Raw genomic sequence first — 57,671 nt, forward strand, 5'->3', positions numbered from 1 at the left:
CAGCATGTCCTTGAAAACCTTGATTTCTATCTTGGACAGCTTGCCGAAAATGTGGCGAAAAGAGGCGGACATGTCTATTTCGCGGAAACAGCGGAAGAGGCGTCTTCTTATATTCGTGATGTCATTCAAAAGAAGAACGGGAAAAAGATTGTGAAATCTAAATCAATGGTCACAGAGGAAATCAATCTGAATGATGTGCTGGAGAAGGAAGGCTGTGAAGTCGTAGAAACCGATCTCGGCGAGTACATTTTGCAGATTGATGATCACGATCCGCCGTCACATATCGTAGCGCCCGCCCTTCATAAAAATAAAGAGCAGATACGCGATGTGTTTAAAGAAAGACTGGACTATCAACATACAGAAAAACCGGAAGAGCTGGTGATGCATGCGCGCGCCATTCTCCGGAAAAAGTTTCTGGAAGCGGATATCGGCATTACCGGCTGTAACTTCGCCATCGCTGACACGGGTTCCGTCAGCCTTGTGACCAATGAAGGAAATGGACGGCTTGTGAGCACCTTGCCGAAAACACAAATTACCGTCATGGGAATGGAGCGGATTGTCCCGTCATTTTCTGAATTTGAAGTGCTAGTCAGCATGCTGACAAGAAGTGCTGTCGGACAGCGGCTCACAAGCTATATTACAGCTTTGACGGGTCCGAAGCTGGAAGGTGAAGTGGACGGTCCGGAAGAATTCCATCTTGTCATCGTTGACAATGGACGATCCAATATCCTTGGAACGGAATTCCAGTCTGTGCTGCAATGTATCCGCTGTGCCGCCTGTATCAATGTCTGTCCTGTGTACCGCCATGTCGGCGGACATTCATACGGCTCAATCTACTCGGGGCCGATCGGAGCGGTTTTATCGCCGTTGCTCGGCGGTTATGACGATTATAAGGAGCTGCCGTACGCGTCTTCACTGTGCGCTGCTTGTTCAGAAGCCTGCCCGGTCAAAATCCCGCTTCATGAGCTGCTACTCAAGCATCGTCAGAATATCGTCGAAAAAGAGGGAAGAGCGCCGATCAGTGAAAAGCTTGCAATGAAAGCATTCGGACTTGGCGCATCCTCTTTATCGCTTTACAAAATGGGCTCAAAATGGGCGCCGGCCGCCATGACGCCTTTTACAGAGGACGAAAAAATTTCGAAAGGGCTCGGCCCGCTTAAAAATTGGACCCAGATCCGCGACTTCCCGGCACCGCATAAATCGAGATTCAGAGACTGGTTTGCGGACAGAGAAACAAGTGAACGCACGAAGGAGGAGCAGTGATGACGAAGGGAACCATTCAGAATCAAGAGAGCTTTTTAAACCGAATCGCATCCAGCCTGGGCCGTGAAAGAAGAACAGGAGGCGTGTCAGTCCCTGAATGGGCGCATCAGCCGCAATATAAAACACTTGAAGGATATTCAGCGGATGACTTAGTCACAGTGCTCAAAAACCATTGTGTCAAAATCCATACAGAGCTGATTGAAACGGATTCAACCGGCCTTTACGATGCCCTGCGTGAGCAAGTCAGCCGCTTTTCCGGAGGCCCTGTCATCATTCCGAAGGACCCCCGCTTTGAAGAATACGGACTGAAAAGCCTGCTCAACAAGGACTGGCCGAGTGAAGGAACGCCGGTCTGGGAGTGGGATGCTGACAAAGGCGAGGACAATATCAAAAAAGCGGAGCAAGCCAATGTAGGGATTACATTCAGCGAAATGACATTGGCTGAGTCGGGGACGGTTGTCCTCTTCTCCTCAAAAGACATCGGCCGATCTGTCAGCCTTCTGCCGACGACTTATATTGCGATCGTGCCGAAATCAAGCATTGTACCGAGAATGACACAAGCCAGTGATATCATCCGCCAAAACATTGCGGACGGTGTCACTGTTCCTTCATGTATCAACTACATTACCGGACCGAGCAACTCAGCAGACATTGAAATGGATTTAGTTGTAGGAGTGCACGGACCTGTAAAGGCAGCATATATTCTCGTCTCTGACCGCTGAACTCAGGAAGCCCGGCAGGCATATGCCGGGCTTTTTGCTTGAAAAAAACTTCAACTTCCAATTTTTTGGCCGATGAGAAGAGTATGACTTGAAATAGGAGGAAATGCGATGAAAAAATGGCTGATCATAGCGGTTTCACTGGCGATTGCGATTGTTCTGTTTATGTATACAAAAACAGAAGCGAAGGCAGCCGGAATGACACTAGGCTACACGACTGGGGATACGGCTTCATACAATTCTCTTACGAAATATCATACATACATGAATGCCATCGCAATCGATACGTTTGCGTTTGAAAAAAACGGACATGTGATTGGCGATGCCCCAACTAAGCAGCTGACATATGCGAAAAAGAAAAAAATCAAGACATGGGCTGTCATTTCAAACTATAATGATGCCATTTATGATTTTGACGGAGATTTAGCGAGTCGGGTCATGAGCAATAAAACAGCGAAAAAACGATTCACAGATCAGTTAATTACACTGGCCAAAAAGCACTCATATTACGGAATCAATATCGATTTTGAAGCAGTAAATCCAGAAGACCGCGCTGCGTACTCGAACTTCATTCAATATGTCTCACAGGCTTTGAATAAGAAACATATTAAAACAATGGTATCCGTTCCGGCCAAAAGCGCCGATGATAAAAATGATGACTGGAGCTGGCCGTATGATTATGCGAAAATTGGCAAATATGCCGACTTCGTACAAGTCATGACCTACGACGAACATGGCATTTGGGGTGAGCCGGGGTCAGTGGCAAGCACAAACTGGATCAAAAGCTCTCTGCAGTTTTCAGTCAAAAAGATCAAAGCCAATAAAGTCATCATGGGAATCCCTGCGTACGGCTATGACTGGGATGTAAAAGACGGAAGTACCAGCACAATAAGGGAATGGAATGAGCTTAAATCCCTCATCAAAAAACAAAAAGCAAAGCCGGCATTCAACAAAAAATCAGGCTCGATGACGTTTTCTTATGTTGACAAAAAGAAGCATAAACATGTTGTGTGGTATGAAAACGAAAAAACCGTTCAAACGAAAAGCCATCTGGCAAAGCAATATAAAATAGCAGGTGTTTCAGTTTACGCATTAGGAAACGAGTCAGAATCCTTTTGGAAAGCCATTCGAAAAGGGACAAAATAACAGTTTCTTTTTTCTCTGAAGTTATTGACAGTTAAAAGAGAAGCACGTATATTATGTTAATATATTCAGATCATAAAATTTGAGTTTTTCAGAAAACTAAAACACATAGATTGGGAGCAGTAAAAGAAAGTGATCAGAACAGAGAGCTGCGGGGTGGTGCGACGCAGCCTGATTCTTCTTTGAACTCGCCCGGGAGTGGTAAGACGGAACGGAATAGATTGAATATTCCCTATGTTTTAACGGCTAACCTTCGTTACAGGTCAAAAGCAGGATTCTTCATGAAGAATCAACAAGAGTGGTACCGCGGTCAGCCGAAGGCTCGTCGTCTCTTTATCTATTAGATTAGGTAGGAGACGGCGGGCTTTTTTGTTTTTGAAAACGAGAAGGAGAGGTAGAAGAGGATGAAAAACGACAATCAAACGTTAAAACGCACGATGACGTCCCGCCATATTATGATGATGGCGCTGGGCGGAGCAATCGGCGCAGGTTTATTTAAGGGGAGCAGCTCAGCGATCGATGTGGCAGGGCCATCTGTCATTATCGCATACCTGCTCGGCGGGATTATTTTGCTGTTTATTATGCAGGGGCTGGCGGAAATGGCTGTTCGAAACCGTAACGCCAGAACCTTCCGTGATCTTGTCCAGCAGGTATTGGGAAATTACGCCGCTTACTTTTTGGACTGGATCTACTGGAAAATGTGGGTGCTTAACATTGCGGCTGAAGCTGTTGTAGCTGCGATTTTCATTCAATATTGGCTGCCGGGCTGCCCGATCTGGGTGTTGGCATTAGGAATTTCTCTTATCGTCACGATTGTAAACTTGCTTTCTGTTAAAATCTTCGCCGAAACTGAATATTGGCTGGCAATGATCAAGATTACCGTTATTATTATCTTTATTATTCTGGGATTGCTGCTCTTATTTGTATCTTTCGGTGATCATACAGCATCCGGATTTTCCAACCTGACAGACCACGGCGGATTTTTCCCGCACGGCGGCACAGGGCTGATCACGGCGATGCTTGTCGTCATCTACTCTTACGGCGGTACAGAAATTATCGGTGTAACGCTTGCAGAGACAAAAAATCCGGAAAAGGTTGTCCCGAAAGCTGTCCGCAGCACACTGACACGGATTGTCGCGTTTTACCTGCTGCCGTTTTTCATCATCGTCAGCCTGATTCCATGGAACCAAGTCAATTCCGTTCCGGAAAGTCCTTTCGTGATGGTCTTTAAAATGGTAGGCATTCCGGGCGCGGATCATATCATGAATGCAGTCATCCTGTTGGCGATCATTTCTTCTATGAATTCAGGTTTATACGGATCATCACGCATTTTGTATACACAGGCAAGTGACGGAAGGCTTCCAAAGGTCTTCTCTAAGCTTTCATCGAAAAACGTACCGATGTTTGCGATTCTGATGTGCACTTCTTCTCTCTATATTGGCGTATTGATTTCTCTGTTCGCAGGAAGCCAAACATTTAATTATTTAATGGGATCATTGGGATATACCGTTTTATTCATTTGGCTGATCATCGGATTCGCCCATTTGAAATCGAGAAAACAGCAAACGGAAACACCGGCCTATTATGTAAAATGGTTCCCGTACACGACATGGTTTGCGATTGTGGCACTACTCGCCATTCTGATCGGGGTCATCATGACAACATCAATTGTCATTACCGGCATTACTGCGGCGATCTACCTTTTGATTACAGTTGCATATTTGGTCAAAGGACGCAAGCATCAGTAAATAAGAAACCCTCTTGCCGCATCCGGCAAGAGGGTTTTTATTATTGTGCAGCTTTCTCGTTTATACCAATGGCCGCTGCTTTCTGCGCTTTTGATTTTGTATTCACGAGACAGATGCTCGTGACAATCAGCAGCAGCCCTGCCAAGAGGCTAAGGGTGAGCGGTTCATGCAGGAAAATGGAGCTGGCCACGATTGATATGAGCGGAATCAAAAAAGTATAAGATGCGACCTTGCTTGCTTCTCCTGAACCGACAAGCGTAAAAAAGACAAGCCAGCCGAGCGCGATAACGAATACGGAGATGAACAGCAGGCTCGTAATAAACGGAGCTGTCCATTGGATCGCCGAAAAGCTTTCTGTCCAAAAGCCGGATATAAGCAGAAACACGCTTCCGATCGTCAGCTGCAGAGCGACCATCCAGATGGAATCGACGCGGCTGCCTGTTTTTTTCATAAATACCGTCCCGAGCGCCCAGCTGATTGCGGAGCCGAGAGCCAGCAGAACCCCAATGACAGAAATATGCCCGCCAAAGCCCGCAGCACTAATGACGGCTACTCCCGCAAAACCGAGGATGAGGCCGATCACTTTCATTACAAACATGGATTCGCCGAGCCACAGCCAAGAAAATACACCCATCAGAACAGGCTGGAAGAAGACGATTGCAGAAAACAGGCCGGCCGGAAGATAATTCAGCCCGATCGTTTGCAGGCCGTAGAATAACGTAATATTTAAAAGAGCAGAAACAAGATAAATCGGCCACGTTTCTTTTAAGCGTAATTTATGAATACGCGGCAGTGCGACAATGACTAATAAAAGCCCGCCGATCAGCGTTCGGATGCCCGCGAACAATAACGGCGGAGAATAGGCGAGCGCGGCTTTGGACAGCGGCCAATTGACGCCCCACATGATGACGAGAAATGCGAGCAGGAGAGCTGTCCGCGTTTTTGAGAGCTGCTTCATTGTTCATTCACTCCTTGTAGAACTTTTCCATCATATGATACGGTAGAACATAAGATAAATAAAATGAATCTTTTTTATAAGGAGCATAAGTAAATTGTTATGACCATTACACAATTAAAGGTTTTTGTGAAAATAGCTGAAACGGGAAGCTTTACAAAAGCGGGTCAGGCGCTGAACATGACACAGCCGGCTGTCAGCCATGCGATTTCTGCGATCGAAGCTGAGCTTGATGTAAAGCTGATCATACGTGACCGCCGCAATGGCCTGATGCTGACAGATACGGGAAAACAGATCTTAGTACACATCAGAGAAGTCTTAAAAGGCATTGAAAAAGTTGAGCAGGTAGCAGCAGCGGAAAAAGGGCTTGAACTGGGAACGATCCATATCGGCACATTCTCAACAGCTTCGGCTTATTTTATGCCGAAGCTGATCAGTGCATTTAAACAAAAATATCCGAAACTTGAGCTCGTGCTGCACGAGGGAACTGTAAATGAAGTCAAGGAATGGCTTCATACGCGGATGATAGATGTTGGGATTCTTCTGTATCCAACAGAGGAGATGGAGTACATTCATTTGAAAAAAGACAAAATGGCTGTCGTGCTCAGGGACGATCACCCGCTTGCCAGTCATTCGGCCATTACGCTGAAAGATCTTGACCATGAACCGATGATCGTCTGTGACGGAGGCTATGAATCACCATTTGTCGATATGTTCAGGCAGGCGGGCGCTACGCTGCACCCAGCTTTCACGGTCTATAACATCAACACCTCGATCAGTATGATCAGAGAAGGCTTGGGCCTGGCCATTTTATCAGAAATGTCCATGTCGGGGATGCCGCTTCCGGAGCATGTGGTGACCCGGGACTTGGACCCGCAGGTATATCGTGATGTGCAGCTTGCTGTTCCGTCGCTAAAGGAGGCTTCTCTGGCGGCTAAGCTCTTTATTGAGATGGCTAAGGAGCTGTTTGGAGCAGAATAGCGGTCCAAAGCGTTCGTTTTATATTGTTCGAATTTCATCGAATCAAATTCTTTTATTCCTGAATGCAGTTGTGTTATGGTGTGATAGAAGTTCTTTCAATCATGACCTGACAGCTTTGGGCTGTTTACTGATAACACATTTGCAAAGGAGAACAATATGTCTAACAACCAACGCAAAGATACCTTGCTTTCTGTCTTGAATTTATCTCCGGTTGTTCAGGGAGGAACGATTGCAGAATCATTCCGAAACAGCATGGACTTGGCGCGCCGGGCAGAGGAATGGGGCTATCACCGTTACTGGCTTGCTGAACATCATAATATAGAAGGTGTTGCAAGCTCCGCCACTGCAGTTTTGATTGGCCATATTGCCGGAGGCACGAAGAAAATCCGCGTCGGTTCCGGCGGCATTATGCTCCCGAACCACTCTTCATTAGTCATTGCTGAACAATTCGGCACACTGGAAACACTGTATCCCGGGCGGATTGATCTGGGGCTTGGACGTGCGCCGGGAACAGACCAATTGACAGCCAGAGCGCTCCGCAGAAACATCAACAGCGGTGAGGATTTTCCAGAACAATTAGAGGAACTGCGCAATTATTTTAAACCGTCAGGAAATGTGCGCAATCAAGTTCGCGCCATTCCCGGAGAGGGCATAGATGTGCCGATTTGGCTACTGGGCTCAAGCGGCTTCAGCGCCCGTCTGGCAGGGGAACTAGGTCTTCCGTTTGCCTTTGCCGCTCATTTCTCACCGGCGAATACGGTTCCTGCATTGGAGCTGTACCGCGATTCCTTCACGCCGTCAGACGTGCTCGACGAACCGTATGCGATGGTCGGTGTCACCATTATCGCGGCAGATACAAACGAGAAAGCGCAGCACCTTGCGACTTCGCATTATCAAAGGTTTCTTGATCTTGTCCGGGGTACGCCGAACCAGCTTAAACCGCCTGTTGAGGATATGGATCAAATCTGGAGCCCGTATGAAAAAGCGATGGTCAATGAGCAGCTGAGCTCCACGATTGTCGGGGGTCCGGAAGAAGTGAAGGCGAAGCTTGAAGATTTCGTCAAAACGACACAGGCTGACGAAATTATGGTTAACTCAGAAACCTTTGAACACGCAGACAGAATGCGTTCGTTTGAAATCATCGCTGACGTTTGGAAAAACAGATAACAGCTATAAAAAAAGCAATGTAGCGGGGAGACCCATACATTGCTTTTTTTATTCATTCAGTTTTCGTGCGGACTGGCGAATGATCAACTCAGGCTCAAATATAACATCCTCTTGCTTCGGCTTTTTATGCTCTAAGCAGTCAATGACATATTTGGCGGCTGCTTTTCCAAGCACTGATTTCGGATGTTTGACAGAGGTTAGTTTCACTTCTGAGATTTGGGCGAAATGTGAATCATCATACCCGACGATAGACATATCCTCCGGCACTTTAAGATCCATCTCCCTCAGCATATCAATCACCTTCAGCGCAATTTCATCGTTATAACAAAAAATGGCTGTCGGCATGTGCTTGCTGTTTTTCTCCAGTGTGGCTTTTACTTTCTCCAGAAGTTTTGATTCTTTTTCTTCCGTTGTAAATGTCACGATCATATCCGGAGAAGGAAACAACTCACGCTCCCGGTGCGCCTGTATAAATCCGTTCATCCGTTTCACGCCTTGTGTGTCATCAGCTTTAAAAATACCCATCATATGCGTGTGGCCGAGAGAAAGCAAATGCTCCGCCGCCATCATCCCGCCTTTCACATCATCCAAGGTAAAACTTGGCGCGGCAAGCTCGGCATATGACGCGTTAATCATCGCAAAAGGAATGCCGTTTTTCTCCAAGTTCAGATAATAGCCGATGTTTGGGGTTTGAAGGGCGCTTTTTGTCGGTTCTACGATGAGTCCGTCAATATGCTGGGACAGCAGGTTTTCTAAGCCTCTTCTTTCGTTGTCCGGGTTGTTGTTTGTGCTTGTCAAAAGCATAGAATACCCCTGCTCGCTTAAATAGGACTCGATTCCTCTGATGATGCTCGGGAAAATATAGTCTGATATGTAGGTTGTCAAAACACCGATCGTTTTATTTGAATGCAGCGCTGACTTAGCAGAGCGTGAAGCGACAAAGGTGCCTCCGCCTTGCACGCTGTACAGCAGACCTTGTGATACGAGGTCTCCGATCGCTTTGCGGATGGTATGCCGGCTGACGCCGAATTGCTGCATTAATTCGTTTTCGGTAGGGATTTTTTGATCGGGCAGTATTTTGCCTTGATTAATCCATGAACTGATTTCTTCTTTTACTTGCGCGTATTTTGGTAACATATCCATTCCTCCAAAATGTATACGGACAAATTTCAGTATATCACAGCGTTCTTTGTAAGAAAACATTGACAGAAAATGCAAACAAGATTATTCTATATTTGTACGTACTAATTAAATGTAATTTTCGTTAAATTTTAATATAAGTACGTACAATTGAAAAGTATAATGTAAACGCTTTACTCAACATTCGGGAGGGCAGGGAAATGAAGAATACTCCAACTCAATTAGAACCAAATGTTCCTGTAACAAGAAGCCATTCAATGGGATTTGTCATTTTGATCTCATGTGCGGCGGGGCTTGGCGGCTTATTGTATGGCTATGACACGGCAGTGATTTCTGGCGCCATCGGTTTTCTGAAAGATTTATACAGCCTGAGTCCGTTTATGGAGGGACTTGTCATTTCAAGCATTATGATTGGAGGAGTTGTTGGCGTCGGGATATCCGGATTTTTAAGTGACAGATTCGGCCGGAGAAAAATTTTAATGACAGCCGCTTTGTTATTTGCGATATCAGCAATCGTTTCAGCGCTTTCTCAAGACGTGTCCACCTTAATCATTGCAAGGATTATCGGGGGGCTTGGAATCGGGATGGGCTCATCGCTCTCTGTTACGTATATTACAGAAGCGGCACCGCCCGCCATACGCGGAAGTTTGTCTTCCTTATATCAGCTCTTTACGATACTGGGTATTTCCGCAACATACTTTATTAATCTAGCTGTGCAGCGGTCTGGAACATACGAATGGGGCGTGCACACCGGCTGGAGATGGATGCTTGCTTATGGAATGGTGCCGTCCGTCATCTTTTTCCTTGTCCTGCTCGTCGTCCCGGAAAGTCCGAGATGGCTGGCGAAAGCGGGCAAAACAAATGAAGCTTTAAAGATACTGACACGTATTAATGGAGAAACTGTTGCAAAAGAAGAATTAAAGAACATTGAGAACTCTTTAAAAATAGAACAAATGGGGTCGCTCTCCCAGCTGTTTAAGCCGGGTCTCAGGAAGGCGCTTGTCATTGGAATCCTGCTGGCGCTGTTTAACCAAGTCATCGGCATGAACGCGATTACTTACTATGGGCCGGAAATCTTTAAAATGATGGGATTCGGGCAAAACGCCGGATTTGTGACGACTTGTATCGTCGGGGTTGTAGAAGTCATTTTTACCGTTATTGCGGTGTTGCTGATCGATAAAGTCGGACGAAAAAAACTGATGTCCATCGGTTCTGCTTTTATGGCTATTTTTATGATTTTAATCGGGACGTCGTTTTATTTTGAGTTAACAAGCGGGATCATGATGATCGTCCTTATATTAGGTTTTGTCGCTGCTTTCTGTGTCTCGGTCGGACCGATCACATGGATTATGATTTCTGAAATCTTCCCGAACCATCTGCGTGCGCGGGCCGCGGGCATTGCGACCATCTTTTTATGGGGAGCAAACTGGGCGATCGGACAGTTTGTGCCAATGATGATCGATTCTTTCGGGCTCGCCTATACATTTTGGATCTTTGCGGTGATTAACATCCTTTGTTTCCTGTTTGTCGTTACGATCTGTCCGGAAACGAAGAACAAATCGCTCGAGGAAATTGAAAAGCTTTGGATAAAATGAAAACGCTTTAATGAAACAGCCCTTTCTACGGGAAGGGCTGTTTATATTGGGATGCACCATTTGGCGCTTTCTGTATAAGATAAAGATATATAGGATAAAATATTGCTGGATAAAACGACGCGGCATGAAAACTCTGCGAATATTGTCGATGAATTGGCTCTTAACAGTTGAATAAACAATTCCACCCTGTTAAAATAATTAAAGAAAGCAGAAATGATTTTTTTTGGCTATGACGGGACGTTTTTTGTCATAGCGGGACATATAATGTCCAGCAAAAAAGGAAGGAACGTTTGAGTCATGAACCAGTTAATACAAGCTCAAAAAAAATTATTGCCTGATCTTCTGCTCGTTATGCAAAAGAGGTTTGAAATCTTGCAGTATATCAGGCTGACAGAACCCATCGGGCGAAGAAGCCTGTCTGCCAGTCTCGGAATCAGCGAGCGTGTGCTGAGGGGCGAGGTTCAGTTTTTAAAGGAACAGAACCTGGTCGATATTAAGACAAACGGCATGACATTGACAGAAGAGGGCTATGAACTGCTTTCTGTTTTGGAAGATACGATGAAAGATGTTTTAGGTTTGACTCTTTTGGAAAAGACATTAAAAGAACGTTTAAATCTAAAGGATGCCATTATCGTATCCGGAGACAGCGACCAATCCCCATGGGTCAAGAAAGAAATGGGAAGAGCGGCTGTCGCATGTATGAAAAAAAGATTTTCAGGCAAAAATATCGTCGCTGTAACTGGCGGTACGACAATTGAAGCTGTCGCCGAAATGATGACGCCGGATTCTAAAAACCGCGAGCTTTTGTTTGTGCCTGCAAGAGGCGGTTTAGGCGAAGACGTGAAAAACCAGGCGAACACCATATGCGCGCATATGGCGGAGAAGGCTTCAGGCACTTACCGGCTTTTGTTTGTTCCGGGACAGCTGTCACAAGGCGCCTATTCATCTATTATTGAAGAGCCTTCTGTCAAAGAGGTGCTGAACACTATTAAATCAGCGAGTATGCTGGTTCATGGAATCGGCGAAGCTAAAACTATGGCTCAGCGCAGAAACACGCCTTTAGAAGACTTAAAGAAAATAGATGATAACGACGCGGTGACAGAAGCGTTCGGCTACTATTTTAACGCGGACGGCGAAGTGGTTCACAAAGTGCATTCTGTCGGAATGCAGCTGGATGACATAGACGCCATCCCCGATATTATTGCGGTAGCGGGCGGATCATCAAAAGCCGAAGCGATCGAGGCTTACTTTAAAAAGCCACGCAACACGGTTCTCGTCACAGACGAAGGAGCCGCAAAGAAGTTATTAAGGGATGAATAATCCCTCAATATAAATATCTCTCACTTATTTAAAGGAGGAAACAATCATGGCAGTAAAAGTCGGTATTAACGGTTTTGGTCGTATTGGACGTAACGTATTCCGCGCAGCATTAAACAATCCTGAAGTTGAGGTAGTAGCGGTTAACGATTTAACAGATGCTAACATGCTGGCTCACCTTTTACAATATGATTCTGTACACGGAAAATTAGACGCTGAAGTTTCAGTTGACGGTAACAACCTTGTTGTTAACGGCAAAACAATTGAAGTTTCTGCAGAACGCGATCCTGCTAAACTTAGCTGGGGCAAACAAGGCGTTGAAATCGTAGTTGAATCTACTGGTTTCTTCACAAAACGCGCAGACGCTGCGAAACACTTAGAAGCTGGCGCGAAAAAAGTAATCATCTCTGCTCCTGCTAACGAAGAAGATATCACAATCGTTATGGGTGTTAACGAAGATAAATACGATGCGGCTAACCACGATGTTATCTCTAACGCATCTTGCACAACAAACTGCCTTGCGCCGTTTGCAAAAGTACTTAACGATAAATTCGGCATCAAACGCGGTATGATGACAACTGTTCACTCTTACACAAACGATCAGCAAATCCTTGATCTTCCGCACAAAGACTACCGTCGTGCGCGTGCAGCAGCTGAAAACATCATCCCAACATCAACTGGTGCTGCTAAAGCAGTTTCTCTAGTTCTTCCTGAACTAAAAGGCAAACTGAACGGTGGAGCAATGCGTGTTCCAACTCCAAACGTTTCTCTAGTTGACTTGGTTGCTGAACTGAACCAAGAAGTAACAGCTGAAGAAGTAAACGCAGCTCTTAAAGAAGCGGCTGAAGGCGACCTTAAAGGAATCCTTGGCTACAGCGAAGAGCCATTAGTTTCTGGCGATTACAACGGAAACAAAAACTCTTCTACAATCGATGCTCTTTCTACAATGGTTATGGAAGGCAGCATGGTAAAAGTAATCTCTTGGTACGATAACGAAAGCGGCTACTCTAACCGCGTTGTTGACCTTGCAGCTTACATCGCAAAAAAAGGTCTTTAATTTATAGCTGAAAAAGGACCTGACTTGGTTCTTTCGAATAGAAGCGCTATAATGAAAGCGGACAAGGGAAGGGGACGGACTCCCTTTCCCTTTTTCCATGAAGACCGGCTTTCAGAAAACGCTCTGTGATAGAGAAACGACCGCGTTTTAAGCAGCTTTGCCGGCGCTTTCGCCTAAGGCCGCTGCCCTGGCTTTTAGACGAACTGCCCTGTGCCGAAAAAGACTGCGATCTGCCCTAGCGGAGTTATCGCTTGAACAGACGGTTTCACGTTTTTCGTGCTGTATGCAAACCATTTTGAAGGAGGATCTCCTAGGCATGAATAAAAAAACTCTCAAAGACATCGACGTAAAAGGCAAAGTTGTATTCTGCCGCGTTGACTTTAACGTTCCAATGAAAGACGGGGAAGTAACAGACGATACACGTATCCGTGCTGCGCTTCCAACAATCAAACACCTTGCAGACCAAGGCGCAAAAGTCCTTCTTGCGAGCCACTTAGGCCGCCCGAAAGGCGAAGTGGTTGAGGAGCTTCGTTTAACTCCTGTCGCTGCACGTCTCGGCGAACTGCTTGGCAAAGAAGTGAAAAAAGCGGATGAAGCATACGGCGATGCTGTAAAAGCACAAATTTCCGAGATGAAGGACGGAGACGTTCTTGTATTGGAAAACGTACGTTTCTATCCTGGTGAAGAGAAAAATGACCCTGAGCTTGCAAAAGCATTTGCTGAGCTTGCAGATGTATATGTAAATGACGCATTCGGTGCTGCCCACCGTGCTCACGCATCTACAGCTGGAATTGCCGAGCATCTGCCAGCAGTTGCAGGTTTCTTAATGGAAAAAGAGCTTGATGTACTTGGAAAAGCGGTTTCCAATCCTGACCGCCCGTTCACAGCGATCATCGGCGGAGCGAAAGTAAAAGACAAAATCGGTGTAATCGAAAGTCTTCTTGATAAAGTAGACAACCTGATCATCGGCGGAGGTCTTGCTTATACTTTCGTAAAAGCGCTTGGCTATGAAGTCGGTAAATCTCTTCTTGAAGAGGATAAAATCGAGCTTGCGAAATCATTTATGGACCGCGCTAAAGAAAAAGGCGTTAACTTCTACATGCCTGAAGATGTACTCGTTGCAGATGATTTCTCTAACGATGCAAACGTGAAAATTGTGCCGATCTCTGAAATCCCTAGTGATTTAGAAGCAATCGACATTGGTACGAAAACACGCGAAACGTATGCTGACGTCATCAAAAACAGCAAACTTGTCGTGTGGAACGGACCAATGGGCGTATTCGAAATCGACTTGTTCGCTCAAGGAACAAAAGCGGTTGCGGAAGCATTGGCAGAGGCGAAAGATACATACTCTGTCATCGGCGGAGGAGACTCTGCGGCAGCGGTTGAAAAATTCGGCCTTGCTGACAAAATGAGCCACATCTCAACAGGCGGCGGCGCATCCCTTGAGTTTATGGAAGGCAAAGAGCTTCCAGGGGTAGCTGCACTGAACGATAAATAATCTCAAAACTGCTATAAGGAAGTGGAACAGATGAGAAAACCAATTATCGCCGGTAACTGGAAAATGAACAAAACACTCGGCGAAGCTGTCAGCTTCGTTGAAGAAGTGAAATCTTCCATTCCAGCAGCAGACAAAGCTGAAGCTGTTGTTTGCGCGCCAGCGCTTTTCTTAGAAAAGCTTGCTTCTGCTGTGAAAGGCACTGACCTAAAAGTCGGCGCTCAAAACATGCACTTCGAGGAAAGCGGCGCGTTCACAGGCGAAATCAGCCCGGTTGCTCTGAAAGATCTTGGCGTTGACTACTGCGTCATCGGCCACTCTGAGCGCCGTGAAATGTTCGCTGAAACTGATGAAACAGTTAACAAAAAAGCACACGCAGCTTTCAAACACGGCATTGTGCCGATCATCTGTGTAGGTGAAACGCTTGAAGAGCGTGAAGCCGGCAAAACAAATGATCTTGTTGCTGACCAAGTGAAAAAAGGCCTTGCTGGTCTTTCTGAAGAACAAGTTGCTGCTTCTGTTATTGCGTATGAGCCAATCTGGGCAATCGGAACAGGCAAATCTTCTACAGCAAAAGATGCGAATGACGTGTGTGCGCATATCCGTAAAACCGTCGCTGAAAGCTTCAGCCAAGAAGCTGCAGACAAGCTTCGCATCCAATATGGCGGAAGCGTAAAGCCTGCAAACATTAAAGAATATATGGCAGAGTCCGATATTGACGGTGCTTTGGTCGGCGGCGCGAGCCTTGAGCCACAGTCATTCGTTCAATTATTGGAGGAAGGTCAATATGAGTAAAAAACCAGCTGCACTCATCATTCTTGATGGGTTCGGATTACGTAACGAAACAGTAGGGAACGCAGTCGCTTTAGCGAAAAAACCGAATTTTGACCGCTATTGGAACCAGTATCCTCATCAAACATTGACTGCTTCAGGCGAGGCTGTAGGTCTTCCTGAAGGGCAAATGGGGAACTCCGAGGTAGGTCACTTAAATATCGGTGCGGGACGTATTGTGTACCAAAGCTTAACACGCGTAAATGTTGCCATTCGTGAAGGAGAGTTCGAACGCAATCAAACATTCCTTGACGCGATCAGCAACGCGAAAGAAAACAACAAAGCCTTGCACCTGTTCGGTCTTTTATCTGACGGAGGCGTGCACAGCCATATCAACCATTTATTCGCACTGTTAAAGCTTGCGAAAAAAGAAGGGCTGACAAAGGTTTATATCCATGGCTTCCTTGACGGCCGTGATGTAGGTCCGCAGACAGCGAAAACGTACATCAACCAGTTGAACGATCAAATCAAGGAAATCGGTGTGGGTGAAATCGCCAGCATTTCCGGACGTTACTACTCTATGGACCGCGACAAACGCTGGGACCGTGTAGAAAAAGCGTACCGCGCAATGGCGTACGGCGAAGGCCCATCTTACCGCAGCGCCCTGGATGTTGTTGATGATTCATATGCAAATGGTATCTACGATGAATTCGTGATTCCATCTGTCATCACAAAAGAAAACGGTGAGCCTGTTGCGAAAATCCAAGACGGCGATTCTGTGATTTTCTATAATTTCAGACCGGACCGCGCCATCCAGATTTCCAACACGTTCACAAACAAAGACTTCCGTGACTTCGACCGCGGCGAGAATTATCCAAAGAACCTGTATTTCGTCTGCCTGACTCACTTCAGTGAAACAGTTGACGGCTATGTAGCGTTTAAACCGATAAATCTTGATAACACAGTCGGAGAAGTATTATCTCAGCACGGATTAAAACAGCTTCGAATTGCAGAAACTGAAAAGTATCCGCACGTCACGTTCTTTATGAGCGGCGGCCGTGAAGCTGAATTCCCGGGTGAAGAGCGTATTCTCATCAACTCGCCTAAAGTTGCAACGTATGACTTGAAGCCTGAGATGAGTGCGTATGAAGTGAAGGACGCGCTTGTCAAAGAAATTGAAGCTGACAAGCATGACGCGATCATTCTTAACTTCGCAAACCCTGATATGGTCGGCCACTCCGGAATGGTTGAACCAACAATTAAAGCAATTGAAGCAGTGGACGAATGCTTGGGTGAAGTCGTTGACGCGATTCTTGCTAAAGGCGGACATGCCATCATTACCGCTGATCACGGTAATGCTGACATTCTGATTACAGAATCAGGCGAACCGCACACTGCGCATACAACAAACCCAGTCCCTGTGATTGTAACGAAAGAAGGCATTACGCTGCGTGAAGGCGGAATCCTAGGCGACCTTGCACCAACGTTATTAGACCTTCTTGGTGTTGAAAAACCGAAAGAAATGACAGGAACATCTTTAATTCAAAAATAATTTGAAAATCAAAAGGAGAGACAAAACTCATGCCATACATTGTTGATGTTTATGCACGCGAAGTATTAGACTCCCGCGGCAACCCAACAGTTGAAGTTGAAGTATATACAGAAACAGGAGCTTTCGGCCGCGCATTAGTGCCAAGCGGAGCTTCTACAGGTGAATACGAAGCGGTTGAGCTTCGTGACGGCGACAAAGACCGTTACCTTGGAAAAGGCGTGTTAACAGCTGTTAACAACGTAAACGAAATCATTGCTCCAGAGCTTCTTGGCTTTGATGTAACTGAACAAAACGCAATCGATCAGCTTTTAATCGAGCTTGACGGTACTGAAAACAAAGGCAAACTTGGCGCGAACGCAATCCTTGGCGTATCTATGGCTTGTGCGCGTGCTGCTGCTGATTTCTTACAGATTCCTCTTTACCAATACCTTGGAGGATTCAACTCAAAAACGCTTCCTGTACCGATGATGAACATCGTAAACGGCGGAGAGCATGCTGATAACAACGTGGATATTCAAGAATTCATGATCATGCCTGTAGGTGCTCCTAACTTCCGTGAAGCACTTCGCATGGGCGCTCAAATCTTCCACAGCCTGAAATCAGTATTAAGCGCAAAAGGCTTAAACACTGCTGTAGGTGACGAAGGCGGATTCGCTCCAAACCTTGGTTCTAACGAAGAAGCGCTTCAAACAATCGTTGAAGCAATCGAAAAAGCCGGCTTCAAACCTGGCGAAGAAGTTAAACTCGCTATGGATGCTGCATCTTCTGAGTTCTACAACAAAGAAGATGGCAAATACCATCTGTCTGGCGAAGGCGTTGTGAAAACATCTGCTGAAATGGTTGACTGGTATGAAGAGCTTGTTTCTAAATACCCAATCATCTCTATCGAAGACGGACTTGACGAAAACGACTGGGAAGGCCACAAGCTTCTTACTGAGCGTCTTGGCAAAAAAGTTCAGCTTGTTGGTGACGACCTCTTCGTTACAAACACGAAAAAACTTTCTGAAGGTATTAAAAACGGCGTAGGCAACTCTATCCTGATCAAAGTAAACCAAATCGGTACATTGACTGAAACATTCGATGCGATCGAAATGGCGAAACGCGCAGGCTATACAGCTGTTATCTCTCACCGTTCTGGTGAAACTGAAGACAGCACAATCGCTGACATCGCTGTGGCAACAAACGCAGGACAAATCAAAACAGGTGCTCCGTCTCGTACGGACCGTGTTGCGAAATACAACCAGCTTCTTCGCATCGAAGATCAGTTGGCTGAAACTGCTCAATACCACGGTATCAACTCTTTCTACAACTTAAACAAGTAATAAAAAGACCGCCGGGATTTTCTCGGCGGCTTTTTTATGCAAACTTTCCTAGCCTCAGCTTTTATTCTCCGCCTATCTCATTACCTTGATTTGGTAACTAATGTTCATTTTGTTGCATTTTAAAGGAATCAAGACAGCAAAACCGAAAAGAAAGGGGGTGAATAAGAGGAGGAATGTAAAAATGAAAATGATTTTGATGTCAGCGGCACTGGCTGGAAGCGTCATATGGGGATCTTCAGCTGTACAGGTGAACGGGATACAGTCTCATTCTATTTCTGAGATGGCTCCGTTGTTTGATGAGGAGCATGCATATGAAACCATTCATGAACTGAGTGAGGTCATAGGTCCGAGAGAAACAGGGACAGAGAAAGAAAAAGAAGCGGCGTCATACATATCGAAACGGATTCAAGATGAGGGATTAGCTGTTCGCATTCAGCCATTTCATGTGAAAACATATTATTCTGGTTCAGTAATGGCAGGCGATCATGAATATCCAATACGATCAGCGGATAAGAGCGCTGTGGAAAATGAAGAGAGAGTGGAGGGTGCGGTCTTAGACGGAGGCTATGGGCTCAATCTTGATGAAAAAGAAGCCAAGGGGAAAATCGCCGTTATGAGAGAGGGAAAAATATCAGTATCTCAGAAATTAAAAAACGCCCAAGCTGCCGGCGCAAAGGCTGTCATTATTTATAACAGCAAGACAAAACCTCTCGCGATCCGACCGGTAAAACCAAAACATATCACGATACCGGCTGCCGGAATGAAAAAAGAAGACGGGGAAGCTTTACTGAAAGAAAAGCAGGCTGTCATTCAATTTAAGGACTATCGAAACCGCACTTCACAAAACATAATAGGGACACGCAAAGCGCAGCACACAAAACACCCGGATATTCTTTATGTAACTGCGCATTATGACACAGTTAAAGATGCACCTGGGGCTGATGATAATGCATCAGGCACATCCGCCGTACTAGAGATGATTGAGCAAAGCAAGCACCTTCCCAAAAACAAAGAAATCCGTTTTATCTTTTTCGGAGCTGAAGAGCTGTGGTCAGCGGGTTCCTCATATTATGTCAGTACGCTTACCTCGGATGAAATCAAACACAGCCGTGCAAACTTTAATGCTGATATGATTGCGACTGACTGGAAAGACGCAAGCCAAATGTATATAACGACCCCGGATGGCAAGAAAAATGCAAGTGTCAATTATGCGGTGAATGCTGCCCAGAGAGCACAGCTTGAAGCCCCTCGTCTCACACAGCTGGGATACTCGGACCACGTGTCATTTTATGAAGCGGGCATACCTTCGGCTAATTGGATTTGGCTCAGTCCGGATACGCAAGAGCCTGGGCCATGGTATCACACCGAAAAAGACAACATCGCACATATCAGCAAAGAAAAATTGAACGAAGCGGGACAGCTCTTGTTATCTGCAGTACAAGAGGCAAATATAGATTAAAAAACAGGCCTCGGCCTGTTTTTTAAAATTTTCTATATATTCTTTCAAATAGAGGAAATATTCTCATTATCCCCCTGATAAATACCTTTTCTTAGGCACAAAAAATTCCACTTAATCGTAAATCGCATCATAATGCCCTACCAAATAAAAGGAGACAAAGCCCATTTACCGTTTTTTTACTTTTGTTATAATTGCAGTATCGATCGATAATTGTTTAATTTTGTAAAAATATATCCTTTTCTATCTTATAGGGGGTCCAAAAATGAATCCTGTCACAAAAGAAGCTCGAAACCTCAGTCATAAGCGGCTTTTAGAATTGATTGAAACAAAACAGGCTGTTGTAGGTGTATTGGGGATGGGATATGTGGGTTTTCCTCTTGCATTAGAATGTGTCAATAAAGGATACAACGTCATCGGCTTTGATAGGAACAGCGAAAAAGTTTCTTTGCTGAAAGACGGGCACAGCCATATTCGAGATGTAGACGATAGCCAATTAAAAGAGGCACTTCACACAGAGCGTTTTCAAGTGAGTGAGAATATGTCTCTCATAGAACACTGCGACATTATTGTGATATGTGTTCCGACACCTTTGAACAAAAAAGATAAGATACCCGACCTTAGCTACATAGACAGTGCAGTTGACACCATGCTGGCTTACGGAAGGCCAAATCAGCTTTTAATTTTAGAAAGTACAACCTACCCGGGCACAACAAAACAAAAAATTGCTGACAGAATGGCAGCAGGGCGGCAGGTCAACATAGGCTCCGATTTCTTTATAGCTTATTCACCTGAACGAATTGATCCTGGGAACAGCCATTACGAAGTCGCCGATATCCCTAAAGTGGTCGGCGGAATGACCCGGACTTGCACAAAACTTGCCTCAGCGTTTTACAACACCATCGTTACAAGCATTCATCCAGTAACCTCACCTGAAGTAGCAGAAACAGCTAAACTCCTAGAGAATACCTACCGTTATGTAAATATAGCTCTCATCAATGAAATGGCACTCAATTGCCGAGAACTTGATATTGATATATGGGAAGTGATCAATGCGGCAGACACGAAGCCGTTCGGGTTTCAAAAATTCAGCCCGGGCCCTGGTGTAGGCGGCCATTGCATACCGATTGATCCTTTTTATTTTAAATGGATAGCTAACCAAAAGGGATTGCAGACAAAGCTGATTGATTTAGCGGATGAAATCAATTCTGAAATGCCATTTTCAGTGTCCGACTATGCCATGAAGCTGGTTGATAAAGAACACTGCAATATTTTATTAATAGGTGCTGCTTATAAAAAAAATACCAATGATTCTCGTGAGTCTTCTGCATTTGCAATTATCGATGATTTGATGAAAAAGGGATGCACGATAGATTACTATGATCCTTTTATCAGTGAAATCTGCCTGGAAGACGGCAGCATCAAGCACTCCGTCCCTTTCACCAAGGAGCAGATCAACCAATATGATGTCGTCATTATTCATACAGATCATGATGATATCAATTACAGTATATTGCAGGATACAGCTCCTATTATTTTCGATACGAGAAACATTTGCAGAGAAAAAATGGCTGACAATGCAAAACTTATCACACTATAGGAGGGAACTGTCATTAGTAAACAATTTATCTCTTTTCACAGACCTGATATGACAAACGAAGAATTGGAAACTGTAGTTGAAACGATCAAGTCGGGGTGGATTTCAAAAGGCCCGAAGGTGATTGAATTTGAGAAAAAGCTTGGCGAATGTCTGGGAGCGGAGCACGTAATCAGCTGTAATTCAGGAACTGCTGCCTTACACATGGCTTTGCTTGCACTCGGTGTAGGAGAAGGAGATGAAGTCATTGTTCCAAGCTTCACGTTTTGTTCAAGTGTAAACGTCATTTTGCATGTAGGAGCAACCCCGGTGTTTGCCGACATTTGCGAGGATGATTTATGTATAGATCCGGAAGATGTGAGACAAAAGCTTTCACCGCGGACAAAAGCGGTCATTGCGGTCCATTTTGCAGGTTATCCGGCAAATTTGGATGAGCTTAGCAGCATATGCAAGGAAAATGGACTGTACTTGATTGAAGATGCCGCACACGCGCTTGGGACAAGGTATAACGAGAAGATGATCGGCACACATGGAGATGCCGTATGCTTCAGCTTTTATGCCACCAAAAATATAACGACGGGAGAAGGAGGAGCTCTTATTCTTAAGGATGAAGAGGCTGCCGAAAGAGCAAGACTGTATGGATGGCATGGCATTACAAAAAATGCTTGGAATCGATACGGTGAAAAGGGCAGCTGGCGATATGATGTTTTACTTCCCGGCTTTAAGTACAACATGACAGATATCCAGGCTGCTCTTGGGCTCATTCAATTGAAACGGGCTGCTGAAATCCAAGAAAAACGAACCAGAATCGCAAACTATTATGCGTCTGAGCTTATCAATCATCCAGAAAGAGCAGAACTTCCTTTAACAGACATCCCTAGCCATATCACACATTCCTGGCATTTGTTCATTCTGCGGGTGAAAAAACACGAAGAAATGGACCGAGACCAGTTTATTGAAGAGATGAAAGCGAAACATATTGGGTTGAGTGTCCACTTTATCCCTGTGCATATGCATCCCTACTATAGAGAGCATTTTCCTGCAAAGCTGCCGGTAACTGAACGCATCTTTCCTGAAATTGTATCACTGCCTCTTTATAGCCAATTATCGAAGGAAGATTGTCAATACATCGTTCAATCAATTAAAGATGTTTTATCTTTAAGCCAGGAGGTCGGACAATGAAACACATTGCTATCTTAGGCGGAGCAGGTTTTATAGGAAGTGAATTAGCGGGGTTATTACAGAAGAAAGGCTATCATACGATCATCGCTGATCAAAAAAAGCCGGATTTTCAGGCAGAATTCCGCCAAACCAATATTTTAGACCGTCAATCGCTTCGGGAATCATTAAAAGGAGCAGATGCTGTCGTTCATTTAGCGGCAATGGTCGGAGTAGACAGCTGCCGCAGCAATGAAGAGGACGTAATCAAGGTGAATTTTGAAGGAACGAAAAACGTAACGGAGGTATGCAAGGAGCTGGGGATCAAGACCCTTCTTTTTTCCTCCAGCTCAGAAGTGTTCGGAGATTCGCCAGATTATCCATATACGGAATCAAGCCATAAGCTCCCTAAATCCGCTTATGGAAAAGCAAAATTAAAGTCAGAGGAATATTTGAAGGAGCAGGCATCAGCCTCACTGCATGTCAGAGTTGTCCGATACTTTAATGTGTACGGCCCGAAGCAGCGTCAGGACTTTGTCATAAACAAGTTCTTCAGTTTGGCCGAAGCTGGCGCGGAGCTTCCTCTTTACGGAGACGGCGGCCAAATCAGATGCTTCAGCTACATTAGTGATATCGTGAACGGAACATACCTGGCGCTGCTGTACAAAGGGAGTGCCTATGAAGATTTCAACATAGGAAACGATCTGCCAATCACTATAAAAGGACTGGCAGAGAAAATCAACGTGATGACTGGCAGGGAGAAAGAGCATTATACATTTAAAAAGCTGGGCGAGGATGGTGTCCGGGGGAAAGACATTGAAATTTTCAAACGTGCTCCTTCGATCGAGAAGGCAAAGCGTCTGCTTGGATATGCTCCTAAAATTAACCTAGATGAAGGCCTGAGGCTGATTAAAATTGAAAGACAAAAACAAAAACTTCCATTATCCTGAAAACCCCAAACAGATCAAGTTTCCGATTTATCCGGGGCAGCTTTCAGGCAGAAGTTTTTTCACCTACTTAATCTCAGCTAAAAGAACAACGTTGGCAGAAAAATTGGAAAAACGCTATGGAAAGAGCATCGAATTGACTTCGAGTGGAAGCGCAGCGTTGGTGCTTGCATTGACATTTTCCGGAGCGGGGCCTGGAAAAGAAGTGATTTTTTCATCATTCAGCTGTCCAAACGTAATTGACGCTGTGCTTCAAACCGGAGCTTCCCCAGTGTTTGCCAATCTGGATAATGATTTGTCCCTATCCTTTGAAGATGTGAAAAACAAAGTGACCGAGAGGACATGCGCTGTCATTTTGACACACGTTTACGGCCGGCAGGAAAACATGAAACTTATCGAGTGGGCGAAAGAAAAGCGTATTCGTGTCATTGACGATGCCGCTCAGGCCATGTTTACAAAACAAGACGGAACCTTTGCAGGCGGTTTGGGGGATTTCGGCATCTTGAGCTTTGGACCGTCAAAGCCCCTCGGCAGTATAGGAGGAGGAGCGTTAATCGCCCGAAAAGAAGTTCTGGACAAAAACGGCAGGCTGCCGATGGAACAGCGAAAGCAAGTTAATGCTGATTATGATGCTTATATGAGACAGCAGCGAATACAGGCTTTAATGAGATCTAGGACTCTATCCTTCTTATTCAGAAAAACGGGTGTTCAGACCTCTATGAAAACGAGCAAGCTTGAAGTCCTTCCGAAAAAACCTGCTACTGTCCCTTTATTGCGAATGCATCCGGTGAGGCAAGCCATTATCGAATACCAGCTGTCAAAGATGGAGCGGCTGGTGAGAGACTCATCTAGAAATTTGGAGACGGCAAAATACATTTTTGCACGGGCAGAAGAGTTATACGGGATCAAGATGATTCAGCCGCAGGAGGGAGAAAGCCTGAACTATTTGACAATCGTCTTCCCTCATGAAGGGGAAAGGTACGACTGCTCTGTTTATTTAGCGGCAAAAGGGATTCAAACCTGCTGGAACTACCTTCCGCTGCACGTTATTCCGCTGTATCAGCCTTATTCACGGCAAGAGGATGAACATTCTCTGTGGAAAAGGGTTCTTTCACTGCCGTTCAAACCGCCTCTTGGTACAGAGCAGGTGAAGTATATTGCTGAAACCGTTTTAGCGTATGCAGAGCAAAAGAATAAGAAATGAATGTTGGTGATATATCGTGCAAAAAACAGCAAATTTGGTAACTCGTCAAGCATGGGATCGAGCCGCTGGCATTTTTCAGACTGGATTGTTTCAAAGCTATGATTGGGGGAAGCTCATGGAGGAGCTCCCCAATACCTCGTTTCACCCTGTTAAGCTGACATCGGACGGCGGACAAGTGATATATGTTCCGGTGTTTGAGCAGAATGGCTTGCTCAGCGGGAATATGATAGGATACGGCGGCGTCATTTCAGACCGTCCGATTTCATTTGAATGGCTGCAAAGCGAAATCAAGGCTTTATTTGGACAGAAATTATCGCGGCTCCTGCTTCCGCATGGCCAAACTTCTTTTATCGAAGAAACGGGAGAACATTGGGCAGAAAAAGACACACACATATTGCCGCTTCCCGATACATTTGAAGAGCTATGGACAAACTGTTCAGGAAAAGCCCGGACTGCCGTCAGATATGCGGAAAAGAAAAATGTGTCCGTCCGCCTAATTGGACAGGAATCGATTCATGAATTTTACGAATTGTATAAGGCGCATACAGCAGCTATCGGTGCAGCCTATATGCTGAGTCAGGATTTTTTTCAAAAGCTGCTAGAAAGCCTTGGAAGGCAAGTCTTTTGGGTAGGGGCATTTCTTGAGACTGACATGATCAGCAGCAGTATTTTTCTATATGACCATTCCCATTTCTATTATTGGCAGAATGTAAACAGCCCTGCCGGAAAAGAAACGCAGGCCTCTTATTTGCTGATGCGGAACGCTTTATCATTCGCCATCGGCAAGAAACTGCAATGGGTTGATTTTGGATATTCCCACAGTAAAGAAATTGCCAGACCGAAACGATATTGGGGAGCTGAAGAGAAACGATGTCGACATTTCACAGAAACGGAGTAAAAGTGGTAAGCGGCCATCAGTCCAGTTATCTCCCCTGGTATGGTTTTTTTGAAAAAATCCATAAATCAGATGTATTTGCCATTCACGATACAGCCCAGTTTGAGAAAAAGGGATTTCTCAATCGGAACAGAATCAAAACTTCCCAAGGCCCCATGTGGCTGACTGTTCCTTTGCAGATGAAAAATTATAAGGATATCGAGCTTCGTGATATGAAAATCGACCAAGAGCAGGACTGGCGGAAGAAACACTGGATGGCGATTAAAATGAATTATGCGAAGGCTCCCTATTTCGAGGAATATCAAATGTTTTTTAAAGATGTCTATCAGCGGGAATGGGAGTACCTTCATGATTTAAATATGTTCATCATTGATTTTTTTCTGCGGGAACTTCGCATATCGACCCCAATTTGCTATGTGTCGGAGCTCGAATGCCGGAATGAAAAAAAGAGTGATTTTGTGCTCGCGCTTTGTAAGGAACTTGGGGCTGATCACTATTATTCAGGCAGCCAAGGATCAGACTATTTAATAGAAAGTGATTTTGATAGAAGCGGAATTACAATCGAATACCAGCAAATCAGGACCATCCATTATCCGCAGTTGTTCGGAGAGCACATTCCTCATCTCTCTATGCTTGATATGCTTATGAACTGCGGCGCGGATATTTGCGAGACGTTAATCAAAGGGGGGCAATATGATGAAAGTAATGGTATTTGCGGCGCACCCGGACGATGAAATTATCGGCGTCGGCGGAGCATTGGCGAAACATGTCCGTCAAGGAGACAGTGTGTCGGCTGTCATTATGGCTGAAGGAAAATCGTCTAGAAAAGAAGACTATGAAAAACCTTGTGATTCGATCATGCAGCATTCCTATAGTGAAACGGAACAAGCGCTTAGCACGCTCGGCATAAGCGATTTTGTCAGGTTAAACCTTCCTGATAACAGGCTGGATTCAATGGATTTGCTGGATGTCGTAAAAGAGGCAGAAAAACAAATTGAACGGTTTCAGCCCGATATCGTATATACACAATACGGCGGTGACATTAATATTGACCATGCTGTTGTATTCAGAGCGGTGATGACGGCAACCCGCCCGCTTCCAGGTCATTCCGTAAAACAGGTTCTGGCATATGAGACCTTATCCTCGACAGAGTGGAACTACTTGAAGAAGGATCAATTCCATGCGAATTTCTTCATTAATATAGAAGAAGAGCTTGAATTGAAGCTGAAGGCCATGGCGTGCTATGATTCGGAGCTGAGGGATTTCCCGCATCCGCGCTCCTTGCAAGCGATAGAAAATAACGCATACGTATGGGGAGCTAAATCGGGTTTTTCTGCAGCAGAAGCATTTATGCTTGTGAGAGGAACGTGGTGACGGATGATTGCGCAAATACCGTTTTTCGGGTTAGACCCGAAGCAAATTGATAAAAAGTGGGTCGAAGCAGGATACGGTCTTGAAGCCAACATCTTCGACGGAAAGTCGTTTGAAGAAACCGATTATGTGAAAACCTTCAAGCGGACACTTGATTACACAAAACAGCTTGAGCCGTCATTATTGACACTTCATTTTCCCACCGACAATGCGGATTATGTTCACGAAGCGCATATAAAGGACCGTCTGCTGCATTTTGCAGAGCTTGCGGATATGTACGGCGCTAAGGGCATAACTGTTCATGCCAATCAATTTATGTCGGTTGAAGAATTTCAAAGCTATGACTTAGAAGGAAATCGCAGAAAAGTCATTGAATTTTTTGCGGCGTTTGATGATGAGCTGAAAGGGACGGATATATGGATTGGAGTCGAAAATCTGCCGATTATCGGGAATCTGGGCGAAGACTTTGACCCGATTTTTATTTATCCTGAGGATTTTGAGGAGCTGGTTCAGCTCGGTTTAAAACATGTCGGCATTACATGGGATCTGTGTCATTGGGCCATTACCTATCAGACACATCTGTCATCATCACTTATGTTCAGGGATGAAAAGCTGAGATACCCTGATTTTTTTCAGTTTCTTTCCTTAAAGGACAGCATTAAACATTATCATTTCAGTTCGTTTCGCCAGCTAGCCTTCCCGCATGGTGATGTCCGCTGTTTTGAAGGGCGTCATCCCGCTGAAGGAACGATTAATGAACCATTGCTCAGACAAGCGGCGGAGATGTTAAAGGAGATACACCGCGGGGATGGCACGGGTATCGTATTTGAAGTGATGGAAGAGGACTATACACAAAGAAAAGAATCATGGAGAACATTAGAATGGTTCGGCGGTGCTTCTGATGAAGAAAAAAAGCGGACGTAATTCGGCATATCGAACACCAAATTATGCAAAGCTTTGGTCTGCACAAGTATTTTCTTCCGCGGCGGATGGCGTCTGGCTCATCGCGCTTCCGCTTCTAGTGCTCGATTTGACCGGAAGCAAAATATTAGTCGGGGTGATTTCTTTTATCGAGCTCGTTCCATTGACATTCGGAATGTTTACCGGACCTTTAATTGATTCAATACGAAAAAAATCCATATTGTATGTGTGTAATACTGGAAGAGCAGTCATTATGATTCTCTTGGCAGTCCTTAGTGCGAACGGTTTGTTAACTGTATGGATCATTGGTGTATGCGCATTTTGTTTATCGCTGCAATCGATGCTCTTTTCCCCGGCGAAAGTGGCGCTTATTCCGCTGCTTGTCCCTCAGAAACATCTCGATCAGGCGACTTCATTAATTAACACTAGCGAACTTATTGGTCTGATCGTCGGAAAGCTGATTAGCGGCGTTTTGATTGCGGCGATTCCGTTTGGGCTTCTGTTTCTCATAAATGGGACGGCATTTTTCGTATCCGCTGCATTGATTGCCCTTATTCACATTTCAGAATCTGCCGGCCTAAAAAGCAAAGGGGCAGAAGCCCTTAAGACAGGCTACAGAATGCTGAAGGGCAACTCATCTTGGATGACTGCTGTCGGTTATTTTTTTATCGTAAATCTTGTCATTGCCGGGTTTATTTCTGTAATGGGGCCGATTCTTGCAGTGGAACGTTTTCATGAGAACTATTCCGTATGGTTCGCTATCATGTATTCAATGTTTCAGGGCGGTATGCTCTTAGGGAATCTTGCTGTATTTTTCAAGTGGAATACGAAGCGGCTAGAACGGCTTTATCCCAGAACTTTAACAGCGGTAGGGCTGCTCATTATGTTTTTGTTTTTTCCGCTTAGCGGGCTGGAATGTGCCATTTTTTTGGTGCTGGGCGTCATCATCTCCTATATTGATGTGCAAACGGTTCTGTATTTTCAAAAGACGGTTCCGACTGAATACTTCGGAAGAATATTCGCGCTTATTTTTTCTATTGTAAAGATGGGAGAACCTCTTTCAGCAGCTGTTTACACAGTGCTTCTTGTGTTTATGGACGCTGATTATATTTTTCTGGCTGTCGGTCTGACTCTCGTCCTGACTTTTTTTATATTGTCAGTGAGGCAAGGAATGCAGCGGGATACCGGAAAAAAAGCGAATCAGTTTTTTTAATTTCTATATAAAGGAGCTGCCGATGATCATGCGGCAGCTCTTTTATTAAAGATCCAAATAAAGCCTTACCATATCGCGGCATTGAATCCCGTTTTCAAAAATGTCCTCATCATAATGTCTGACAAAGAAATCGTGGTCGATCGCCTGAAGGCGGAATCCGCATTTTTGATAGAGAGAAAGCTGATGAATGCTGGAATTCCCCGTGCCGATTTCAATCGTGTCCGCCCCCAGCTCCTTCGCTTTTTCGATGGCGTCAAGTACAAGCTGTTTGCCAAAGCCCTTCTTCTGAAGAGATTCTTTTACCGCAATATTTACAATTTCAACTGTTTGCGGCCTTGTTTTTAGCAATACATAAACACCTGCAAGCTCATCACCGGCCCAAGCTGTGTAACATTCTCCCCTCTCAAGATATTCATCTACAATGTCTTTCGATGGATCGGCGAGCAGCAATAGATCATATAATTCGTCATTTGTTTCTTTTCCTAATTCAATCCTGAGCTTTTGCATATTCGTACCACCTTTTTAGTCTGATAGACATTTAATTTTTTCATTCGTTCCCAATTTCATTCTGTTTTATTATAAAATATGAAAAGCAGTAAATGTTATCAAATTAGTAGAATAGGAGGAAAGTCATGTTTTTTTGTAAGAATTGCGGCTCCCAGAATAATGAAGGAGCCAAGTTTTGTAAACAATGCGGCACCCCGATCGGAGGGGGCAGCAAACAGGCAAATCAAGAAACAGCTAGCACTGCAGAAACAAGGCAGGTTCCGCGAAAACCGATCCGAAAGAAAACCATCATTTTATGGAGCAGCATTGCCGCAGCGTGCGTTATATTATTCGCCGCATATAAAACCGGAGCGTATTTTACTTCAAAGGATAGGTTAGTAGACAAGTTTGAACAGGCCGTAAATGATGAGGATAAGGGCCAAATCGCGACTCTGCTTACACCGGTAAATGACAATCTTAAACTCACTAAAAATAATGTAAAACCGTTTCTTACATATTTGAAGGATCATCCAGACAAAAAAGATGAACTTTTTGCATCGCTCCGTGAGGAAACAGCCCAGAAGGATATCGTATACGCAGAAAAAGACGGAAAAAGCCTGCTGGTATTTGACCATTACGACTTAAAGGTAGCACCTGTTTATTTTGAAGTGACCAGCAATTATAAAAATACCGATTTATATGTCAATAAAGAGGAAGCCGGATCTGTAAAGAAAGCAGATCAAGCACAAACCCTCGGTCCGTACATTCCCGGCGAATATACAGTCTCAGCCAAACTGAAAAACGATGTCGTTGACCTTGTGAAAAAGGAAGACATTCAGGCGGTTGGCGATAACAGCTTTCGTGTTGATCTCTCATTGGAAGCAGACGATGTGACATTCAGCTTAGCGGATGACATCAAGAGCGGGAAGGGAGATTTGCTGATTAACGGCAAGTCGATTCATAAAGACCCATTCAAATCCGTAACATACGGTCCGCTGCTGACAGATGGATCAATGACAGCTTCAGTCGAGGCAGAATTTCCGTGGGGAAAAACAAAAACTGCCGGCGTTCCGATCGATGATAAAGAAATGGAGTTAACGTTAATTCCTGATCAAGATACACAGGAACAGATTATGAACACAATTGTCAAAACAACAAAACAATACTCCAAAGCTCTATCTGATGGGAATACAGCCCAGATGACAGAGGCAAGTGCCAATTGGAAGGCGGAGACGAAGGACACCGTCGATTCTATGAAAAGTGCGGATTCATACTTAAAAGATAGATACTTGGAAACTGATTTTGACCTGGACACATTTGCCCTCTCTCAGAAAAACGACGGAACGTGGCAGGTATCGGTAACAGGAAAAGAACTTCACCAGTCTTCTTCGTATAACGACTATACAAAATCTGAAATGACTGACGACAGTCCGAGTTATGAATATCTTCTTTCATATGATAAAAAACAGAAAAAATGGATTTTCGAAGATGCAGAATCAACATTCGAATCTGCAGGCACAAATATAAAGAAAATCAAAAATGATAAACCAGAGACATACACTTCCGCCTGGGCTGGCTCGAAAAACAAAGGCAGTGAAAGCTCTGCAAGCGGCAATGTTACAGATGAACAAGTGACATTATTTATGGGCAGTTATCTGCAAAGTCAGGCAGATGCCGTGAATCAAAATAATTTCTCACTGATGGAAGACAGCCTTGAAAAAGGCAGTTCCCTTTATTCCGACCAGCAGCATCTCGTGTCGAAATTAAATAAAGAGGGGACAACAGAAGACTTTAATAACTATGAAGTGAAAAGCTGGAGCCAAAATGGGTCGGCTGTCACGATTAAGACGTATGAAGAATTCTATATCACAAAATCAGGCGGCAGTCCAAAGCTCAGAACATATAACTGGACCTACACCGGCGTAGTGAAGAACGGAAGAATTTACTTAACGTCTATTCAATAAAACAACCCCATCACCAGCAGGTGATGGGGTTGTTTTTAAAAGAGCATATAACGGAAAATTTCTTTGACATAGTGTTCGATAATAAGCTGAAATGTAACGCAGATGATCAGATAAATCACAATCGTTGAGTAAATGACATCAATTTTCCCTTTATATGAATGCTGGTAACTGCTCAGCATCGCAGGAGGAATGGCGAAGAATGCACCGATTAAACCAACGGCTAATATGGTAAAGCAAATGTCTGTATGTAATAAAAAGAAGAAAAGGGCAAGAATCAAAATAGCCGTAAACGGTATGAGAAACGCTCCGAATCTTGAGAATGAATCCTTGAAAGATACTTGGTTTCCCGCGATTTTCAGGGCGAAAAAGATGAATGCATGCAGGCCAAATAGAAATAAAATAAAATAAATGGTTGGCTCTAAGAAGATTGCTGTAAAGCTTACGCTTCCGGGACCGTCTGAAAAAAGAATATAAAACATCAAAGGGGTCAGCAAACTGAAAAGAACCATCGTAATGATTGCGCTGATCAGCTGTTCTCCGCCTGTTGTTTTACATTCCTGAAAAGGGCGTTTCAGGACGGATAAGACAAATGAACCGAACTGTTTTGCTGCTTGCTTTGCAGCGGCTCCGGTTTGAGCTGGATGCTGGTGGCCTGATTGACCGGGGAGCGGTGATCCGCATTTCTCACAAAAATTTCCGCCATCTGTTTGATGGCCGCATTGAGGACAATACATAAAATAACTCCTTTACATGTAATATAGGGAAAATAGACTAATAGTTTTATTATAAAAGAAAAAAGTTGTAAAGTAATCAATATTCATACAAAAAAAGACACGTGCCTGATAGCAGCTGTGTCTTTTTTATCTAGTTGTTAATATATTTCTCAAATACATCCCCAAAATCCTTAAAATGATACTGCGAACGAACGGATGTCAGCCAAGTGAATCCGAATTCGGTCAGCTCTTTATATTGCGTTTCAATATTGACGTGCTCAGGGCGGGTATGGTGAAGAATCGTCACTGCTTTATCTAAGCTTTGCTCCGCTTGATTGATTAAAATGTCATTTTCATAGGTTGTTTCAGCGATGCGAAGCAGGGCTTTATAAAGGTCTTTTAACTTTTCAATCTGGTCTTTGTGGACATCAATGTCGAATTGTTCACCACCCAGCTTGAACTTAATTTCAACATCCAAATCCACTTTTCCGGCAGTTTCAAGAAAAACGTCAGAGATTTTATATTGCGAATAAGGATAGCGTTTCAACGTACGTTTTGAGGAAGTGGCGCGTTCGCCGTCTACATGGATCAGGGCCAGGTTCGTAAAGCAATACTCGTCTGCTTTTGTTTTAATCAAGAAATAAATTTTCTCATTATCTTCATGCATGACATAATCATCTGCGTCTGTTTTGTCATAGTCCTGAGGTTCGATAATTTTTCCGATATCAGATAAGCCCAAGGCATCTGCCGCAATTTTTTTGAACATCTGTATACGTCCTTCCTATTCAATTTGTCACTTCATTGTAGCATGGCGCGTTTCTGACAGGCTATAAAGGTTTACCGGGAAATCGCCTCCGGGTAAAAGGGTGGAGAATAATTCTATTTCCTGTGCAGAGACTATCAACAAGGAGGTATATGATGTTCTCATTCATCGTTCACGTCTTTATTTCTTTATTCGCAGTATCGAATCCGATCGGAAACGTGCCGATATTTCTGACGCTGACAGAAGGCTATACTGCAGCGGAAAGAAAAGCGATTGCCCGGAAGGCAGCTACTTTATCCTTTTTTATTCTCGCGGCTTTTTTGGTTTTCGGCCATCTTATCTTTAAACTGTTTGATATCAACATTCACGCGCTCCGAGTGGCGGGCGGCATATTCATTTTCGGCATTGCCTATAATCTATTGAATGCGAAAGAATCACACGTGCAATCTCTTCACCATGATGAACATAAGGAAAGCAAGGAAAAAGCGGATATATCAGTCACACCTTTATCCATTCCGATCATTGCTGGGCCTGGAACGATTGCAACAGTGATGAGCCTTTCCGCCGGTCATAGCGGCATTGGTCATTATGTGGCTGTCATGATCGGCATAGCCGCCGTTATTGCCCTGACCTTTCTCTTTTTCCACTATTCTGCTTTTATCAGCAGCAAACTCGGAAAAACCGAGATGAATGTGATTACCAGACTGATGGGATTAATCTTAGCCGTGGTTGCGGTCGGGATGATTGGTGCCGGGCTGAAAGGCATGTTTCCGGTCTTAACCTCATGATGCAAAAAGCAGCTCTCTTATTTTAGAGAGCTGCTTTCTTTTGTTTTCGGCACATACCGAAAGACTTCCTCACTCTCAAAAAATTCAATCAACCTGCTCAGCCAATCATAGTAATGAAGCCATTCTTTTAATTCATTCAGCAGCTGATTGACTTTCTCTTCCGCTTCCGGGGTAAGCCCGTCCCTTTGTAAAAGATCACTCAGCTCCCGGTTTAATTTTTTATACAGCACTTTGTTTTTGCTCACGACCTTTGTCCAATTCGCCGCGAATAAAGAAATGAAGGTTTGATAATAATCCTGCTCGACGTCATAAAGGTCTTTTCGTACGCCTTTTTCAAACACCTTTTCGGCGATATTGGCATCGATCATTTCCCGGACAACCTGGCTCATCCGTGTTTTGCTCATGCCCGTTGCCTCAGAGAGCTCGCTTAAGGTCATTGGTTTTCGATTCATATAAATAATTCCGAGCACACGTCCGACAGTTGAAGGCATTCCAAACGTATGCATATTTTCGGCAATCTTCTCAATGAGATGCTCTTCAGCATGTTCAATGATGTCGAGAGCGGTTTTTTTCACAGCTGATCATCCCTTCAAATGGCAATTGATGGTGTCAATATATCATATTTCTTCCTGGTGTTGAAAATAGCTGAATGCAGAGGAAGTGGGAGGTATCCGGCGTAATTGTAAGAACACCCTTTCCGTCTCGGTCATAACAATAAATAATCTATAAATAACATATAATTTCAACACATTGTAAACTTTTTATTTTACAAAGTTCAAACTATAATAAGGATTATACTTTTCAGAAAATTTAAAGGAAACCTGCGGAGGTGCACGGATTGCTGAAATTGGAACAAGTGTCAAAAGTATATAAAGGCGGCAAAAAAGCTGTGAACAGCATTGATTTAGATATTGCCAAAGGTGAATTTATCTGTTTTATCGGCCCGAGCGGCTGTGGAAAAACGACGACGATGAAGATGATCAACAGGCTGATAGAACCATCGTCTGGAAGGATCTTTATCGACGGAGAAAATATTATGGAACAGGACCCGGTTGAGCTGAGGAGAAAAATCGGCTATGTAATTCAGCAGATTGGTTTGTTCCCCCATATGACCATCCAGCAGAACATCTCACTCGTACCAAAGCTGCTGAAATGGCCTGAGGAAAAACGGAAAGAACGGGCGCGCGAGCTGTTAAAGCTTGTGGATATGGGCCCAGAGTATTTAGACCGTTATCCGCATGAGCTCAGCGGCGGACAGCAGCAGAGAATCGGCGTGCTGCGCGCACTGGCAGCGGAACCCCCTCTCATTTTAATGGATGAACCGTTCGGAGCGCTTGATCCGATTACGCGTGATTCCCTTCAGGAAGAATTCAAAAAACTGCAGAGAACCTTAAACAAAACGATTGTGTTTGTAACCCACGATATGGATGAAGCGATTAAGCTTGCTGACAGGATTGTGATATTAAAAGCGGGAGAAATCGTTCAAGTCGGCACACCTGATGAGATTCTTCGAAACCCGGCAAATGAGTTTGTTGAAGAATTTATCGGGAAAGAGCGCCTGATTCAGTCAAGACCGGATATCGAGCGGGTAGAGCAAATGATGAACAGAACGCCGGTGACGGTATCTGCGGACAAAACGCTTTCTCAGGCGATTCAGCTGATGAGAGAAAAACGTGTTGACTCGCTGCTCGTTGTGGACCGGCAAAACGTGCTGAAGGACTATGTTGATGTGGAAATGATTGATCAAAACCGCAAAAAAGCGAGCATCGTTGGCGACGTATACCGTTCAGATATATATACCGTTCAAAAAGGGGCGCTTCTTCGCGATACAGTCCGAAAAATTTTGAAGCAGGGGATCAAGTATGTTCCGGTGGTCGATGAACAGAACCATTTAGCAGGGATTGTGACAAGAGCGAGCCTCGTTGATATCGTATACGATTCCATTTGGGGCGACGAGGAAAATCAGCTCATGACGATCTGACCAGGGGAGGAGCTCTTTTAAGATGAATCAAATGATGACTTTTTTGCAAACGAACGGCGGAGAGCTGCTGTATAAAACAGGAGAGCATTTATATATTTCACTCATAGCCGTTGTATTGGGCATTATCGTTGCAGTGCCGCTTGGCGTTGCTCTCACCAGAATGAAAAAAGGCGCAGGTGCGGTTATCGGTTTCGTAAACATTGTGCAAACCCTGCCGAGTCTGGCGATTTTAGCCTTTTTTATTCCGCTTCTCGGCGTAGGAAAAGTGCCTGCGATTGTCGCTTTATTTTTCTATTCGGTGCTGCCGATCCTGCGCAATACGTATACCGGCATTAAAGGTGTAAATAAAAACCTGCTGGAATCGGGGAAAGGGATTGGCATGACCGGCTGGGAGCAGATTCGGCTCGTTGAAATCCCGCTGGCGATTCCCATCATCATGGCGGGGATCCGCACATCAACGATCTACCTAATTGGCTGGGCGACACTTGCGTCGTTTATCGGGGGAGGCGGCCTCGGGGACTATATTTTTATCGGCCTGAACCTATACCAGCCTGAATATATCATTGGCGGTGCCGTGCCTGTCACAATTCTGGCAATTATTATTGATTATGTCCTGGCCGTGACAGAACGAAAGGTGACGCCGAAAGGCTTGCAAGGGATGAAGGAAGTTTCGTAAGGAGTTGGCACTGTTGAAAATGACAAAAATCAAATGGCTTGGCGCGTTTGCTCTCGTCTTTGTCATGCTGCTAGGCGGCTGCTCTCTGCCGGGTCTCGGCGGCGCTTCTGACGACACGATCAAAATCGGGGCGCAGAGCATGACAGAATCAGAAATTGTAGCGAATATGATCGCGCAGCTTATTGAACACGATACAGATTTGAATACCGCTTTAGTGAAAAACCTCGGCTCAAACTATGTTCAGCACCAAGCGATGCTGGGCGGTGACATTGATATTTCAGCCACGCGCTATTCCGGAACAGATTTAACAAGCACCCTCGGCAAGGAAGCGGAGAAAGATCCGAAAAAAGCGCTGAACATTGTGCAGAATGAGTTTCAAAAGCGCTTTTCTTATAAATGGTTTGATTCCTACGGCTTTGATAACACATATGCCTTCACCGTAACAAAAAAATTTGCGGAAAAGGAGCATATTAACACCGTGTCCGACCTGAAAAAAAATGCCTCCCAATATAAATTAGGCGTCGACAATGCTTGGCTGAAACGAAAAGGCGACGGGTATAAAGGCTTTGTCAGCACATATGGCTTTGAATTCGGCACAACTTATCCAATGCAGATCGGGCTTGTCTATGACGCAGTCAAAAACGGGAAAATGGACGCCGTTCTGGCTTATTCAACGGATGGACGGATTAAAGCCTATGACTTGAAAATCTTAAAAGATGATAAGCGTTTCTTTCCGCCGTATGACTGTTCACCGGTGATTCCGGAAAAGGTGCTTAAGGCGCATCCGGAGCTTGAGGGTGTGATCAATAAGCTGATTGGGCAAATCGACACGGAAACGATGCAGGAACTTAATTATGAAGTGGATGGCAAGCTGAAGGAGCCGTCTGTCGTAGCAAAGGAATTTTTAGAGAAACATCATTATTTTGACTAAGAAAAGAGGTGGATCATATGGAAGTACTACAGCAGCTTGGCACATACTATTCGCAAAACGGCGGTTATGTGCTGCAGGAGTTTTGCCGCCATTTTCTGATGTCGGTGTACGGCGTTTTATTTGCCGCCATTGTTGGAATTCCGCTCGGCATCCTGATAGCCAGATACAGAAGATTAAGCGGATGGGTTTTTGCGGTCACGAACGTCATTCAGACCATCCCGGCTCTCGCCATGCTCGCCGTGCTGATGCTTGTCATGGGGCTGGGCGCTAATACGGTGATATTGTCATTATTTCTGTATTCTCTTCTGCCGATTATCAGAAATACGTATACTGGGATTATCAGTATTGAGCACGCCTATCTTGAATCCGGAAAAGCAATGGGGATGACAAAATTTCAAGTGCTGCGGATGGTCGAGCTTCCGCTTGCGCTTTCGGTCATAATGGCCGGCCTGCGCACCGCGCTTGTCATTGCCATCGGCATTACGGCCATCGGGACATTTGTCGGTGCTGGCGGTCTCGGGGATATCATCGTCAGGGGATCAAACGCCACAAACGGAACCGCAATTATATTAGCGGGAGCGATCCCCACAGCTCTGATGGCGGTGATTGCCGATTTGGTCATGGGTTGGCTTGAACGAGCGTTAAGCCCGATTAAAAAGAGAAAGAAGAAAAACTTGGCAGGTGCCGCATAAGAAAAAACGCCTTGTAATGACAGGGCGTTTTTTACGGCTTTGGCACATATTTAAAAATTTCTTCGCTCTCAAAAAACTCAATCAAACGGCTGAGCCAATTATAATAATCAAGCCATTCCTTTAATTCTTTCAGCAGTTCATTCACTTTTTCTTCCGCTTCAGGAGTAAGCTCTTCATCCAACACGCTGAGCAGCTCCCGATTGAGTTTTTTATGCATCATTTTGTTTTTGCTGACGACTTTGCTCCAGGTGGCTGAAAACAGCGTGATAAATGTTTGATAGTAGTCCTGCTCAACCTCATATAAATCTTTTCGGACGCCTTTTTCGAACACCTTCTCGGCAATGTTGGCATCAAGCATTTCCCGCACTACCTGGCTCATGCGTGTTTTACTCATGCCGGTGGCCTCAGATAATTCCGTAAGCGTCATCGGTTTTCGATTCATATAAATAATGCCCAGCACACGTCCGACGGTAGAGGGCATTCCAAATGCATGCATGTTTTCCGCGATTCTTTCTATAAAATGGTCCTCGGCTTGTTCAATGATCGTTAACGGATCTTTCTCCAACGGTTTCATCCTTTCAGCTAACAATTCCGATGTCAATATACCACATTTTTGATACGGCGAAAATGCTGTCAAAAGAGAATTTGGCAGGAAATTGGAGCAATAAGGAGATCAACACACGTCAATGCGGGTAAATCAGCGTTTACACATACTTTATAAATAATATGAACAAATTGTAAACTTTTTATTTTATAAACTTTATTCTATAATGGGAAGCATTCAATTGTCTGAAAAATTAAATTTAAACTGAACAAATTGAATAAACTTAATTTTGGAGGTGCGATGTTTGCTGACATTAGAAAATGTCTCGAAAACATACAAGGGCGGCAAAAAAGCCGTGAACAACGTAAATCTTAAGATTGCAAAAGGCGAATTTATCTGCTTTATCGGGCCGAGCGGCTGCGGAAAAACGACAACAATGAAAATGATTAACCGATTAATTGAGCCTTCCGCCGGGAAGATTTTCATTGACGGCGAAAACATCATGGACCAGGATCCTGTAGAGCTCAGGCGCAAAATTGGCTATGTGATTCAGCAGATCGGCCTGTTTCCCCATATGACCATTCAGCAGAATATCTCACTAGTCCCAAAACTGCTGAAATGGCCGGAGCAGCAGCGGAAAGAGCGGGCGCGTGAGCTTTTAAAATTGGTCGATATGGGGCCTGAATATGTAGACCGTTACCCTCATGAATTAAGCGGGGGACAGCAGCAGCGAATTGGTGTATTACGGGCACTTGCCGCGGAGCCGCCGCTTATCTTAATGGATGAACCGTTTGGGGCACTCGACCCGATTACGAGGGATTCCCTCCAGGAAGAATTTAAAAAACTGCAAAAAACCTTACATAAAACCATCGTATTTGTTACCCATGATATGGATGAAGCGATTAAGCTGGCAGACCGGATTGTGATTTTAAAAGCGGGAGAAATCGTTCAAGTTGGAACGCCCGATGACATTTTAAGAAATCCGGCAGACGAATTTGTTGAGGAATTTATCGGCAAGGAGCGGCTGATTCAATCATCCAGCCCGGATGTTGAACGGGTTGACCAGATTATGAACACACAGCCTGTAACGATCACCGCGGATAAAACGCTTTCTGAGGCCATTCAGCTGATGAGGCAGGAACGGGTCGATTCATTGCTGGTCGTCGATGACGAGCACGTTCTGCAAGGCTATGTCGATGTTGAAATCATTGATCAATGCCGGAAAAAGGCCAATCTCATAGGTGAGGTTTTACATGAAGATATATACACAGTACTGGGCGGCACACTGCTGCGCGACACGGTCCGCAAAATTTTAAAACGGGGTGTCAAATATGTTCCCGTTGTGGATGAAGACCGACGCCTGATCGGAATTGTGACGAGGGCAAGTCTGGTCGACATCGTGTATGACTCCCTCTGGGGAGAAGAAAAGCAGCTCGCAGCATTGTCATAGGGAGGGGCGATAAGTCATGCATCATATTGTTCAATTTTTGCAAACCAATGGGGGCGAGCTTCTTTATAAAACATACGAGCATATTACGATATCGCTCATTGCTGTGATCTTAGGCGTGCTGGTTGCCGTCCCCCTCGGGGTTGTGCTTACCAGAATGAAAAAAGGAGCCGGCACCATTATCGGCATTGTCAATATCATTCAGACGCTGCCGAGTCTGGCCATCCTCGCTTTTTTTATCCCGCTCCTTGGTGTAGGAAAGGTTCCGGCCATTGTGGCTTTGTTTTTCTATTCCGTATTGCCGATTCTTCGCAACACGTATACCGGCATTCGCGGCGTCAACAAAAATCTGCTCGAGTCTGGCAAAGGCATCGGAATGACGCCGGCTGAACAAGTCCGCTTGGTGGAGCTGCCGCTTGCCGCGCCAGTGATCATGGCGGGAATCAGAACATCGACGATTTACTTAATCGGCTGGGCCACGCTTGCTTCCTTTATCGGAGGCGGCGGATTGGGTGATTACATTTTTATCGGACTGAATTTATATCAGCCGGAATATATCATCGGGGGCGCGGTACCTGTCACGATATTGGCAATTGTGATTGATTATGTGCTGGCAGTTGCTGAACGAAAACTGACACCTGCCGGCATGCAGAGATTGAAGGAATTGTCATAAGGAGGCGGCTCATGAAAAGAAAATATCTCAAATTAATGATAGGTTTAGCACTTGCGGCAACGCTGACGCTGAGCGGCTGTTCGCTTCCTGGTCTCAGCGCTGCTGCAGACCAGACCATTAAAATCGGCGCGCAAAGCATGAGCGAATCAGAAATCATCGCCAGCATGCTTGGCCAGTTGATCGAACACCATACTGATCTCAAAACAACAACGATTAAAAATCTTGGCTCCAACGCGGTGCAGCAGCAGGCTTTAATAAATGGTGAAATCGACATTGCGGCCACAAGATATACGGGAGACGCGCTGACAGGCACGCTGAGAATGCAACCTGAAAAAGATCCGGACAAAGCGCTGGCGCTTACTCAGCGGGAGTTTAAAAAAAGATATGATTTAAAGTGGTATGACTCCTACGGGTTTGATAATACATATGCCTTTACAGTCAGCAAGGAGCTGGCCGACCAATACCATTTAGAGACCGTATCAGACGTTAAAAAATGGGCGCCGCAATTAAAGCTGGGCGTTGATAACTATTGGATGAAGCTCAAAGGAAACGGCTATCAGGATTTTACGAAAACCTACGGCATGACATTCGGCGGCACGTATCCAATGCAGATCGGCCTTGTGTACGACGCGGTGAAAAGCGGAAAAATGGACATTGTGCTTGCGTATTCAACCGATGGAAGAATCAAGTCCTATGGTCTCAAAATGCTAAAGGATGATAAACAATTTTTCCCGCCGTACGACTGCTCTCCTGTTGTTCCGGAAAAGGTGCTCAAAGAACATCCTGAGCTTGAAGGCATCATCAAGAAAATGCTCGGAAAAATCGACACAGCCACGATGCAGGAGCTTAACTATGAAGTCGACGGCAATCTCAAAGAACCGTCTGTCGTTGCCAAGGAATATTTAGAAAAACATCACTACTTCGAATCGTGAAAGGGGGAAGAGGTCAATGAACGTGTTTGAACAGTTAATGATGTATTACACGCAGAATGGCAGTTACGTCATGGATGAATTCGGCCGCCACTTTCTCATGTCGGCTTACGGCGTATTGTTTGCCGCTGTCGTCGGGGTTCCGGTCGGAATCCTCATCGCGCATTTTCGCCGTTTGTCAGCCTGGGTGTTTGCAGTAACAAACGTTATTCAAACAATCCCGGCGCTCGCTATGCTGGCCGTCTTAATGCTTGTTATGGGGCTCGGCGCAAATACCGTGATTCTATCATTATTTCTGTATTCCCTGCTGCCGATTATTCGAAACACGTACACAGGCATTATCAGTATTGAGCATGCCTACTTAGAATCGGGAAAAGCAATGGGCATGACGAAATTCCAAGTGCTCAGAATGGTTGAGCTCCCGCTCGCACTTTCTGTCATTATGGCGGGCCTTCGCACGGCTCTCGTCATTGCCATTGGAATTACAGCGATCGGCACATTTGTCGGTGCCGGAGGCCTTGGGGACATGATCGTCCGCGGCTCAAACGCGACAAACGGAACTGCGATTATTCTAGCCGGCGCGATCCCGACTGCGGTGATGGCGGTAGGAGCTGATTTGCTTATGGCTTGGCTGGAGCGGACCTTGAAAGTGATATAGTAACTAGAGAAAGATAAAACATATGTAGAATTACAAAATTATATCTTCTTAATGTTAGGAGATATAATTTTTTTAACTAAAAATAGGAACAATAAGAAAATAGTTATGATACCAAAGATACAAAAAGTGATTTTTATTAATTCAGCATTATGTCTACGTTTAATTGCTTCTTCTAAGTCAAATATTCCGTAACCATATTCAAATCTTGATCCTTTGGAGTAGGCTGATTTTTTCACAGTGTTAATAATATCTTCATTAGTAATATTAAAATCTTCAAATTGAAATAGAAGAGCTAGTGCCCCACTTACATATGCATTAGAAACTGAAGTTCCGCTTGTTTTATAATAGTCACTATTAATTGAATAACTTTTTAAATTTTCTCCAGGGGCCATTATAGTTATTCCCTGCCCTTTACTTGAAGAAAATAAACGGTCATCATGTGAGTTTAATGCTCCCACTCCTATAACTTCATTAAATTTAGCTGGGTATGAAACAGTGTCTAGATTTGATATACCTTTATTGCCTACAGAAGAAGTAAGTATTATGCCTTTATTATAGGCTTTTTTTATGGCAGCATGAAGTTCTTTAGAATAAGAATCTCCACCTAAACTCATGGATATGATATCAACGTCATTTTTTATACTCCATTCAATCCCTTTTGTAATATTTGTATAATTCCCTTTAAGTTCTTTATTTAACACTTTAACAATGTATAGTTTTGCTTTCGGAGCAATGGCGTTAATTATACCGGTGTTATAAGTTCCATGTCCATTTAAGTCATTAACTGTGGTATTAGGCTCATTTACAAAAGATACGCTTTCTTCTATAGGAAGGAAATTCATTTTAGTGCTAATTCCTGAATCTAAAATCGCTATAGATACCCCTTCCCCATCTAACTTATACTTGTTTTTAATTTTTTGGATATCTTTAAATTGTTGTGATATATCATTAGAAGCTGCATTTAAGTTGTTACATGGGAATAAGGTGATAAAAATTATCATAAGCAAAAAGAATAAATAATTCGTGATATTAGGTCTTAACATTTATATCTCCTTTAATTATGAAAATTAACCAAAAAATAGTTGAAGGAAAAATTCAATGTGGTAATATATGCTTATCAATATATTATCTTAGGAGGAAGAAATGAACAAGAATGTAATTAAAAAAAGTAGAAAGTTAGTTTTTCTATTAACAGCATTTGTTATGTTTTTTACTGCTACAGGTACGGTTTTTGCTGAGCAAATCAATGATCAGAGCTTTAAAGACGTTACTGATTTAGAAAACAATACAACTTTATCAGATGAAGAATTGCTAAATCTAGACGTTTCGGATATGATTGATGATAAAAAAGTGGTAAACTATGTTGCAGATACCGAAAAAGAGATTACTGAACTAGAAGTCAAAAATACTGAATCGTTTTTAGAAAAGACAATCGATGAAAAAGATATCAAAATTGATGATGAAACGTTTGCTTACATAGATGAAATTAACCCTGAAATAGATACTAGTGTCATAGATCAAATGGATCAAGAAATAGATGAACAACAAAGTTCAGAAAAGGTAGAAGGTCAATGGTTAGGCCCAGCTGTCAGAGTATTAATAGCAATGTCTTCATCTATGTTTAAAAAATATGGTTTTAAATTTATAAAGGTTTCTTACCATTTAGGATTAAGAATGTATCAAAGAGGAATTTCACCTACCAATGTGTTTATGGCAGTAAAAAAGGGTAAAAAATATTATGATCCTAAATATAAATCAACCGTATATTACTATAAAGGTGTTGCAGTCGCGAGAAAAGGTAATACTTTAACTACTACTTATAAATCTGCGAAGCCTAAAAAACGTTGGAGATAGGGTGGTATCCCATGTATTCAAATTCGGCAATAACATATGATAAAGAAGCTGAGTTAGCTTATATTTATGTAATTCCTCCAATTAATCAACCATCTACAGTTGAGCTGACTGAGGATTTGGAAGTTAATGAAAATATTTCATTAGATATTAATAAGCAAAACTTAATAGTAGGTATGGAGATTTTCGGAGAATTAGCTAATGACATATCTAAATTAGCAGGTTCTAAAAAAATTTACAAAAAAACCGTTCGAAACAAAAAAGAAATTTATAGCTTTAGATTGTATGATTTGGAAACATCAAATTCGTTTGAATTTAATGGGATTTTATTCTGTTTTGCTGATGATAATTATGAAAAGTTTTTAGGTTACGATGTTATAGATATTGAGAAATATAAAGCAGAGTTATTAAATCAGTATACAATTTAGAACCTTTATTATGGACATATATACGCAGTGCATAATTTGCCCTCCTCGGCTAACCTCGACGAGGGTTTTTTTTATTAAACAGATCCATCTTCTCATTAAGCTCCTTCACCAGCTGTTCAAGCTCTTCGGCATTTTCAAGCACTTGATCCATCGAGTGGGCGGATTGCTCGGTAATCGAAAATGTTTCTTCAATGCCGGAGGCAGAATTTTCAGATACAGAAGCGATATTTTCAATCGACTGGTTTGTTAACTGCTTCAATCCATCCGTTACTTCCTTAATGCGGTCTGTCACGTGGGTGACGGATTGTTTGATATGCTGCATAGCCTGTCCGGTGTCTGTCAGATTTTCCGTTTCTGTTTTCCAAGTACTTAATAACATAAGAATTTTCTGAGCTGAGAAATCATTTTTCATTCGAAAAATAAAAACAGCTCCTTTTCTCGTTTCTGAGATCAGAGCTGTTTTAGTAATTAATTAAGAAAGAAAGGAAGGGTCAATCCATTCAGTCGCCCATTTAGAAATCTCACCTAGAATGGGGGCCAGTGCCTTTCCTTTATCAGTCAATGAATATTCGATGCGAACCGGAGTTTCAGGGATGACTTCCCGCTTCACTACTCCTTCAAGCTCAAGTTCTTTCAGCCGTTCTGACAGAACTCTGCCGCTTAGATTTGGAAGTGCTGCTTCAATTTCGCTAAATCGCTGAGACCCGTTCAAGAGCTGAAATACGATTAAAGCGACCCAGCGTTTACTTAAGATGTCGACTGCTTTTTCAAATCTAGGACACATTTCTGATTGGTTCATACTTTTCACCTCGTCTGTCCCTATTATAACGCAAATAAAGAGGGAGGGTATGCAAGCGTGATTGATAAAATATAGAAAGAGAAACAGGGGATTATGAGGAAGAGTCGCGTTTTTTTGCTTCTGAAGACAAAAAATCGAAGTATTTGCTGAGATTTTCAATATCCTGCTTTGAGAGATGTTCCCATTTTTGACTATTGAAAATCGAGAGGTGCTCCGCTCCGCGAGTGACAGCCGTCTGGTAAATGTCATAAACGGATTGATAGCTTTCAGATGCTTCGCGGATTTCTTCAGGAAAGGCCTGAATATGACCTGCGGCGGCCATGAGGTTTTCGTACGGCACTTTCAGGACGGCTGCCAGTTTTTTAATCGTGGCGGGTTTTGGCGTCCCGCGTTTGCCGTTTTCAATTTTTGAAATGGTGGCCGAGCTGATGCCTGAGTACACCGCAAGCTGATTCACTGTCAGTTTGCGGGCGCGGCGCAGCTCCCGTAATTGCTGTCCGAACGGTGACATGGTCTATCGCCTCACATTTCTATCAAGAGTCAGTCATCAGCAGACCGTTTTTTGGCTTCGTCTGAAATAAACGAAAAATAATGATCCAGCATGAGCAAATCTTCTTTATTGAGATATTGCCACTTTTCGTTCTCAAGAAGCGCAAGGTTTTTCAGGTCATAGGCCTCCGCTTTTTCAAGCAGCTTGCACTTCGTTTCATAAGGGGCCCTGGCTTCATGCACTTCTTCGATGTAACCAGCCTTGTACATAAGCCCCTCATAAGGAATTTTTAAGGCCTCTGCCAGTTTTTTGATGGTAGCAGGTTTGGGAACGCCCCGTTTTCCGTTTTCGATTCTGGAGATGCCGGCTGCGCTTACGCCTGAATAAGTCGCCAGCTGGTTGACTGTTAACTTTCTCTCTTCACGCAATGCCCGTAATTGTTCGCCAAAGCTTTCCATATATCTCACCCCGTCCCTCACTGTTACTCATATTTTAGTATGTTTATTGACTAAAGGGAATAGGTAGACTGGAAATGTATTGACAAAAGTTAACATAAGCCGTAATGTAAAAGTATAGAAAAAAGTTTTTCAGGAATGGAAGGTGAGGAAAGTGCCAGTAGAAAAGATACAGATTAGACGTGATTATGTCTTGCAGTATATGGTTAATAACGATTATTCCCTTAATCAGCTTGCGCTGGAAATCGGAGTCTCACCCGCCACACTGAGCCGCGTGCTGAATGGAGAAAGACGGCCGGGGCAGCTTGTGATTGGTAAAATGCTTCACTATTTTAATTTGAAATTTGAGGATCTTTTTTACTATGATTTTGTTGACAAAAGTCAATGAGATAGAGAAAACGCAAGGAGATCCAAGCGTTTTCTATCTTGAATGATGTGTCAGCACAAACCCTGTCACCAGCTCATTGCACGTTTTCCATTGTTTTGTCGGCAATTGATGTCCCTGATATTCCAATCTGAAAAATTCGGCATGTCTGCACGCTCTTCGGTAATAGCCTGCGTTTGTAAAGGTCCAGTCCCGCAGGCCGCCATACATAAACAGCATTGGCATGTTTAGGCGGGGCAGCTGTTCAATGCAGTTGTAGCCAAGTGAATCCAGATAATACTGATGCCAATGTGCCTGATCTGCTTTTTTCATATGGTCTGTTAATATGCTGCGAAGCTGTCTGTCTTTTGTGTGGCTGCCAGCGAGGATTTTCATGAGCAAACCGGGGTTTTTTTCAAGCAGATATATTCCCAGTTTGTGCAGCTTCTGGCCGATTACGTTATGAACAGCGGGGTAGGCGCCGGACAGAATAAGGTGTGACACTTTGTCCGGGCGGGTGAAGCCGATATGCTGCGCGATTAAGCCTCCGGCAGAATACCCGAATAACACAGCTTTATCAATGTGCAAAGCGTCCATGAATTGCACGATCTCGTTTGCGTAATAGGAAATAGACGCTGGCTGATCGATGTGATCACTATCACCGTGGCCGCTTAAATCGGGAAAAATCACCCTGAAATGCTTGGATAGAAGGCGCTGATAATAAAAAACCTTGCGTCCCATGCCCGGCGGGTGGATAAAAATGATAGGGATTCCCTGTCCATATTCTTCATAAAAAAGATGTTTCCTGCTGTCTATGCTGATAAGCGGCATCGCTTTTCTCCTTTGACCTTTTCATATAAATAGGGTAACCAAGATAAAACGTCTTATCCGGCCTTTTGGCGTCTGATACAGCGTGACATGCCAACCCTTTTCATGTAAAATAGAAGTAATGTAGCCAGTGAGTCTGGAGGTGTATGGGATGCACGCAGTTTTGATTACCTTATTGGTTATCGTCAGCATTGCACTTATTATTGTCGTTTTGCTTCAATCCAGTAAAAGCGCCGGATTATCTGGTGCGATTTCAGGCGGAGCGGAGCAGCTCTTCGGGAAACAAAAAGCAAGAGGTCTTGATTTAATTTTGCACCGCATTACGGTAGTGCTGGCAGTCTTGTTTTTCGTGTTAACGATTGCGCTTGCTTATATCCTATAGGGCAATGTTTGTATAAGGTCTGATGTGAAGTCAGGCCTTTTTCACGTTTCTTGATGATATTCAAAACGTTTTTTTCTGATTAAACTGTGGAAAACTAAAATGATCGTGCAGATAGAAAGGGAGACATGAGCATGAAAGTTGTGACACCAAAACCATTTACATTTAAAGGCGGAGACAAAGCGGTGCTTTTGCTGCATGGCTTTACAGGAAATACAGCGGATGTAAGGATGCTGGGACGATATTTGAATGAACGCGGCTATACGTGCCACGCGCCTCAATATGAAGGACATGGCGTCCCGCCTGAAGAACTTGTACATACGGGGCCCGAAGACTGGTGGAAAAACGTAATGGATGGCTATGAATACTTAAAATCTGAAGGCTATGAGAGCATTGCTGCCTGCGGACTGTCGCTTGGCGGGGTTTTTTCGCTGAAATTGGGTTACACTGTACCCATAAAGGGAATTGTCCCAATGTGCGCACCGATGCATATTAAGAGTGAAGAGGTCATGTATCAAGGCGTTCTTTCATACGCTCGCAATTACAAAAAGTTTGAGGGGAAAAGCCCTGAGCAAATTGAAGAGGAAATGAAAGAATTCGAAAAAACGCCGATGAATACCCTCAAGGCGCTGCAAGACTTAATTGCTGATGTGCGGAATAATGTCGATATGATTTATTCACCGACATTTGTGGTGCAGGCCCGTCATGACCACATGATTAATACCGAAAGCGCCAATATTATTTACAACGAAGTGGAAACTGATGATAAACAGCTGAAATGGTACGAGGAATCAGGGCATGTCATTACACTCGACAAAGAACGTGACCTCGTCCATCAGGATGTGTATGAATTTTTAGAGAAGCTCGATTGGTAATCAACAGGAGGTCGGATAATGGAAAAAGAAGCATTTATGGAAAAGCTTCTCTCGTTTATGAAGGAAGAGGCGTACAAACCTCTGACCGTTCAGGAACTTGAGGAGATGTTAAATATTACGGAAGCCGAGGAGTTTAAAGAGCTCGTCAAAGCGTTAGTCGCCTTGGAAGAAAAAGGGCTTATCGTACGGACGAGAAGCGACCGCTACGGCATTCCGGAGAAGATGAATTTAATAAAAGGAAAGATTTCAGCCCATGCGAAAGGATTCGCCTTTTTGCTGCCTGAGGATACGTCGTTAAGTGATGTGTTTATTCCGCCTAATGAGCTGAATACGGCAATGAACGGCGATATCGTCATGGTGCGTCTGAACTCACAGTCAAGCGGCTCCAGGCAGGAAGGAACCGTCATACGGATTTTAGAAAGAGCGATTCAGCGGGTTGTCGGCACGTATACAGAAACGAGAAACTTCGGCTTTGTCATTCCGGACGACAAAAAAATCACGAGTGACATCTTCATTCCGAAAAATGGGAAAAATGGAGCTGCGGAAGGGCATAAGGTTGTTGTCAAGCTGACGAGCTATCCTGAAGGCCGCATGAACGCAGAGGGTGAGGTTGAAACCATTCTCGGCCACAAAAACGACCCGGGCATTGATATTTTATCGGTCATTCATAAGCACGGCCTGCCGGGAGAATTTCCAGCTGACGCGATGGAACAGGCATCAAGTACGCCTGACACTATCGATGAAAAAGATCTGAAAGACCGCCGTGATCTCCGTGACCAGGTGATTGTCACCATTGATGGTGCGGATGCGAAGGATTTGGATGATGCAGTTACCGTGACGAAGCTTGATGATGGAAGCTACAAGCTTGGCGTTCACATAGCTGATGTCAGCCATTACGTAACCGAAAACTCGCCGATTGACAAAGAAGCGCTTGAAAGAGGGACAAGTGTGTATCTGGTTGACCGTGTCATCCCGATGATTCCGCACAGATTGTCAAACGGCATCTGCTCCTTAAATCCAAAGGTTGACCGCCTGACGCTTTCTTGTGAAATGACAATTAACAGTCAGGGACAGGTGACAGAGCACGAGATCTTCCAAAGTGTCATCAAAACAACGGAAAGAATGACATATTCAGATGTGAATAAAATTCTTGTTGACGATGATGAAGAGCTGAAGCAAAAATACGAGCCTCTTGTTCCGATGTTCAAAGACATGGAGCGCCTGGCTCAAATTCTTCGCGATAAGCGGATGGACCGCGGCGCCGTTGACTTTGATTTTAAAGAAGCAAAGGTGCTTGTTGATGACGAAGGAGCGGTTAAAGACGTTGTGATCAGAGAACGCTCTGTCGCCGAGAAGCTGATTGAAGAATTTATGCTTGTGGCAAACGAAACAGTGGCGGAGCATTTCCATTGGATGAATGTCCCGTTTATATACCGGATTCACGAAGAGCCGAATGCTGAAAAGCTGCAAAAGTTTTTAGAATTTGTGACGACTTTTGGCTATGTGGTGAAAGGAACGGCGGGGAATATTCATCCGCGCGCGCTGCAAAGCATTCTGGACGCTGTGCGTGACAGACCAGAGGAAACGGTTATATCTACTGTTATGCTCCGTTCGATGAAACAGGCGAAATACGACCCGCAAAGCTTGGGGCACTTCGGTCTGTCAACGGAATTCTATACGCATTTCACATCGCCGATCCGCCGTTACCCGGACTTAATCGTTCACCGTCTGATCAGAACGTATTTGATCAACGGCAAAGTCGATGAAGCGACACAGGAAAAGTGGGCTGAACGCCTGCCGGATATCGCCGAACATACATCATCTATGGAGCGCCGTGCAGTTGACGCCGAGCGTGAGACGGATGATCTGAAAAAAGCGGAATACATGCTTGATAAAATCGGTGAAGAGTTTGACGGCATGATCAGCTCTGTGACAAACTTCGGAATGTTCGTCGAGCTGCCGAATACAATTGAAGGACTCGTCCATGTCAGCTTTATGACAGATGACTACTACCGCTTTGACGAACAGCATTTCGCAATGATTGGCGAGCGGACAGGCAACGTCTTCCGCATCGGGGATGAAATCACAGTCAAGGTTGTCGATGTCAATAAAGATGAGCGCAATATCGACTTTGAAATTGTCGGCATGAAGGGCACTCCGCGGCGTCCGAGAGAATTGGACAGCAGCCGGAGCAGAAAACGCGGAAAGCCTGCCAGAAAACGTGTTCAAAGCACCAATACACCTGTTTCTCCAGCTCCGTCTGAGGAAAAAGGGGAGTGGTTCACTAAGCCGAAGAAGAAAAAGAAAAAACGCGGCTTCCAGAATGCTCCGAAACAGAAACGGAAAAAGAAGAAATAGCAGCTCAACCAGCAAATAGGGCCGCAGCGCTCTATTTGCTTTCTTTCGGAAACAGCTTTTCATTGTAGCAGTACGTGACATTTGGTAAAATAGAGCGTATCGCAAAAGGTGGACAGTTTTTCCTTAGAGAGAGGAGGTTCTGGCATGCCAAAAGGGTCAGGAAAAGTATTATCTCAAAATAAGAAAGCCAACCACGATTATTTTATAGAAGAAACCTATGAAACAGGCATCGTTCTGCAAGGAACAGAAATCAAATCGATTCGCGCCGGCCGCGTAAACCTTAAGGATTCCTTCGCCAAAATCGAACGGGGAGAAGTGTTTCTCCACAATATGCACGTCAGCCCATATGAGCAGGGAAACCGCTATAACCACGATCCGCTACGGACAAGAAAGCTGTTAATGCACCGCAAGGAGATTAATAAGCTGATCGGGTTAACAAAGGAAAAAGGCTATTCTCTCGTTCCGCTGAAGCTGTATTTAAAAAATGGCTTTGCCAAAGTGCTTCTCGGCCTTGGAAAAGGGAAGAAAAACTATGACAAACGGGAAGACCTGAAGCGCAAGGACGCGAAGCGGGAAATCGAAAGAGCGTTCAGAGACAGTCAAAAAGGCTTCTAAAGGCATAGTGCTTGATTCGAAAATCAGGCCTGTGCTATACTGTGTTCACGATCAGATCACGTCGCTATTCATTTGAAGGATTTGACAATTGAAAAGAGCCGTGATCATGTTATAATAAGACTATAGCCAGTTTGAGTGAGAGCTTGATATTTTCTCCCGTATTTCCCTTATACCAAGGGGACGTTACGGATTCGACAGGGATGGATCGAGCTTGAGCTGCGAGCCGAGAGGCGATCTCGTAAACACGCACTTAAATATAACTGGCAAAACTAACAGTTTTAACCAAAACGTAGCATTAGCTGCCTAATAAGCGCAGCGAGCTCTTCCTGACATTGCCTATGTGTCTGTGAAGAGCACATCCAAGTAGGCTACGCTTGCGTTCCCGTCTGAGAACGTAAGAAGAGATGAACAGACTAGCTCTCGGAAGGCCCGCCCGCAGGCAAGAAGATGAGTGAAACCATAAATATGCAGGCTACGCTCGTAGACGCTTAAGTAATCGATGTTTCTGGACGTGGGTTCGACTCCCACCGTCTCCATACATACTGACAATAAAGCAGAACCTCTCAAGAGGTTCTGCTTTATTTTTTCTCCAAACCACAGGCACCAAAAAGTGCGTACTTCCATTTCAATCCCAGCTGTTTCATACTGATTGCAGAGCAGATGTTTCACCAATCAGATTTCTGTCAATAAATAAGAGGAACCAAAAACGGAGGGATGAATAATGAAGCTGAATTTACAAGGAAAAACTGCACTGGTGACCGGTTCGACATCTGGGATCGGAAAAGCTATTGCCTCTTCGTTAGCTGAAGAAGGTGCGGCAGTGATCATTAACGGACGCCGGGAAGAGAAAGTGAATCAGACGATAGATGAACTGAAAACACAACATGCTGAAGCGGTTCTTTATCCGGCCGCATTTGATTTGGGAACTGAAGAAGGCTGCAATGAGCTGTTTCAGGCATATCCAGAGGTTGATATTTTGGTCAACAATTTAGGGATTTTTGAACCGGCGGAGTACTTTGATATTCCCGACGATGAATGGTTTCGTTTTTTTGAAGTGAATATTATGAGCGGTGTAAGGCTGACACGCAGGTATTTGCATAACATGATAGAGAAAAAAGAAGGGCGTGTGATTTTCATTGCCAGTGAAGCGGCGATTATGCCGTCACAGGAAATGGCCCATTACAGTGCGACAAAAACGATGCAGCTGTCCATTTCCCGCAGTTTGGCGGAGCTGGCAACCGGCACGAATGTCACAGTCAACACCGTCATGCCGGGCTCTACCTTAACAGAGGGTGTGGAAACCATGCTGAACTCGCTGTATCCTGGTGAAAACCTGACTGTTCAAGAAGCTGAGGCACGTTTTATGAAAGAAAACCGGCCGACATCTATTATTCAAAGACTGATCCGTCCGGAAGAAATCGCCCACTTCGTTACATTTTTAAGCAGCCCGCTTTCCTCTGCGATCAATGGCGCGGCACTTCGGGCAGACGGCGGTTTGGTCCGCAGTGTCTTTTAAACCTCTCCCAACAGGAGAGGTTTTTTTATATATTGTTGATTTCCATAAATTTCTGCCGTATAATATTGGTACTGAAATAGTTTTATTGGTACCGAAAGCGGGGGATTAATGTGGAAAAAAGAATTATGGCGGAAACCATCCGGCTGATCAAGCAGAAAGGATTTTCATTAACGATGAATGATTTGGCGGCAGCGCTGGGAACGAGCAAGCGGACGCTCTATGCATATTATTCATCTAAAGATCAGCTTGTTGAGGCGGTTGTCGAACAATTTATAGCTGAAATGAAGCAAATAGAAAGAGACATCTATGAAAATGAAAGTTTAAATGTGCTCCAAAAGGTGAAAAAAATGCTGATCAGCCTTCCGCAGGGGATGGAACTGCTGAACATGGGATTATTAAATGAACTAAAGAAATACCATTACGATGCGTGGCTTACATTAGACGCGTTTATTAAGGAAGAATGGGCGATTGTCCTGGCATTATTAAACGAGTGCAAACAGCAAAAGAGAATCAGAAACATCAATCCGGACCTGTTTGTTCACATGTATATAGGGAGCATCAACCAAGTGTATGACCCTGAATATCCGCTGAAACATCAGTTCACGACAGGAGAGGTTCTTGAATCAATTGTAGATGTTTTGTTTAACGGTATAACAGCTGATGAGGAGGCTGATGCGACGTGAATTGGGTGTTTCTATGCTTGGCGATTTTGTTTGAAGTTGCGGGAACGGTCAGCATGAAGCTATCGTCCGGTTTTACAAAGCTTATTCCCAGTTTGCTGTTGATTTTCTTTTATGGAGGGAGTCTTTTCTTTCTGACGCTTACGCTTAAATCCATTGATGTATCAGTTGCTTATGCTGTATGGTCAGGGATGGGAATTGTCCTGATTACAGTCGTTGGTTTTTTGTTTTTTCAAGAACATGTTAGTGTCATGAAAGTCATTTCAATTGGATTGATTATTGCCGGTGTTGTGTCTTTAAACCTGATCGAGCATGCTGCGGTGTCTGAGCCGGTACATAAAAGCGGGCAGTACAAATGAGATATATGAAGCTGTTTTTTCTCGTGACTGATATCGGTTTTATCTTGTACTGGCTGTCAGCCGGATTTTCGCTCATACCGGAAAGCTGGGCTTTTAAACATCATGACCATCCGTTTATGATCGCTTGGAACTGGTCTTTTTTTCCGCTGGATATCCTGATTTCTGTCACAGGGTTATACAGCTTGTACCTACAGCGGGTGAATCGTGCTGACTGGAAGCTGATGGCGCTGATTTCTCTTGTGCTGACCTGTTGTTCAGGTCTGCAGGCGCTATCATTCTGGACATTCAGCAGTGACTTTGATCTTGTGTGGTGGCTGTTTAATGGGTATCTATTGATTTATCCTTTATTTTTTATTCACCTGCTCTTGAAGGAAGGCAGAAGGACAAAACAGTCCTGACAGGTGCCGCTTTTATGATAATAAACTGATGTAATGAAGCAGAGACGGTATAAGTCTCTGTTTTTTTATCGGGCGCACCAATTGAGAAGCTAACCGCGTTTTTGGGCACACTAAAGCGAAGAAACGGGAAAAGTTCTACACATTCATTGAAAAGGATTTTGTCAAATGAACAAAACTGCTGCGAACAATCAAAGAATCATGCCTATCGTGAAGGATGCCTTTCGCATTCATGCAAATCCATTTCCTTGGAAAAAGGCTATCGGATCAGGTTTCGCTTCAGGGTTTCCTGTGCTGGTCGGTGCATTGGCAGGTCACACGGATTACGGATTAATTGCAAGTATCGGAGGCTTTGTTTATTTATATGCGGGCGGTGAATCGTACAAAAAGCGCGCCATGAAGCTGCTCTTGGTTTCCTTTGGGATCGCCCTCTCATTTGGTTTAGGGACGCTTTTGTCCGGGACGCTTTGGATGATGTCGGCTGTTTTGGGGCTGATCGGTGCAGCGGCGATGTTTATTTTTAGCACGCTCGGCATTCAAGGCCCTGCGCCAATGTTTTTTGTCCTTGCCTTTTTAGTCAGTTCCGGGCTGCCGGCCGATCCTTCACAAGCGCTGTTCAGAGCGGGACTGACGTTTCTCGGAGGCATTTTCGCCATGGGCATCGCGCTAATCGGCTGGTTATGGAACAAGCATGGGCCGGAGGGAGCGGTGCTGCAAAAAACATATCATCAGCTGGCTGCATGTCTTTCAGCCGTCGGAACGCCAGGTTTTCATAATGCACAGCATCAGACGGTGCTCATGCTTAGAACAGCCCGCCAAACGGTTCTTGGGAAAGGGGATAAATGGAAAAAATCGCAGCATGATGAACGATTTTTCCGCCTCCTTGAAAAAGCTGACGATATATTCATTGCCATTATTCATTTTTCAGCTGAAACGCCGGACAGAGAGACCGCGCAGATTGAAAAGGCACTTCGCCAAACCGGAGATATGCTTGCGAATGCACGGGTTTTCAATACGTTTCAGATTAATGAAAATGAATCTGAGTCTAGGCGGAAGCTGTTTGAAGAAATCAATGAGGTTTTGCATATCGCTTCAGGACGTTTTGATAAGCAGCTTGACGGAGAACCGAGCCGCCTGCCATCCTCTTTTTACTTTTTGAGAAATGCCTTTGACTGGAAGTCTCCGGTTTTGATTAGAGCGTTAAAGTACGGAATTGTTCTGTTTGCCGCCGATATGTTTGCCCTCGCATTCGGCTTTGCACGCTCCTATTGGATTCCGCTTTCGGCAGCAGCAGTCATGCTTGGCACTACTGTTGTTTTTACGCTTCACAGGGCTATTCAGCGTTCGGCCGGAACGGTGATCGGGGTAATGCTGGCTGGCGCAATCCTGTTTTTTAAGCCGGGCGGTGTTTATATTGCGTTATGTATTGCAGCGCTGCAATGTCTTCTTGAGATGCTGATCGTCCGCAATTATGCGCTGGCTGTTCCCTTTTTAACCGCAAATGCGCTTGTTATCACAGAAAGTATGCATGGCGGCGCGGGAGCCGGTTATTTTATGATAGCGAGGCTGACGGACGTAGCTGTCGGCAGCGTGATCGGGCTATTGGGAACAATGCTTTTGTGGCGGCGGTTTTCAACAAAGCGGCTGCCTGAACTGATGAGGAACGTCATCCGGTTGGAAGGGCAGTTTATGGAGAAACTGTTAACCGGGCAGAAAGCCGACGAACACAAGTTAAGGGTGAGCCTTGTCAGGCTTCGGGATGCGTATGACAAGGCGCTTGGAGAGTTTCCTCATGCGAATGCTGATGCGCTCTGGCCTGCCATTTCCGGTGCTCAGCACTTAGGGTACTATTTGCTCTCGGCCCAAGCTCACCGCCGTCCGCCTGCTCCGTTTTCTGATGAAGAGATCAACCAGCTGCGGGCGTTTTTTGAACAGGCTCAGCAATCCTTTATCATGAAAAGGATACCTGCGGATATTCAAGTGCCGCATGTTCCTCATTATCCTCGAATCAGTAAAGAATTGTCCGCGCTGTATTTAGGCTTGAGAACAGCTTTTGAAAAGTAAGCTGTTTGGAAAGTTAAATAATCTTTAATTCGAGATGTTTTACTTGAAAGTAAATTTCTTTGTCTCTATAATAAAGTCTAAGAGAGACAGAATAATCATTATGCATCTGTATGATAATAATTGGTGTGTGATTTTTAAAAACGAAAGGGCTGGTAAAAATGGCAAAAGTATTATATATCACTGCTCATCCGCATGACGAAGCAACTTCGTACAGTATGGCAACAGGTAAAGCATTTATCGAATCTTACAAAGAAGCAAATCCAAATGATGAAGTTGTACATATCGATTTGTACAAAGAAAACATCCCGCACATTGACGCAGATGTATTCAGCGGATGGGGAAAGCTTCAGTCAGGTACAGGCTTTGAAGAGCTTTCTGAAAGCGAAAAAGCGAAAGTAGGCCGTTTGGGAGAGCTTAGCGATCAATTTGCATCAGCTGATAAGTACGTATTTGTTACTCCTTTATGGAACTTCTCATTCCCGCCAGTGATGAAAGCGTATCTCGATTCTGTTGCTGTTGCAGGAAAATCATTCAAATACACAGAACAAGGTCCTGTCGGCTTGTTAACTGATAAAAAAGCAATTCATATCCAAGCGCGCGGCGGCTACTATTCAGAAGGCCCTGCGGCTGAGATGGAAATGGGGCACCGCTACATCGGCATCATGATGAACTTCTTCGGCGTACCATCATTCGATGGCATTTTCGTAGAGGGACATAATGCGGAGCCCGATAAAGCACAGCAAATCAAAGAAGACGCGATTGCGCGTGCGAAAGAAGCAGGAAAAACATTCTAATGAAAAAGCCTCCCCTTATTTGGGGAGGCTTTTGTTTTATTGCTCCAGCATAATGGTTCGTTTCTCTTTACTGCTTTTCATTGCGGCTTCAATGATGCGGATGACATCAATACCTTCCTCAGCAGTGACTGGCAGCGCAGCACCTTCCCGTATGCTTTCCGCTATTTTACGGTAATAGGTAAGGTA

The 57,671-nt window shown here is 44.3% G+C and carries 59 protein-coding genes, 1 other RNA gene, 1 pseudogene and 1 other annotated feature (2 of these 62 only partly in view); of the genes and pseudogenes, 47 read left to right on the forward strand and 14 right to left on the reverse strand.

Translation table 11 applies throughout. The features are described 5' to 3' along the window. From lutB to ACQVGT_RS03730, 4 genes are all read left to right on the forward strand, one after another. Positions 1-1,263, forward strand: the 3' portion of a protein-coding gene (gene lutB / locus ACQVGT_RS03715; RefSeq protein ID WP_491798039.1) for a lactate utilization iron-sulfur protein LutB. The gene continues 177 nt to the left of window position 1, outside the view; the window shows 1,263 of its 1,440 coding nt (coding positions 178-1,440); its start codon lies off the left edge, out of view; the stop codon is at positions 1,261-1,263. Then, positions 1,263-1,985, forward strand: coding sequence for a lactate utilization protein LutC (gene lutC, locus ACQVGT_RS03720; RefSeq protein ID WP_015384675.1), 723 nt, complete (start codon positions 1,263-1,265; stop codon positions 1,983-1,985). The genes lutB and lutC overlap by 1 nt, the downstream gene beginning before the upstream one ends. 108 nt (positions 1,986-2,093) lie before the next feature. Next, the gene (locus ACQVGT_RS03725; RefSeq protein WP_015384674.1) at positions 2,094-3,128 is read left to right on the forward strand and encodes a glycosyl hydrolase family 18 protein; all 1,035 of its coding nucleotides are present in this window, start codon (positions 2,094-2,096) and stop codon (positions 3,126-3,128) included. Positions 3,129-3,225: 97 nt separating this feature from the next. After that, positions 3,226-3,461 (forward strand) — a binding site (T-box leader). 68 nt (positions 3,462-3,529) lie between these two features. Next, positions 3,530-4,873 carry an amino acid permease gene (locus tag ACQVGT_RS03730; protein ID WP_003228313.1) on the forward strand — a complete coding sequence of 448 codons (1,344 nt, stop codon included), beginning with the start codon at positions 3,530-3,532 and terminating at the stop codon, positions 4,871-4,873. A gap of 40 nt (positions 4,874-4,913) precedes the next feature. Here ACQVGT_RS03730 and ACQVGT_RS03735 read toward each other — a convergent pair whose 3' ends face one another. Further along, complete coding sequence (locus ACQVGT_RS03735) at positions 4,914-5,831, reverse strand: DMT family transporter (protein ID WP_015483711.1); 918 nt, start codon at positions 5,829-5,831, stop codon at positions 4,914-4,916. A gap of 99 nt (positions 5,832-5,930) precedes the next feature. Here ACQVGT_RS03735 and ACQVGT_RS03740 point away from each other — a divergent pair, with 99 nt between their 5' ends. Continuing rightward, complete coding sequence (locus tag ACQVGT_RS03740) at positions 5,931-6,809, forward strand: LysR family transcriptional regulator (protein ID WP_015384672.1); 879 nt, start codon at positions 5,931-5,933, stop codon at positions 6,807-6,809. Positions 6,810-6,965: 156 nt separating this feature from the next. Then, positions 6,966-7,976 carry an LLM class flavin-dependent oxidoreductase gene (locus tag ACQVGT_RS03745; protein ID WP_015483710.1) on the forward strand — a complete coding sequence of 337 codons (1,011 nt, stop codon included), beginning with the start codon at positions 6,966-6,968 and terminating at the stop codon, positions 7,974-7,976. 48 nt (positions 7,977-8,024) lie between these two features. Here ACQVGT_RS03745 and araR read toward each other — a convergent pair whose 3' ends face one another. Beyond that, complete coding sequence (araR, locus tag ACQVGT_RS03750) at positions 8,025-9,113, reverse strand: arabinose utilization transcriptional regulator AraR (RefSeq protein ID WP_015483709.1); 1,089 nt, start codon at positions 9,111-9,113, stop codon at positions 8,025-8,027. A 203-nt stretch (positions 9,114-9,316) separates the two neighbouring features. Between araR and araE the strand changes: the two genes are divergently transcribed. From araE to ACQVGT_RS03835, 17 genes are all read left to right on the forward strand, one after another. Continuing rightward, positions 9,317-10,711 carry an arabinose-proton symporter AraE gene (araE, locus tag ACQVGT_RS03755; protein WP_003243899.1) on the forward strand — a complete coding sequence of 465 codons (1,395 nt, stop codon included), beginning with the start codon at positions 9,317-9,319 and terminating at the stop codon, positions 10,709-10,711. A gap of 297 nt (positions 10,712-11,008) precedes the next feature. Beyond that, the gene (gene cggR, locus ACQVGT_RS03760) at positions 11,009-12,031 is read left to right on the forward strand and encodes a gapA transcriptional regulator CggR (RefSeq protein WP_009968188.1); all 1,023 of its coding nucleotides are present in this window, start codon (positions 11,009-11,011) and stop codon (positions 12,029-12,031) included. A 46-nt stretch (positions 12,032-12,077) separates the two neighbouring features. Beyond that, positions 12,078-13,085 carry a type I glyceraldehyde-3-phosphate dehydrogenase gene (gene gap / locus ACQVGT_RS03765; RefSeq protein ID WP_003219957.1) on the forward strand — a complete coding sequence of 336 codons (1,008 nt, stop codon included), beginning with the start codon at positions 12,078-12,080 and terminating at the stop codon, positions 13,083-13,085. Between the two features lie 316 nt (positions 13,086-13,401). Further along, positions 13,402-14,586 (forward strand): phosphoglycerate kinase, encoded by a 1,185-nt coding sequence (locus ACQVGT_RS03770; RefSeq protein WP_003243051.1) that lies wholly within the window; start codon positions 13,402-13,404, stop codon positions 14,584-14,586. Between the two features lie 30 nt (positions 14,587-14,616). Further along, a complete protein-coding gene (gene tpiA / locus ACQVGT_RS03775) occupies positions 14,617-15,378 on the forward strand; it encodes a triose-phosphate isomerase (protein WP_003243394.1) in 762 nt (253 codons plus the stop codon). Continuing rightward, on the forward strand, positions 15,371-16,906 hold the full coding sequence (gene gpmI / locus ACQVGT_RS03780) for a 2,3-bisphosphoglycerate-independent phosphoglycerate mutase (RefSeq protein WP_003228330.1): 1,536 nt from the start codon (positions 15,371-15,373) through the stop codon (positions 16,904-16,906). Before tpiA ends, gpmI begins: the two co-directional genes overlap by 8 nt. A gap of 29 nt (positions 16,907-16,935) precedes the next feature. Further along, positions 16,936-18,228: a phosphopyruvate hydratase gene (gene eno, locus ACQVGT_RS03785; RefSeq protein WP_003228333.1), complete on the forward strand. Its 1,293-nt coding sequence runs from the start codon at positions 16,936-16,938 to the stop codon at positions 18,226-18,228. A gap of 181 nt (positions 18,229-18,409) precedes the next feature. After that, the gene (locus ACQVGT_RS03790; RefSeq protein ID WP_015483707.1) at positions 18,410-19,687 is read left to right on the forward strand and encodes a M20/M25/M40 family metallo-hydrolase; all 1,278 of its coding nucleotides are present in this window, start codon (positions 18,410-18,412) and stop codon (positions 19,685-19,687) included. Positions 19,688-19,949: 262 nt separating this feature from the next. Next, positions 19,950-21,284 (forward strand): nucleotide sugar dehydrogenase, encoded by a 1,335-nt coding sequence (locus ACQVGT_RS03795; protein WP_015483706.1) that lies wholly within the window; start codon positions 19,950-19,952, stop codon positions 21,282-21,284. 48 nt (positions 21,285-21,332) lie between these two features. Further along, complete coding sequence (locus ACQVGT_RS03800) at positions 21,333-22,463, forward strand: DegT/DnrJ/EryC1/StrS family aminotransferase (RefSeq protein ID WP_015483705.1); 1,131 nt, start codon at positions 21,333-21,335, stop codon at positions 22,461-22,463. Beyond that, complete coding sequence (locus ACQVGT_RS03805; protein WP_015483704.1) at positions 22,460-23,389, forward strand: NAD-dependent epimerase/dehydratase family protein; 930 nt, start codon at positions 22,460-22,462, stop codon at positions 23,387-23,389. Before ACQVGT_RS03800 ends, ACQVGT_RS03805 begins: the two co-directional genes overlap by 4 nt. Then, a complete protein-coding gene (locus ACQVGT_RS03810; protein WP_015384666.1) occupies positions 23,355-24,590 on the forward strand; it encodes an aminotransferase class V-fold PLP-dependent enzyme in 1,236 nt (411 codons plus the stop codon). Before ACQVGT_RS03805 ends, ACQVGT_RS03810 begins: the two co-directional genes overlap by 35 nt. A gap of 16 nt (positions 24,591-24,606) precedes the next feature. Next, positions 24,607-25,488: a GNAT family N-acetyltransferase gene (locus ACQVGT_RS03815; RefSeq protein WP_015384665.1), complete on the forward strand. Its 882-nt coding sequence runs from the start codon at positions 24,607-24,609 to the stop codon at positions 25,486-25,488. Next, a complete protein-coding gene (locus ACQVGT_RS03820; protein WP_015384664.1) occupies positions 25,461-26,219 on the forward strand; it encodes a WbqC family protein in 759 nt (252 codons plus the stop codon). Before ACQVGT_RS03815 ends, ACQVGT_RS03820 begins: the two co-directional genes overlap by 28 nt. After that, entirely contained in the window at positions 26,182-26,859 is a 678-nt protein-coding gene (locus ACQVGT_RS03825) for a PIG-L deacetylase family protein (protein WP_015483702.1), read from the forward strand. The genes ACQVGT_RS03820 and ACQVGT_RS03825 overlap by 38 nt, the downstream gene beginning before the upstream one ends. Before the next feature lie 3 nt (positions 26,860-26,862). Beyond that, complete coding sequence (locus ACQVGT_RS03830; protein ID WP_015384662.1) at positions 26,863-27,780, forward strand: sugar phosphate isomerase/epimerase family protein; 918 nt, start codon at positions 26,863-26,865, stop codon at positions 27,778-27,780. Beyond that, positions 27,758-28,990 (forward strand): MFS transporter, encoded by a 1,233-nt coding sequence (locus ACQVGT_RS03835; protein WP_015483701.1) that lies wholly within the window; start codon positions 27,758-27,760, stop codon positions 28,988-28,990. The genes ACQVGT_RS03830 and ACQVGT_RS03835 overlap by 23 nt, the downstream gene beginning before the upstream one ends. Before the next feature lie 45 nt (positions 28,991-29,035). On the opposite strand, the gene ACQVGT_RS03840 is transcribed toward ACQVGT_RS03835, so the two are convergent. Continuing rightward, positions 29,036-29,497, reverse strand: a complete 462-nt coding sequence (locus tag ACQVGT_RS03840) for a GNAT family N-acetyltransferase (protein ID WP_015384661.1) — start codon at positions 29,495-29,497, stop codon at positions 29,036-29,038. 125 nt (positions 29,498-29,622) lie between these two features. Between ACQVGT_RS03840 and ACQVGT_RS03845 the strand changes: the two genes are divergently transcribed. Then, positions 29,623-31,440 (forward strand): zinc ribbon domain-containing protein, encoded by a 1,818-nt coding sequence (locus ACQVGT_RS03845; RefSeq protein ID WP_015384660.1) that lies wholly within the window; start codon positions 29,623-29,625, stop codon positions 31,438-31,440. 35 nt (positions 31,441-31,475) lie between these two features. Here the strand turns inward: ACQVGT_RS03845 and ACQVGT_RS03850 are convergent, their stop codons facing one another. Then, entirely contained in the window at positions 31,476-32,174 is a 699-nt protein-coding gene (locus ACQVGT_RS03850) for a zinc ribbon domain-containing protein (protein WP_015384659.1), read from the reverse strand. 130 nt (positions 32,175-32,304) lie between these two features. Then, entirely contained in the window at positions 32,305-32,919 is a 615-nt protein-coding gene (locus ACQVGT_RS03855) for a PH domain-containing protein (RefSeq protein ID WP_015384658.1), read from the reverse strand. A 149-nt stretch (positions 32,920-33,068) separates the two neighbouring features. On the opposite strand from ACQVGT_RS03855, the gene ACQVGT_RS03860 reads away from it, so the two are divergent. Next, positions 33,069-33,704 carry an NAAT family transporter gene (locus tag ACQVGT_RS03860; protein ID WP_015384657.1) on the forward strand — a complete coding sequence of 212 codons (636 nt, stop codon included), beginning with the start codon at positions 33,069-33,071 and terminating at the stop codon, positions 33,702-33,704. Between the two features lie 17 nt (positions 33,705-33,721). Here ACQVGT_RS03860 and opcR read toward each other — a convergent pair whose 3' ends face one another. Then, complete coding sequence (gene opcR / locus ACQVGT_RS03865) at positions 33,722-34,279, reverse strand: opuC operon transcriptional regulator OpcR (RefSeq protein ID WP_003228345.1); 558 nt, start codon at positions 34,277-34,279, stop codon at positions 33,722-33,724. 263 nt (positions 34,280-34,542) lie between these two features. On the opposite strand from opcR, the gene opuCA reads away from it, so the two are divergent. From opuCA to opuCD, 4 genes are read left to right on the forward strand one after another with little or no spacing between them, the layout of a single operon-like run. Continuing rightward, positions 34,543-35,685: an osmoprotectant ABC transporter ATP-binding protein OpuCA gene (gene opuCA, locus ACQVGT_RS03870; protein ID WP_015483699.1), complete on the forward strand. Its 1,143-nt coding sequence runs from the start codon at positions 34,543-34,545 to the stop codon at positions 35,683-35,685. 22 nt (positions 35,686-35,707) lie between these two features. Next, positions 35,708-36,361, forward strand: a complete 654-nt coding sequence (gene opuCB, locus ACQVGT_RS03875) for a glycine betaine/carnitine/choline/choline sulfate ABC transporter permease OpuCB (protein ID WP_003228349.1) — start codon at positions 35,708-35,710, stop codon at positions 36,359-36,361. 19 nt (positions 36,362-36,380) lie between these two features. Further along, on the forward strand, positions 36,381-37,292 hold the full coding sequence (gene opuCC, locus ACQVGT_RS03880) for an osmoprotectant ABC transporter substrate-binding lipoprotein OpuCC (protein WP_015384655.1): 912 nt from the start codon (positions 36,381-36,383) through the stop codon (positions 37,290-37,292). A 17-nt stretch (positions 37,293-37,309) separates the two neighbouring features. Next, the gene (gene opuCD, locus ACQVGT_RS03885) at positions 37,310-37,984 is read left to right on the forward strand and encodes a glycine betaine/carnitine/choline/choline sulfate ABC transporter permease OpuCD (RefSeq protein WP_015483698.1); all 675 of its coding nucleotides are present in this window, start codon (positions 37,310-37,312) and stop codon (positions 37,982-37,984) included. Between the two features lie 31 nt (positions 37,985-38,015). Here the strand turns inward: opuCD and ACQVGT_RS03890 are convergent, their stop codons facing one another. Then, entirely contained in the window at positions 38,016-38,549 is a 534-nt protein-coding gene (locus tag ACQVGT_RS03890; RefSeq protein WP_014478002.1) for a GbsR/MarR family transcriptional regulator, read from the reverse strand. Positions 38,550-38,832: 283 nt separating this feature from the next. On the opposite strand from ACQVGT_RS03890, the gene opuBA reads away from it, so the two are divergent. From opuBA to opuBD, 4 genes are read left to right on the forward strand one after another with little or no spacing between them, the layout of a single operon-like run. Then, positions 38,833-39,978, forward strand: a complete 1,146-nt coding sequence (opuBA, locus tag ACQVGT_RS03895; RefSeq protein WP_014480909.1) for a choline ABC transporter ATP-binding protein OpuBA — start codon at positions 38,833-38,835, stop codon at positions 39,976-39,978. Positions 39,979-39,994: 16 nt separating this feature from the next. After that, positions 39,995-40,648: a choline ABC transporter permease OpuBB gene (gene opuBB, locus ACQVGT_RS03900; protein WP_003228370.1), complete on the forward strand. Its 654-nt coding sequence runs from the start codon at positions 39,995-39,997 to the stop codon at positions 40,646-40,648. Positions 40,649-40,659: 11 nt separating this feature from the next. Next, positions 40,660-41,580, forward strand: coding sequence for a choline ABC transporter substrate-binding lipoprotein OpuBC (gene opuBC / locus ACQVGT_RS03905; RefSeq protein ID WP_015384652.1), 921 nt, complete (start codon positions 40,660-40,662; stop codon positions 41,578-41,580). 16 nt (positions 41,581-41,596) lie between these two features. Continuing rightward, a complete protein-coding gene (gene opuBD / locus ACQVGT_RS03910) occupies positions 41,597-42,235 on the forward strand; it encodes a choline ABC transporter permease OpuBD (RefSeq protein ID WP_015384651.1) in 639 nt (212 codons plus the stop codon). A gap of 38 nt (positions 42,236-42,273) precedes the next feature. Here the strand turns inward: opuBD and ACQVGT_RS03915 are convergent, their stop codons facing one another. After that, positions 42,274-43,278, reverse strand: coding sequence for a S8 family serine peptidase (locus ACQVGT_RS03915; protein ID WP_015384650.1), 1,005 nt, complete (start codon positions 43,276-43,278; stop codon positions 42,274-42,276). A 100-nt stretch (positions 43,279-43,378) separates the two neighbouring features. Between ACQVGT_RS03915 and ACQVGT_RS03920 the strand changes: the two genes are divergently transcribed. Further along, on the forward strand, positions 43,379-44,089 hold the full coding sequence (locus ACQVGT_RS03920) for a hypothetical protein (RefSeq protein ID WP_015483697.1): 711 nt from the start codon (positions 43,379-43,381) through the stop codon (positions 44,087-44,089). Positions 44,090-44,100: 11 nt separating this feature from the next. After that, the gene (locus tag ACQVGT_RS03925; RefSeq protein WP_015483696.1) at positions 44,101-44,514 is read left to right on the forward strand and encodes a DUF2283 domain-containing protein; all 414 of its coding nucleotides are present in this window, start codon (positions 44,101-44,103) and stop codon (positions 44,512-44,514) included. A gap of 49 nt (positions 44,515-44,563) precedes the next feature. On the opposite strand, the pseudogene ACQVGT_RS03930 reads toward ACQVGT_RS03925, so the two are convergent. The 4 genes and pseudogenes from ACQVGT_RS03930 to rghR all read right to left on the reverse strand — a co-directional run. After that, a pseudogene (locus ACQVGT_RS03930) lies at positions 44,564-44,866 on the reverse strand (methyl-accepting transducer); the annotation flags it as partial. A 120-nt stretch (positions 44,867-44,986) separates the two neighbouring features. Continuing rightward, positions 44,987-45,313: a catDE operon transcriptional regulator CatR gene (gene catR / locus ACQVGT_RS03935; protein ID WP_015384647.1), complete on the reverse strand. Its 327-nt coding sequence runs from the start codon at positions 45,311-45,313 to the stop codon at positions 44,987-44,989. Positions 45,314-45,404: 91 nt separating this feature from the next. Continuing rightward, positions 45,405-45,824 carry a helix-turn-helix domain-containing protein gene (locus ACQVGT_RS03940; protein ID WP_046340265.1) on the reverse strand — a complete coding sequence of 140 codons (420 nt, stop codon included), beginning with the start codon at positions 45,822-45,824 and terminating at the stop codon, positions 45,405-45,407. A 29-nt stretch (positions 45,825-45,853) separates the two neighbouring features. Continuing rightward, positions 45,854-46,261 (reverse strand): transcriptional repressor RghR, encoded by a 408-nt coding sequence (gene rghR, locus ACQVGT_RS03945; RefSeq protein WP_003220034.1) that lies wholly within the window; start codon positions 46,259-46,261, stop codon positions 45,854-45,856. A gap of 151 nt (positions 46,262-46,412) precedes the next feature. On the opposite strand from rghR, the gene ACQVGT_RS03950 reads away from it, so the two are divergent. Then, a complete protein-coding gene (locus ACQVGT_RS03950) occupies positions 46,413-46,646 on the forward strand; it encodes a helix-turn-helix domain-containing protein (RefSeq protein WP_009968172.1) in 234 nt (77 codons plus the stop codon). 33 nt (positions 46,647-46,679) lie between these two features. On the opposite strand, the gene ACQVGT_RS03955 is transcribed toward ACQVGT_RS03950, so the two are convergent. Next, the gene (locus ACQVGT_RS03955) at positions 46,680-47,453 is read right to left on the reverse strand and encodes an alpha/beta fold hydrolase (RefSeq protein ID WP_015384645.1); all 774 of its coding nucleotides are present in this window, start codon (positions 47,451-47,453) and stop codon (positions 46,680-46,682) included. A gap of 148 nt (positions 47,454-47,601) precedes the next feature. Between ACQVGT_RS03955 and secG the strand changes: the two genes are divergently transcribed. From secG to azoRB, 11 genes are all read left to right on the forward strand, one after another. Further along, positions 47,602-47,832, forward strand: a complete 231-nt coding sequence (gene secG, locus ACQVGT_RS03960; RefSeq protein ID WP_003220028.1) for a preprotein translocase subunit SecG — start codon at positions 47,602-47,604, stop codon at positions 47,830-47,832. 131 nt (positions 47,833-47,963) lie between these two features. After that, positions 47,964-48,704, forward strand: a complete 741-nt coding sequence (locus ACQVGT_RS03965; protein WP_003242610.1) for an alpha/beta hydrolase — start codon at positions 47,964-47,966, stop codon at positions 48,702-48,704. 18 nt (positions 48,705-48,722) lie between these two features. Next, complete coding sequence (gene rnr / locus ACQVGT_RS03970) at positions 48,723-51,062, forward strand: ribonuclease R (RefSeq protein ID WP_003228386.1); 2,340 nt, start codon at positions 48,723-48,725, stop codon at positions 51,060-51,062. 144 nt (positions 51,063-51,206) lie between these two features. Then, positions 51,207-51,677 (forward strand): SsrA-binding protein, encoded by a 471-nt coding sequence (gene smpB / locus ACQVGT_RS03975; protein WP_003220025.1) that lies wholly within the window; start codon positions 51,207-51,209, stop codon positions 51,675-51,677. Between the two features lie 176 nt (positions 51,678-51,853). Then, positions 51,854-52,216: a transfer-messenger RNA gene (gene ssrA, locus ACQVGT_RS03980) on the forward strand. Between the two features lie 182 nt (positions 52,217-52,398). Continuing rightward, positions 52,399-53,193 (forward strand): SDR family NAD(P)-dependent oxidoreductase, encoded by a 795-nt coding sequence (locus tag ACQVGT_RS03985; RefSeq protein WP_003228388.1) that lies wholly within the window; start codon positions 52,399-52,401, stop codon positions 53,191-53,193. 110 nt (positions 53,194-53,303) lie between these two features. Next, positions 53,304-53,876: a TetR/AcrR family transcriptional regulator gene (locus ACQVGT_RS03990; protein WP_015384644.1), complete on the forward strand. Its 573-nt coding sequence runs from the start codon at positions 53,304-53,306 to the stop codon at positions 53,874-53,876. After that, on the forward strand, positions 53,873-54,232 hold the full coding sequence (locus tag ACQVGT_RS03995) for a DMT family transporter (RefSeq protein ID WP_003228392.1): 360 nt from the start codon (positions 53,873-53,875) through the stop codon (positions 54,230-54,232). The genes ACQVGT_RS03990 and ACQVGT_RS03995 overlap by 4 nt, the downstream gene beginning before the upstream one ends. Next, positions 54,229-54,630 (forward strand): YvaD family protein, encoded by a 402-nt coding sequence (locus ACQVGT_RS04000; protein ID WP_003242541.1) that lies wholly within the window; start codon positions 54,229-54,231, stop codon positions 54,628-54,630. Before ACQVGT_RS03995 ends, ACQVGT_RS04000 begins: the two co-directional genes overlap by 4 nt. A 165-nt stretch (positions 54,631-54,795) precedes the next feature. Beyond that, a complete protein-coding gene (locus ACQVGT_RS04005) occupies positions 54,796-56,691 on the forward strand; it encodes an FUSC family protein (RefSeq protein WP_015483693.1) in 1,896 nt (631 codons plus the stop codon). 158 nt (positions 56,692-56,849) lie between these two features. Further along, positions 56,850-57,485, forward strand: a complete 636-nt coding sequence (gene azoRB, locus ACQVGT_RS04010) for an FMN-dependent NADH-azoreductase AzoRB (protein ID WP_003243587.1) — start codon at positions 56,850-56,852, stop codon at positions 57,483-57,485. Between the two features lie 36 nt (positions 57,486-57,521). On the opposite strand, the gene iolW is transcribed toward azoRB, so the two are convergent. Then, a protein-coding gene (iolW, locus tag ACQVGT_RS04015; protein ID WP_015384641.1) for a scyllo-inositol 2-dehydrogenase crosses the window boundary here: on the reverse strand, positions 57,522-57,671 show its end. It continues 927 nt past the right edge of the window; only the last 150 of its 1,077 coding nucleotides appear in the window; the start codon falls outside the window, past its right edge; its stop codon occupies positions 57,522-57,524.

It is taken from the genome of Bacillus sp. SCT118 (assembly GCF_058566435.1).

Bases quoted from the DNA above. Each gene is read 5' to 3' on its own strand.
- ACQVGT_RS03740 (WP_015384672.1), top strand. From the start codon at position 5,931: ATGACCATTACACAATTAAAGGTTTTTGTGAAAATAGCTGAAACGGGA.
- secG (WP_003220028.1), top strand. From the start codon at position 47,602: ATGCACGCAGTTTTGATTACCTTATTGGTTATCGTCAGCATTGCACTT.
- ACQVGT_RS03860 (WP_015384657.1), top strand. From the start codon at position 33,069: ATGATGTTCTCATTCATCGTTCACGTCTTTATTTCTTTATTCGCAGTA.
- ACQVGT_RS03800 (WP_015483705.1), top strand. From the start codon at position 21,333: ATGACAAACGAAGAATTGGAAACTGTAGTTGAAACGATCAAGTCGGGG.
- ACQVGT_RS03955 (WP_015384645.1), bottom strand. From the start codon at position 47,453: ATGCCGCTTATCAGCATAGACAGCAGGAAACATCTTTTTTATGAAGAA.
- ACQVGT_RS03835 (WP_015483701.1), top strand. From the start codon at position 27,758: ATGAAGAAAAAAAGCGGACGTAATTCGGCATATCGAACACCAAATTAT.
- opuCC (WP_015384655.1), top strand. From the start codon at position 36,381: ATGACAAAAATCAAATGGCTTGGCGCGTTTGCTCTCGTCTTTGTCATG.
- ACQVGT_RS03855 (WP_015384658.1), bottom strand. From the start codon at position 32,919: ATGTTCAAAAAAATTGCGGCAGATGCCTTGGGCTTATCTGATATCGGA.
- ACQVGT_RS03730 (WP_003228313.1), top strand. From the start codon at position 3,530: ATGAAAAACGACAATCAAACGTTAAAACGCACGATGACGTCCCGCCAT.
- eno (WP_003228333.1), top strand. From the start codon at position 16,936: ATGCCATACATTGTTGATGTTTATGCACGCGAAGTATTAGACTCCCGC.
- opuCB (WP_003228349.1), top strand. From the start codon at position 35,708: ATGAATCAAATGATGACTTTTTTGCAAACGAACGGCGGAGAGCTGCTG.
- ACQVGT_RS03820 (WP_015384664.1), top strand. From the start codon at position 25,461: ATGTCGACATTTCACAGAAACGGAGTAAAAGTGGTAAGCGGCCATCAG.
- smpB (WP_003220025.1), top strand. From the start codon at position 51,207: ATGCCAAAAGGGTCAGGAAAAGTATTATCTCAAAATAAGAAAGCCAAC.
- ACQVGT_RS04005 (WP_015483693.1), top strand. From the start codon at position 54,796: ATGAACAAAACTGCTGCGAACAATCAAAGAATCATGCCTATCGTGAAG.
- ACQVGT_RS03735 (WP_015483711.1), bottom strand. From the start codon at position 5,831: ATGAAGCAGCTCTCAAAAACGCGGACAGCTCTCCTGCTCGCATTTCTC.
- ACQVGT_RS03795 (WP_015483706.1), top strand. From the start codon at position 19,950: ATGAATCCTGTCACAAAAGAAGCTCGAAACCTCAGTCATAAGCGGCTT.
- araR (WP_015483709.1), bottom strand. From the start codon at position 9,113: ATGTTACCAAAATACGCGCAAGTAAAAGAAGAAATCAGTTCATGGATT.
- ACQVGT_RS03745 (WP_015483710.1), top strand. From the start codon at position 6,966: ATGTCTAACAACCAACGCAAAGATACCTTGCTTTCTGTCTTGAATTTA.
- opuBB (WP_003228370.1), top strand. From the start codon at position 39,995: ATGCATCATATTGTTCAATTTTTGCAAACCAATGGGGGCGAGCTTCTT.
- ACQVGT_RS03915 (WP_015384650.1), bottom strand. From the start codon at position 43,278: ATGTTAAGACCTAATATCACGAATTATTTATTCTTTTTGCTTATGATA.
- catR (WP_015384647.1), bottom strand. From the start codon at position 45,313: ATGAACCAATCAGAAATGTGTCCTAGATTTGAAAAAGCAGTCGACATC.
- ACQVGT_RS03825 (WP_015483702.1), top strand. From the start codon at position 26,182: ATGAAAGTAATGGTATTTGCGGCGCACCCGGACGATGAAATTATCGGC.
- opuBD (WP_015384651.1), top strand. From the start codon at position 41,597: ATGAACGTGTTTGAACAGTTAATGATGTATTACACGCAGAATGGCAGT.
- gpmI (WP_003228330.1), top strand. From the start codon at position 15,371: ATGAGTAAAAAACCAGCTGCACTCATCATTCTTGATGGGTTCGGATTA.
- ACQVGT_RS03940 (WP_046340265.1), bottom strand. From the start codon at position 45,824: ATGTCACCGTTCGGACAGCAATTACGGGAGCTGCGCCGCGCCCGCAAA.
- gap (WP_003219957.1), top strand. From the start codon at position 12,078: ATGGCAGTAAAAGTCGGTATTAACGGTTTTGGTCGTATTGGACGTAAC.
- ACQVGT_RS03790 (WP_015483707.1), top strand. From the start codon at position 18,410: ATGAAAATGATTTTGATGTCAGCGGCACTGGCTGGAAGCGTCATATGG.
- ACQVGT_RS03840 (WP_015384661.1), bottom strand. From the start codon at position 29,497: ATGCAAAAGCTCAGGATTGAATTAGGAAAAGAAACAAATGACGAATTA.
- ACQVGT_RS03965 (WP_003242610.1), top strand. From the start codon at position 47,964: ATGAAAGTTGTGACACCAAAACCATTTACATTTAAAGGCGGAGACAAA.
- tpiA (WP_003243394.1), top strand. From the start codon at position 14,617: ATGAGAAAACCAATTATCGCCGGTAACTGGAAAATGAACAAAACACTC.
- ACQVGT_RS03845 (WP_015384660.1), top strand. From the start codon at position 29,623: ATGTTTTTTTGTAAGAATTGCGGCTCCCAGAATAATGAAGGAGCCAAG.
- ACQVGT_RS03805 (WP_015483704.1), top strand. From the start codon at position 22,460: ATGAAACACATTGCTATCTTAGGCGGAGCAGGTTTTATAGGAAGTGAA.
- ACQVGT_RS03725 (WP_015384674.1), top strand. From the start codon at position 2,094: ATGAAAAAATGGCTGATCATAGCGGTTTCACTGGCGATTGCGATTGTT.
- opuBC (WP_015384652.1), top strand. From the start codon at position 40,660: ATGAAAAGAAAATATCTCAAATTAATGATAGGTTTAGCACTTGCGGCA.
- ACQVGT_RS03985 (WP_003228388.1), top strand. From the start codon at position 52,399: ATGAAGCTGAATTTACAAGGAAAAACTGCACTGGTGACCGGTTCGACA.
- lutC (WP_015384675.1), top strand. From the start codon at position 1,263: ATGACGAAGGGAACCATTCAGAATCAAGAGAGCTTTTTAAACCGAATC.
- ACQVGT_RS03850 (WP_015384659.1), bottom strand. From the start codon at position 32,174: ATGTATTGTCCTCAATGCGGCCATCAAACAGATGGCGGAAATTTTTGT.
- ACQVGT_RS03925 (WP_015483696.1), top strand. From the start codon at position 44,101: ATGTATTCAAATTCGGCAATAACATATGATAAAGAAGCTGAGTTAGCT.
- azoRB (WP_003243587.1), top strand. From the start codon at position 56,850: ATGGCAAAAGTATTATATATCACTGCTCATCCGCATGACGAAGCAACT.
- ACQVGT_RS03920 (WP_015483697.1), top strand. From the start codon at position 43,379: ATGAACAAGAATGTAATTAAAAAAAGTAGAAAGTTAGTTTTTCTATTA.
- rnr (WP_003228386.1), top strand. From the start codon at position 48,723: ATGGAAAAAGAAGCATTTATGGAAAAGCTTCTCTCGTTTATGAAGGAA.
- ACQVGT_RS03830 (WP_015384662.1), top strand. From the start codon at position 26,863: ATGATTGCGCAAATACCGTTTTTCGGGTTAGACCCGAAGCAAATTGAT.
- ACQVGT_RS03770 (WP_003243051.1), top strand. From the start codon at position 13,402: ATGAATAAAAAAACTCTCAAAGACATCGACGTAAAAGGCAAAGTTGTA.
- rghR (WP_003220034.1), bottom strand. From the start codon at position 46,261: ATGGAAAGCTTTGGCGAACAATTACGGGCATTGCGTGAAGAGAGAAAG.
- ACQVGT_RS04000 (WP_003242541.1), top strand. From the start codon at position 54,229: ATGAGATATATGAAGCTGTTTTTTCTCGTGACTGATATCGGTTTTATC.
- cggR (WP_009968188.1), top strand. From the start codon at position 11,009: ATGAACCAGTTAATACAAGCTCAAAAAAAATTATTGCCTGATCTTCTG.
- opuCD (WP_015483698.1), top strand. From the start codon at position 37,310: ATGGAAGTACTACAGCAGCTTGGCACATACTATTCGCAAAACGGCGGT.
- araE (WP_003243899.1), top strand. From the start codon at position 9,317: ATGAAGAATACTCCAACTCAATTAGAACCAAATGTTCCTGTAACAAGA.